Here is a 56,800-nt window from a genome sequence, read left to right as displayed (position 1 = left end):
CCCGGGGCACCGGGGATGCCGTCGCCGTCACCGGACTCGATCCACTTGTCGTTGGCACCGGGGGCGCCGACGAGCGAGAAGACATGGACCGCGCCCGACTTGGTCGCCGTGCCGACGGCCTCGTCGGGGACGCCGACGGCCAGCCTCATCGTGGCCGCGGTGCTCACCGCGCGCGGCGCGGTGTTGACGGCGGTCACGGTCGTGCCGAAGTGGTCACCGGCCTCCGAGGTGCCGGAGACGTCGTCGTCGGCGGTGCCGGAGGAGATGCCGTAGAGCTGGGTGTAGGTGCCCGAGGCGGTGACGCGGAAGGTCAGGACAGTGCCCGTCTCCGCCTTCTGGACGTCGTTGACGGCCAGGGCCTCGCCCGGGGAGCCGACCGCGAGGATCGACTCGGTGGCGGCCGCCGCGCCCGACGGGCGGTAGGGGGCCAGGGCCAGGGAGGCACCGAAGCGGTCGCCCGCCTCGGCGCCGCCGGAGACCGTGTCCAGGTCCTGGTCGAGGCCGAACAGCGGGGTGGGCCGGTTCTCGGAGTTCAGCTTGTGGGAGAAGACCGCGAGGTTGCCGGCCGCGTCGTCGCCGCCGATGTTCTCGTTCGGGGCGCCGATGGCGATGTGGTTGGCGTCGGCCGCGAGCACGGCGCCGAAGCCGTCGTTCGCCTCGACCGCGCCCGGCACGTTCAGCTTGTCCTGGTGGACGGAGACGTTGGTGCCGCCGCGCACGTAGAACGCCTCGCCGGCCTTGGCGGCGCCGTCGAGGCCCTCGCCCGGCGTGCCGATCACGACGAAGGGCTCACCGGCGGCGGTGGTGCCGGCGACCAGGGCCTGGCCCAGGAGGTCGCCGGTCTCCGGGGTGGAGGCGGACAGCGAGCCGTTGCCGGAGGCCTGCTGGAAGTGGGTGTTCTTCGTGACGCCGGTGCCGATGCCGCCGGGGGCACCGTGCAGGACGTCGGCCATGCCCGCGTCCTCGGCCTCGCCCAGCTTCTCGCCCGGGGTGCCGACGACCAGGTCGGTGCAGCCGTCCTCGTCGTAGTCGACGGTGGCGATGGCCTGGCCGAAGTTGTCGCTCGCCTCGGCGCCGCCCGGCACCCAGTCGAGGTCCTGGTTGAGCTCGGCGGTGCCCTTGCCGCCGCCGTACACGACCCGCACGACACCGGCCTTCGCGTCGCCGCCGACGGTCGCGGCGGGGTCGGCGACGGCGATGTCCTCGACGCCGTCGCAGTTGAAGTCGGTGACACGGTTGGCGCCCGCCTTGGACGCGACCCAGGAGGCCAGGTCGTCGACACGGGTGGCGACGCCCGAGGTGCGGGTCTCGGCGGCGTCGATGCCGAAGCAGCCGGCCTGGTAGGAGCGGCTGGCGAGCGCGGCCAGCTGCGCGGTGCCGTTCACGGTGCGGACCAGCGGGCCGCCGGTGTCGCCCATGCAGGCGGCCACGCCGTCCTTGCCGGTGACGGTCGCGGTGGTGGCGTCGGAGGCGTCGACCGAGAAGGTGCCGGTGTGCAGGTTCAGCGGCGCCCACTCGGTCTTGCTGCGGCCGTAGCCCGCGAGGGTCAGCTCCTCGCCCGCGGTGGGCGCGGTCGCGGCCAGGGCGATGGGGGTGACGCCGGCGACCGGGCGGTTCAGCCGGGCCAGGACCACGTCGCGGTCGGCGCGGGGCACGAGTTCCACGACCGTGCGGACCGCGCCGGCGGTGCCGGAGAGGTCGCTGCGGCCGATGGTCGCGGTGGTCTTCTTCTGCGGCTTGCCCGCGGGCACCGCGAGGCTCGCGGCGGGGTTGTCGGCGAAGCAACTGGCCGCGGTGAGCAGCCACTCGGTGTCGACCAGGACGCCGGAGCAGCCGCGGTCGTGGTCACCGACGACGATCTGCGCCGCGTAGGCGTGGGTGGTGTCGGAGGCCGCGGAGGCGGGGCCCGTCACGGCGGCGGCGGGGACGGCGGTCATGACGACCGGTCCGGCGGCCAGGGCTGCGGCCAGTGCGGTCAGCCGCACGGCTCTGGGGTGTCGCATCAATGTGTTCCTTGCTGGCAGTTCCGGTTCAAGGGCGTTCGGCTGGCGCTACTTGGAGGTCCTGATCTCCACGAGCAGGTGCTCGCGGCCCTGCTCGTCCGCGCTCTCACCCACCGGGGTCCAGGTGTTCTTCTCGATGTCGAAGGACTTCTCCTCGTCCCCGACGGTCATCTCGACCTGGGTGGCGTAGTCGTTGCCCTTGACGATGTAGACGGCGGGGATCTCCAGGGTCAGCCAGCCCGAGTCACCGACCGTCTTGAAGCAGATCGTCTCCGCGTTCCGCCGGGCCATGACCTGCAGGAGGCCCGTGCCGCTGCCGCATTCGGCCAGCGTGATGTGCCCGTCCCCGCGCTTGAGGACGATGCCCCGCTCCTCGAGGATCTTGTCCGCCTGCGGGTAGTTGAAGTCCTCGACCGCGTAACCGGGAGCCTCGTCCGCCACGGCCACCGCCGGGCTGTCGGCTCCGCCCTGGGTTCCGGCCGCCAGCGCGGTCCACGCCAGGGCGCCGGCGACTGCCGCCGCACCCAGGGTGCGGGCGATGAGCGTCTTCTTCTGGCGCGACTTCGCCGCGCCATCGACGTGTGTCTTCATACCATCCCTTTACTTGATTCACGGGTGACCGGACACCGCATCCGGCCCCTGCAGGGTCCACAGGACCCGGCGAAGCGGACGCCTCCACTGCTCCGACCGCCCGACAGGCCGCGCCTCGGAGAGCGTCTCGACGAGTCGGACACGAGAGGGTTCGGCCCGCACCCACGGGCCACGCGATGACGGATTTACCTGTACTTCTCGACAACCCCGCCAAGGGAGCCGCACAGGGGCGGGAATCGGCCTTTACGAGGGCAGGATCCTTGCGCGCGAACGGAAACCGTCGGATGAGTCGAATCGCTCGAAGAAGACGCCCGCAATTCGATGTGATCCCCCAATCCCGGCGACAACGCAACTGCTCCACAATGGCTTCGGCGTCGCCGCCCTCATTCGGAAACACCGCTTCCCGAACTCACGGCTCCGCTGGGCCTGTCCATGTCACCCCCACCCAATGATCGCTGTCCACCGACTGAACTTGAGCAAAGCGGACAGACGTTGAAGACTTCGCGTGAGGTTCGTCACCTGTTGCAAAGGTTGTACGACCCAACGTGAAGAACCTGTGTAGATCAGCGGTGGTTGTCCACGGTCGGACCCGACTGGCCTTCGCGACCCGCCTTCTGGCTGGCTGTCAACTCACACTCCTGCTGATTGCTTTCCCCATCGATGCGCGTTGAAATGGTTCCGTCTTTTGCGCACATTCGCTGTCCGGCAACAAAGACGACGAGGACCACTCACTTATGCAGACGATGTTCTGGAGCCGCAGACGGCTCCTTGGCGCGGTGGCCGCCGCGACCACCGTGGCCGCCAGTCCCCTGTCTCTCGCGTCCCCGGTCCGTGCCTCCACCACGGAGGGCACGGCGGGCGACGCGCTCGCCCTGCCCGACACCGACCGGGCGAAGGTGGTCAGGGCCTGGATGACGGGCGGCCGGGCCACCAGGGCCGCCGCGGCGTACGCGCTCCACGGCACCGACGCCGAGGTCCGGACCTTCCTCACCGAGACGCTCCCGAAGGTCACGGTGGAGGACAACCGCGTCGCCATCGCCAGGAGCCTCGTCCGGGCCGGCAAGGGCACTCGCCGCGAGGCGGTCGCCGCTCTCGACAACGGTGACGCCGCCATCGCCGCCTTCCTGCAGGACGGCTACAAGCCGGCCCTGCTCGAGGACCTGAGCGTGGCGACCTCCATCGTGTCGGCCACGGGTACCAGGGCCGTCCAGCGGGAGGCCTCCGCCGCCCTGGACATCGGCACCCAGCAGGCTCTCGAGGGATTCCTCCTCGACGGCCAGTACGACGCCGCTCTCGAGGACGCGCGCGTCCAGGTCTCCACGATGCTGGTCAGTGCCGGGCCCGAGGTGAGGAAGTACGCGGAACGCGCCCTGAGCGGCACGGCGTCGGACATCGAGTGGTTCCTCGACACCGGCCAGCACATCGCCCGGGCCCGGGACCAGGAGTCGGCGACCATCGCCGAACTCGTCGCGGTGGTCGAGCGGGAGGGCAAGCGCGCCCAGGCCGAGACCGACCTGGCCACCGAGGCCTCCGCGCGCGCCCAGGCCGCCGCCCAGAAGGCCAAGGAGGCGGCCGAGAAGGCCGCCGCCGAGGCCGCGGCGGCCCAGCAGGACGTGCAGAGGTCCGCCGCGGCCGCTCGCAAGGCCGCGAACGCCGCGAAGGGCGCGGCGAACGCCGCCCGCGACGCCATCAGCGCCTCCAACTCTGCGGTGAACGCCTCCCGTCGCGCCTCCTACGCGGCCACGGCGGCCTCTCACGCCGCCGCGAGGGCCGGCAACGCCGCCTCGCGCGCCTACAACGCCGCCATCGCCGCCTCCAAGGACGCCTCCAAGACGACGGCGGCCAAGAACGCCGCCGTCGCCGCCCGCGACGCGGCCGCGAAGGCCCAGTCCGCGGCCAGGGCGGCCGACTACGCCGCGGCCGCCACCGCCCAGTCCGTCAACGCCGGCATCGCGGCCGCGGGCGCCGCCCGCAACTCGGCCGCCGCCGCCCAGGCCGCCGCGCAGGCCGCCGCGGCCTCCGGTGCGGCCCAGTCCGAGGCGGCCGAGGCCAAGCGCCAGGCGGCCATCGCGTCGGCCGCCGCCAACCGCGCCACCAACTCCGCCTCCACCGCCCAGGCCCTCGCCAACACGGCCGCCTCCGCGGCACGCGCGGCGCGCGACGCCGCCAACTCCGCGGCCGAGCACGCCCTGAAGTCCGCCGACGCCGCCGACGAGGCGGTGAAGAACGCGGGCAAGGCCATCGACTACGCCAACAAGTCCACCGCGCACGCCGCCGAGGCCGTGAAGGCCGCCGACGTCGCCACCAAGGCCGTGACGGACGCCATGGCGGTGGAGCAGGCGGCCCGGAATGCGGAGCTGGCCCGCCTGGAGCAGGACAAGCTGCAGGGCGTCGAGGAAGCCCGCCTGCTGGCCCGGATCGAGGCCGAAGAGGAGGCCGAGTACGAGAACAAGCGCACCCAGGACGCCCGGACCGAGCAGGCCCTCAAGGAGGTCATCGCCGCGGCCGAGAAGGCCCTGTGGGAGACCGGCGACCTGGCGCTCGCCGCCACGCTGGGCCGCAGGGCCGCCACCGGGCTACTGGACGCGAAGGGCGCGTGGACGCGGCAGGCGGCCCAGTTCGCGCTGGCCGGCAGCGACGAGGACGTGCTCTCCTGGGTGGACCTCGACCGGGCCCTCGCCAAGAACCAGGACGACCGGGAGACCGTCCTCTACCTCGCGCAGATATCCAGCCCCGCCATCGCGGAGGCCGCCCACGCCGCCCTCCAGAGCTCCAGTTCGACGGCGGTGGGCGACTTCCTCACCTCCGGGGTGATCCGGGCGTCCCAGGACGACAACAAGGTCCAGATCGGCCGCATCCTCAACGACAACCCGGGCAAGGCCGTCACCAAGGCCGCCAACGACGCGCTCGACGCGAACACCCCGGAGGCGTACCAGGACTTCTTCGACCGCACCTACCCGGCCGCGGTGCGGGAGGACGACGCGGTGGCCACCGCGACGTCCACGGCCACCGGCGGCGAGTACGTCAAGTCGTACGCGGAAGTGGCCCTGGAGGGCCCCACCTGGATGCGCCGGAGCTTCGTGCAGACCGTGCAGTACAAGGCGGCGCAGCTCGACCACGACTCCGCCACCCACGTCGCCGCGATCCGCGGGTCGATCGCGGCAGCGGCCAAGATCGCCTTCCAGGCGCAGAAGGACGCGGCGGACGCGTCGAAGGCGGCGGCCGACGCCCGCAACGCCGCCGACAAGGCCCAGGAGTGGGCCGACAAGGCGATCGACGCGGCGAACCAGGCGAACGCCTCCTCCCAGCAGGCCAAGGACAACGCCGACGCCGCCGACCGTTCCGCGGCGGCCGCGCAGACCTCGGCGAACCAGGCCAAGGCGGCGGCCGCGACCGCGCGCCAGGCGTCCCGGTCGGCGAACTACTCCGCGAACAAGGCCATCGACGCGGCCCGTTCGGCGCTCCAGTCCTCCTACAGCGCCCAGGCGTCGGCCGCCGCGGCCCGCCAGTCCGCGCTCCAGGCGGGCCGGGACAAGGCGGCGGCGGCCGCCGCCGCCAGCCAGGCGCACCAGATCGCCGACCAGAAGCGCCGGGCCGAGATCGCCGAGAAGGCCCGCGAGGCCGCCGAGAAGGCGAAGCAGGAGCGGGAGCAGGGCCGGAACCCGGCCGACAGCGACACCCACGACGAAGTCCACCCCAACGGCACCGGCGGGGAGGGCGAGGACTGGTGGTCGGACGCCGGCTGGTGGGCCGATGCCGCCAACAAGGTCAGCGTCGCCTCGGGCCTGATCGCCGCCGGCCTCGGTGCGGCCAGTCTGGTCTTCCCGCCGCTCGCGGCGGGCGCGGCGTTCTTCGGTTACGTGTCGCTGGGCGCCGGCGCGCTGGGAGCCCTCTTCACCGGCATCGAACACGGCTTCCTCAGCGGCGAGTTCGTCGGCTCGGTCGGCAACGCCGCCCTCAACCTGGCCACCTTCGGCCGCGGCAAGCTGGTGAAGCCGCTGGTGAAGAAGGTCTCACCCGTGGTCAACAAGATCGCGCAAGAGGGCAAGGAAGTGGTGTCCGACCTCGTCGACGACCTGGTCCCGTGGTGATCAGCACCGTCCGCCCGTCAGGCGACGGGTGACGCCCCGCCCCGCCGGTGACCGGCGGGGCGGTCCAGCCCGACGCGGCAGACGGGCGTCCCGGACCCCGCGGCCCCGGCGAGATCCACACGACGCGCCCTGGTGCCGTGGGCGTGGGAGGGTCCGGTCAGCGGAAGTCCTCGTCGCGGTACTCGTGCTGCGAGCCGGCCGCCGTGGCCTCGCGCAGCTCGATGCGGCGGATCTTGCCGGACACGGTCTTGGGCAGCTCGCCGAACTCCAGGCGGCGGATGCGCTTGTAGGGGGCGAGGACCTCGCGGGAGTGCTCGAAGAGCACCTTCGCGGTGTCCGGGCCCGGCTCCCAGCCCGCCGCCGGCACGATGTACGCCTTCGGTACGGCGAGGCGCAGGTCGTCCGGGGCCGGCACGACCGCCGCCTCGGCGACCGCCTCGTGCTCCAGCAGCGCGCTCTCCAGCTCGAACGGGGAGATCTTGTAGTCGGAGGCCTTGAAGACGTCGTCCGCGCGCCCGATGTAGGTGAGGTATCCGTCGGCGTCGCGGGCGCCGATGTCGCCGGTGCGGTAGTAGCCGCCGGCCATCGCCTCGGCGGTGCGGTCGGGGTCGCCGTGGTAGCCGGTCATCAGGCCGACGGGGAGCTCGGACAGGTCGAGGGCGATCTCCCCCTCGACCGCGCCGGGGGCGCCGCTGACGGGGTCGAGGAGTACGACGCGGTAGCCGGGGCTGGGGCGGCCCATGGAGCCGGTCTTGAGGACCTGGCCGGGGCTGTTGGCCACCTGGACGGCGGTCTCGGTCTGTCCGAAGCCGTCCCGGATGGTCACGCCCCAGGCGCGGCGGACCTGTTCGATGACCTCGGGGTTCAGCGGCTCACCGGCGGCGACGACCTCGCGCGGCGGGGTGGCGAGGCGGGTCAGGTCGGCCTGGATGAGCATCCGCCACACGGTCGGCGGGGCGCAGAAGGTGGTCACCCCGGCCCTGTCCATCTCGGCCATCAGGCGGGGCGCGTCGAACCGCGTGTAGTTGTACAGGAAGACGGTCGCCTCGGCGTTCCACGGCGCGAACAGGTTCGACCAGGCGTGCTTGGCCCAGCCGGGCGAGGAGATGTTCAGGTGGACGTCGCCGGGTTTCAGGCCGATCCAGTACATCGTCGCCAGATGGCCTACGGGGTACGAGAGGTGGGTGTGCTCCACCAGCTTGGGCCGGGCCGTCGTACCCGAGGTGAAGTACAGCATCAGCGGGTCGTCGGCGGCGGTGGGGCCGTCGGGGGTGAAGGCGTCCAAGGCCGTGTGGACGTCCTCGTACGGCCGCCAGCCGGCCGCCGTGGTGCCGCCGACCGCGATGCGCGTGTAGTCGCCGGGCACGTCGGCGAACTTGCCGGTGTCCTCGGCGCGCACGATCACGTGCCCGACCCGGCCTCGGTCGACGCGGTCGCGCAGGTCGGCGGGGCCGAGCAGCGGGGTGGCCGGGATGACGACGGCGCGCAGCTTCATCGCGGCGAGCGCGGTCTCCCACAGTTCGACCTGGTTGCCGAGCATGACGAGGATGCGGTCCTCGGGGCCGACGCCCCACTCGCGCAGCCGGTTCGCCACGCGGTGGGAGCGGGCGGACATCTCGGCGAAGGAGACCCGGACCTCGGAGCCGTCCTCCTCGACGATGTGCAGCGCGGTGCGCTCGTTGCCCTCGGCGATGACGTCGAACCAGTCCAGCGCCCAGTTGAAGTTCTGGGGGCGGGGCCAGGTGAAGCCCTCGTAGGCGGCGGTGTAGTCGTCGCGGTGTTCCAGCAGGAAGTCCCGTGCGGTGCGGAACAGCTCCGTGGCCGTCGTCATCTGTCCTCCTTCGTGCCGGACCTCGCCGGGCGGCCCTGCCATCGTGCAGTCCGCGACTCGGGTTTCACCACTGTTTCCCCTGAAGTCCTGATCATCGCCGGCGATCTCCTCGGCCCCGCACCCCCGTCGGGCCTGAAGACCCGCTCACCCCACCCGAACGATTACCATCCGCACGGGTTGCACGTTCGACAGACGAACTGGCGTTCCCGCGTGGACATACGGAGGGGAGCGGTCACCGTGCGAGGGGACTTCGCGGAGCCTGCCGGATGCCCTTCCGACCTGGTCATCGGGCGGGAGGAGGCGTTCGGCGCGGCGCGTGACCAGCTCACCCGGGGCGGCAGTGTGCTGCTGCACGGGCCCGCCGGAATCGGGAAGTCGACCGTCCTGCGGGCCCTGGCCGCGGAGTACGCCCGCACCGCGCGCACGGTGTTGCGCTGCTCGGCCACCGAGTCCGAATCCCATCTCCCCTTCCTCGCCCTCGCCGACCTCCTGGGGCTGGTCCTGGACGAGGTGGCGGACGCGCTGCCCGCCGCCCAGCGCACCGCGTTGGAGTCGGCGCTCACCGGCCGCGGGGAGTCCACGCTCCAGCGCGACGGGCTGGCGCTGCGCCTGGCCGTGCTCTCCGCGGTGCGCGCCCTCGCCGCCGCCGGGCCCGTCCTCGTCGTCGCCGACGACCTCCAGTGGCTCGACCCGGCCAGCGCCGAACTCCTCGGCTTCGCCGCCCGCCGCCTGGGCGACACCCCGGTACGGCTGCTGTGCGCGGTGCGGACCGAGGGGCCGGAGACGGAGGGCGCGGAGTACGACCGCCATCTGCGCGCGTCCCCGCCGGACACGCGTCCGGTCCGGCTCGGTCCGCTGACCCGGGCGCAGGTGTCGACGCTGCTCGACGAACGCGGCTACGGAGGCCTGCCCCGTTCCACGGTCCGCGACATCCACCGCACCAGCGGCGGCAACCCCCTGTTCGCCCTGGAGCTGGGCCGGGCGCTCGCCGAGGGTCCCACCCCGCCCAGGCCCGGCGAGCCGCTGCCGGTGCCGACCTCGCTGCGCGCCCTGGTGCTCTCCCGCCTGGAGATGCTGTCCGACGAGGCGCGGCGCACCCTCCTGGTGGCCAGCGCGGGCGCCCGCCCCACGCCGGCCCTGCTGCGCGCGGCCGGCCGGGAGAACGCCGAGGCCGAGACCGCCCGGGCGGCCGAGCTGGGGCTGCTGGCGACCGACCCGGACGGCCCGGTCGTACGGTTCGCGCATCCGCTGATCTCGGCCGCGCTGTACGCCGAGGCCCCGCCGCCGGAGCGGCGGGCCGCGCACGCCGCGCTGTCCACGGCGGCGTCCGACCCGATCGAGCGCGCCCGGCACCTGGCGCTGGCCACCACGGGCACCGACCCGGGGGTGGCGGCCCGGCTGGCCGGGGCCGCCGCGCTGGCCCGGGACCGCGGGGCGCCGTCGGTCGCCGCCTCGCTGGGTCTGCTCGCGGCCCGGCACACCCCGGCGGGCAGCGACCCGGGGCCCAGCGAGCGCCGGCTCCAGGCCGCCGAGGACGCCATCACCGCCGGCGAGGCGGACCTCGCCCGGGACGTCGCCCGCGAGGTGCTGACCCGGGCCGGTGCGCCCGGTGAGCGGGTGCGGGCGTGGATGGTGGTGATCGAGGCGGCCGGGCAGGCCATCGGCGAGGTCGACGCCGTGTTCCCGCAGGCCCTGGCCGACGCGGGCGACGACCCCCGGCTGCTCGCCCTGGTCCACTACCAGCTCGCCTGGCGTTCGCTGGTGGTGCAGGGCGATTTCGCGCAGGGCCGTCAGGAGGCCGCGCACGCGGCCCGGCTGGCGGCGCGGGCCGGGGACCGGCGCGCCGAGCTGCTCGCGCTCGCGTTCCAGGCCCAGGCCGAGACGCTGATGGGGCATCCGGACGCCCCGGCGACCATCCGGCGGGCGCTTCAGGAGCCGCAGGACCCGCGGGTGGCGTGCCATCACAACGGGGCCCTCTCGAGCCGGTTCCGGTGGCTGGTGATGAGCGACCGGCTGGCCGAGGCGCGGACCACGGCCACCGCCCTGCTGCGTGAGGTTCGCCGGCGCGGCATGGTCGAGAGCGAGGTCCACTACCTGCGCTTCCTCGCCGAGACCGAGCTGCACTCCGGGCACTGCGGCCGGGCCCTGGAACTCGCCCGGGAGAGCCTGACGCTGGCCCGGGACGCGGGCATCGGCGAGGGGGCCGGCGCGATGCAGGCCGCCCTCGCCGAGGCCGCCGGGGGCGACGTGCGGCGGGCGCTCGCGCTGGCGCGGGAGGCGGTGCGGCGGGCCGAGGAGGACGGTGACGCCGTCTACCTCTCGCGCACCCTGGCCGCGCTCGGCCACGCCGAGCTGGTGGCGGGCGACGCGGGGGCCGCCGTGCGGGCGCTGCGCCGGGTACGGGAGTTGGAGGCCGGGGCGGGCATCACCGACCCGGCGCGCGGCCGGTGGCAGGGCGACCTCGCCGAGGCGCTGGTGCGGACCGGCGAGCCGGCCGAGGCGCAGGACGTCATCGAGGTCGCCCGCGCCCACGCGCTGCGGCTGGGCCGCGAGAGCGTGCTGGCCGTGCTGGACCGGGCCGAGGCACAGGTGCGGGCGGCGCGGGGTGAATACCGGTCCGCCGTCACGCGGTTGGCCTCGGCGCGGGAGCGGCTGGCCGGGCTCGGATACGGTCTGGAGGAGGCGCGGGCCGCCTTCGCCCTGGCGGCGCTGCACGCCTCACGGCCCGGACGGGCGCCGGTGCCGGCGTCGTACGACGAGGCCGCGCGGCTGTTCCGGCGCTGCCGGGCGCTGCCCTGGCTGCGGCAGGTGGAGGCGGCGGTCGCGGCGCAGGCGGCCGGGCCGGTCGCCGCGCGGGCCACCGTGCCGGACCCCCTGGCGGGCCTCGCCGCGATGGAGCGCCGGGTGGCCGCGCTCGTCATGGAGGGCGCCACCAACCGGGAGATCGCCGCGCGCCTGTTCGTGAGCGTCAAGACGGTCGAGGCGACGCTGACCCGGGTCTACCGCAAGCTCGGGATCCGATCCCGGGTCGACCTCGTCAGAGTGGCGGCGGGCCGGGGACCCGAATGATCCCGGGCGGGTTTACCGAGGGCCGACCGAGGGTTTTCCCTGCCCGAGTGCCCTAGGGGGTTCCCTCATTGGGAGGCCGGTACCGCCGGTCCTAGCGTGAGGGCGTGCCGCTCGCCCGGGCATACGGGGGTCTGTCCCGAGACCCCCGTGCCGGCGAGGGCCGTACGCGGGCCGGTCGTCCGGGTGCCCATTCCCGGCCGGCCGCGTTCTCGGGGCCCGGTCATCGGGCTCCGGCTGTGAGCGCGCGGGCCACCTCCGGGCCCGCCCGGCAGGTTTCCTGAGCAACCCTCAGGCGCAAGACCAGGGGGCGTTGCGAGCCACCACGAGCGGCCCGCAACGCCCCCTCTCCACGCCGTGCCCCGCCGACGGCGTCGCCCGTCAGCCGCGTACGGTCCCGAAGCGGATGTCGTACGCGGTGCCCGGGTGCATCGTCGCCAGCATCCGCTCCCCCTCGGCCGCGACCTCGTCCCGCCGTGTCTTCGCCAGGCGGTCGAAGAGCTCGACGACGAGGGCGTCGTCGTCGAGCTTCCACAGGCCGGCCACGAAGCCGTCGACGAGGAGGGTGCGGTGGGCGAGGTTCTTCGCCCAGGTGCGGCCCTTGTGCGCGGGCGGCACGACGCGGGTGCGGTCGGCGTGGGAGAGGAGCAGGTTGTCGTACTCGGGCAGGAAGCGCGGCGGGGCGGGGGTGTCCGGGTCGGGGCGGGGTGCGTCGGGAAGGTCGAACAGCTCGACGCCGCTGGGGTCCGCGAAGGTGACGAGCCGGGGGCGGAGCCGTTCGAAGGCGTCCCTCAGCCGGGTCAGGCCCGCCCAGGTCTGCATGTCCTTCACGGAGGCGGGACCGAAGGCGGCGAGGTAGCGCAGCACGACGGCGTCCGGTGCCGGAGCCGGCCGGCTGGGGCGCCCGAACCACTGCTCGGCGGTGGTGAGCGTGACCTGACCGCTCCTGCCCCACAGTCCACGCGGGGTCACCTGCACGAGCGGGAGCCGGCAGCGGGCGGCGACGGACAGGGCCTGGGGGTCGGCGTCGGGCCACTCGGCGAGGAGGGCCCCGCGCAGTTGTCCCATGGTGCGGGGTTCCGTCTCGACCAGTTCGCGGGCGAGGACGGCGAGCCGGTCCAGGTCGACGCCCACGAGCCCCTTGCGGAAGGCGCCCAGTTCGCGGTCCCGGGCGGCCTGCACCAGCGGGCGCAGGGTGAGGCAGTCGTCGGCGGTGTGGGTGTGGAGGGTGGACCGCATGGTGACGATGCGGGCGACCCGCCGGTCGGCCATCGGCACGGACAGGTCGTCGGGGGTGAAGCCGTCCAGGCGGGCGGCGAGCGCGTAGTACGGGGGCTTCACGTTCTGGGCCTGGAGTCCGACCAGGTGTGCGACGGCGGCCTCGGCTGACATCGGCGCGCGGCGCAGCAGCAACTGCCGGGCGAGGGTGGCGCGGTTGAGGGCGCGGGTGCCGAGGACGGGGACCGTCGTGGGTGCCTGGGACGTCATGCGCCGCACGATAGCGCCACTCGCGGACAGGTTCTGTCCTCGATGCCGCGGGCCGCGGTCGTCCGCGCGGACGCCGGGGTGGTCGCCGGGGTGGTCGCCCGGGTGAACGTCCGCGTGGACGTCGGGGTGCCCCTCGTCGGCCGCGGTCGTTCGGTGTTCTGCTGGTCGGGCGCGGTGGCGGTCGGCGTGTCCGGTGCGGTCGGCCGGGGAACCCGCGACAGGGCGTGGGAAGCAGGGTGATCGCGAGGGAGGCCGACGGATGCGCGAACTGGCGGTTTCGCTGTGGGACGTGGACAACGGGCAGGGCCTGCGTCAGCTGGCCGAGCTGGGGCTCGCCCTGCTGCTGTCGAGCCTGATCGGCTGGGAGCGGGAGGCCCAGCAGAAGAGCGCCGGGCTGCGCACCCACACCCTGGTCGGCGTGGCCAGCGCGCTGATGATGGAGGTCTCCCAGCACGGGTTCACCGGCGTGCTGGGCATGGACGGCGTCTCCCTCGATCCGTCCCGGGTGGCCGCCCAGATCGTCTCCGGGATCGGCTTCATCGGCGGCGGCCTGATCTTCGTACGACGGGACGCCGTACGGGGCCTGACGACCGCCGCGACCATCTGGCTCACCTGCGCGGTCGGCATGGCCTGCGGCGGGGGGCTGCCGATCCTGGCCCTGGCCACCACCGCGCTGCACTTCTTGGTCGTGCGCGGCTATCAGGCCCTGAGCTCGCGTCTCACGAAGGAAACGGCCACCACGGTGGAGATCCGGCTGACCTATCTCACGGGCCGGGCTCTGCTGCCGCAGCTGATGGAGACCTGCACGCGGCGCGGGTTCCGCGTCCTGCGGGTGACCGCCGACCGGCTGCCCGGCCGTACGGACCCGGCGGCCCGGGTCCTGCTGCGGCTGGAGGGGACCGGGGACGCCGTGCGGCTGACGTCCGACCTGTTCCGCGCCGAGGGGGTGCTCGGCGCCGACCTGAACGCCGTCGCGGAGGAGTAGGCGAACCGGCGCCGCGGTGATTGCCCCTCGGCCGGGCGGGCACCCGGGGGCACTGTGCACGCACGGGACGAACGCGACGGTCACGACACGCACGGCAGGCGGGTCCTGGCCCTGGTGACCGGGTGGTTCAGCTTTCCGGACGGGGAGGCGACCGCCGGGGACGTGCTGGCGCTGCGGCGGGTCGAGGAGGTGCTGCGGGGCGCGGGGCTCGCGTACGACGTCGTGTGGAGCCCCGGGTTCCGGGCGGAGGCGCTGCACTTCGCGGACGTGGAACCGGCGGCGTACTCGCGTCTGGTGTTCGTGTGCGGGCCGGCGCACGGGCCGCAGGTCGAGGAGTTGCACCGGCGGTTCGCGCACTGCCTGCGGGTCGCCGTCGGCGTGTCCGTCGTCGACCCCGGCTCGCCGGCCGTGACCGGCTTCCACCGGGTGCTCGCCCGGGACGCCGCCGGCACCGCGCCGACCCTGGACCTGGCGGCCCGCGCGCCCGCGCTGCCGGCCCGGCCGGTCGTCGGGGTGGTTCTCACCCACGGGCAGCACGAGTACGGGGGGCAGCGGCGGCACGAGGAGGTCGCCGCGGGGCTGACGCGCTGGCTGGCCGCCAAGGACTGCGCCCGTCTGGAGCTGGAGACCCGGCTCGACGCGCACGACTGGCGGCTGTGCGGCACGCCGGCCCAGCTGGAGGCCGTGCTGGCCCGGCTGGACCTGGTCGTCACCGACCGGCTGCACGGCATGGTCCTGGCGCTGAGGGCCGGGACGCCGGCGCTGGCGGTGGACCCGGTCGCGGGCGGCGCCAAGGTGACCGCGCAGGCCCGCGCCTGCGGCTGGCCGGCGCTGGTGCCCGCCGAGCGGCTGGCGGAGGGGCCGGAGGGGCTGCTGGAGCACTGGTGGCACTGGTGCCTGGCCGGCGGCGGGCGGGCCGAGGCCGCGCGGGTCGGCGCCGGGTTCCGGGCGGCGGACGCGGTCGCGGACGCCGCGGACGGTCTCGTGGCGGCGCTGGGGGCGGGGCCGGCCGGTTAGTTCCCGGGCGGCGCGGGCACTCGGGGGTTCGTCGGTCCGCGCCCAGGAGGAGACATCGTGTCCATCGGCCGACTCCCTGACCACGAGCAACGCATACTCGACGAGGTCGAACGGGCGCTGCGCCGCGACCGCCGGCTGGACCGGCGGCTGCGCACGCTCCGCATCGGCCGCCGCCCCGACCTCGGCCGCCTGGCGGCCTACCGCCCGCGCACCCTGACCGTCCTCATGCTGCTCACCCTGTCGGTCACCCTGCTGGTCACCGGCATCGTCACGTCCGCACCGGGCGTGATCTGGGCCTTCGCCGCGGTGTGGCCGGTGACGCTGTTCGCGGCGTTCCGGCTGCTGTGCCGGTGGACGGAGGGATAGGCCGTGCCCTGCCTCCTGCGGCCGACCCCGCGTCCCCTCGGCGCGGGGCCGGCCGGTTCGGTGGGGTCAGCCCGTGTAACTGCGGGCCGTCGACGCGCGCTGGGCGGGTTCCAGTGAGCGCAGGCGCGCCTCGACCTCCGGCGGCAGCACCCGGCGTTCCCGCAGGACCCACGGCAGGGCGGCCACAGCCTCGGCGAAGGCGCGCAGGGACGCGGTGTCGCGGGGGACGGTGCGGGCCAGGTGGAGGGTGCGGCGCAGGGCGGGACCGGCCGGGCGGCGCAGCCAGGTGAACCACAGGGTGTTGCGGATGCCGTGCGCCCGCCTCAGAGTCGGGTCCCTGACCACCGAGGGGCGGTGATGGATCGTCAGGTGGTCGGCGTACGTCAGCCACCAGCCGTTCGCCGCCAGGTCGGCGGCGAGCAGTTCCTCCTCGCCGCCGAGCCACAGCCGGGGGTGGAAGCCGCCCGCGGCCCGGAAGGCGTCGGTGCGCAGGACCGTCGCGGCGGCCAGGAAGGAACCGAGCGCCGGGCCGGGGAGCCAGTCCGGGCGGGGCACGGGCGAGTCGCGCAGTTCCTCGACGATCGGGTCCTCGGTGCCGTCCGGTTCGACGACGATGCGGGCGGTGACCGCGCCGACCGCCGGGTACCGGTCGAGCAGGTCGGCCGCCCCCGACAGGGAGCCCGGCGCCCACCAGGAGTCGTCGTCGCAGAAGGCGACGTAGGGCGTGCGGACCCGGCGGACCGCCAGGTTGCGGCCGGCGGCCCCCAGGTTGCGGCCGGGGCGCAGGAGCCGTACCCGCGGGTGGTGGTGGGCGACGGCGGAGGCGGTGCCGTCGGTGGAGGCGTTGTCGGTGACGAACACCGCCGGGTGTTCCGGGAGTTCGGCGAGGCGGTCCAGGGTGTGCAGGAGTTCCGGGCGCCGGTTGTGGGTGATGACGACGACGGTGGTCCGGGGGTCGGTCACGGCGTCGCTCCGTTCGCACGGTCGTGGGCGTCGCCGTGCGCGCGGTCGTCCGCCTCGTCGTGCGCGTCGTCGTGCGCGTCGTCGTGCGCGTCGTCGTGCGCGTCGTCCAGGAGGCGGGCGGCGCGCTCCACGTGGGGCGGCAGTGGTCTGCGGGCGTGCAGGGCGGCGGGCAGGCGGGTGAGCGCCTCGCGCAGGGCGCGCCGGGCGTGCGGGTCGTGGCGGGCCTCGGCGGCGAGGTCGCGGGTGCGGGCGAGGGCGTACGGCAGGGGGCGGCGCAGCCAGGCGGTGAGGAGTTCGTTGCGGCGCACGACGGCCGGCCGGCCGGTGCGGGGGCCGGGGTCCGGGTGGTGGTGGGCGACCACGTCGGGGCAGTGCGTGACGCCCCAGCCGCGGGCGGCGAGATCGTAGGCGAGGAGGGTCTCCTCGGCGCCGAAGAAGAGCAGGGGGTGGTAGCCGCCCGCGTCGAGGTAGGCCGTGCGGCGGACGACGGCGGCGCAGCCGAGGAAGCCGAGCACCTGGTTGCCCGGCAGGTCGGTGGCCGCGCCGAGGGGCGAGTGGGCGAGCAGGTCGTTCAGCGGGTCCGCGGCGTCGGAGGGGCCGACGAGGGTGCGGGCCGAGAGCAGGCCGAGCCGGGGGTGCTCGTCGAAGTGCCGGGCCGCGGCGGCGAGGGCACCCGGCGCCCACCAGGAGTCGTCGTCGCTGAACGCCACGTACGGGGTGTCCAGCGCGCGGACGCCGTGGGTGCGGGCGAGGGCACCGCGGTTGAACGGCAGGGAGAGGACGCGGACCCGGGGGAAGTCGCGGGCCAGCATGGCGCGGGTGTCGTCGGTGGAGGCGTTGTCGACGACGAGTATCTCGGGCCGCTCGGGCAGGGCGAGCAGGTTCCGCACGGTGACGGCGAGGCTCGCGGAGCGGTTGCGGGTGGCGATGACGATGCCGACGGGGGCGGGTTTCGTGGGGTCGGGGTGCGGCCGTTCGCGGGTGGCCGAGAGGCCGTGGTCCGTGCCGTGGTTCATGGTGTCTCTCCAGGGGCGTCCAGGGCGTCGAGGGCGTCGAGGGCGCCCAGGACCTCTTCGGTGCCGATCCGCAGCAGCGCGGGGTCGGTCCCGTGGCCGTGCGGGTCGCCGTCCGGGCCCGGATGCCACAGGGCGCGGTGGCGGGGAAGGGCCGGTGGGCCCCAGCGGCTGGGCGGGACCGGGCCGAAGAGGGTGACGGAAGGGGCGGCGTGGGCGACGGCGAGGTGGGCGATGCCGGTGTCGCCGCTGACGACGGCGTGGGCGTCGGCCACCAGGGCGGAGAGCCGGTCGTAGGGCAGCCCGCCGCCGAACACGTCCGTGTCGGGAAGGTGGGCGAGCTTGGCCAGTCGGGCCACCAGGTCCCCCTCGTCCGCTCCCCCGGTGACGACGACCCGGCGTCCCCGGCAGCGCAGCGCCTCGGCGACGGCCGCGTACCGTTCCACCGGCCAGCAGCGGGAGGGGGCGCCGGCGCCGGGGTGCAGCACGACGGCGCCGGCGGCCGGGGAGGGTCCCGGCGGGCGGGGCAGCAGGAGGTCGGTGGGGTCGGCGTCGATGCCGTACGCCCGCAGCAGCCGGCACCACCGGTCGCGTTCGTGTTCCCGCGCGTACCAGGGCGGGCCGTCCACCTCCGGCGTCCCCGGGTGCGCGAATGCCAGCAGCTTCCGTGGGCGCAGGCGCGTCAGCAGGCGGTGGCTGGGCGGTCCGTTGCCGTGCAGGTCGACGGCGACGTCGGGGGGCGGCCCGGTCCAGTCGAGGGTGCGCGGGACGGCACGGCCGGGCTCGGCGGCGGGCAGCACCCGGTCCACGGCGCCGCTCGCCGCGGCCACGGGCGCCAGCTCGGCGGGGGTGGCCAGCACCAGCTCGTGCCCGGGATACGCGCGACGCAGCGCGCGGAGCGCGGGCACCCCGGCGAGCAGGTCCCCGAGCCCGAGGGCCCGCAGCACGAGCACCCGGGGACGCACCCCGGGGCCACCTCGCTGCCGCCCGGGCTCCGAGGCGTCGTACGCCGAGCGCGCGTCGGGCGGGTGCGCCGTCCCGGCCGACGGCGGATGCACCGGATCCCCCGTCACCGGACCACCGGCCGAGGGCAGGGATGCCGCACCCCGTGTCGGCGGGGTGCCGGCGGACCCCGAACGCACCGCACCAGCACCACCGGCACCCGACGCGAGCACACGCCCCGCACCCACCATCCCGGCCGACGGCGGATGCACCGGATCCCCCGTCACCGGACCACCGGCCGAGGGCAGGGATGCCCCGCCCCGCGTCGGCGGGGTGCCGGCGGGTGGTGGCGTCGGGGCTCGGCCCCGGGCCAGGGGCGGCGTGTGCCGGGTCATCGCACCCTCGCCGCAGCGCGGGCCATCAGGGCCGTGGAGGAGCGGCCGTCCAGGTAGGGCAGGAGGACCGCCTGGCCGCCCCACTCCTGGAGCAGGGCGGCCTCGGGGAGGTCGGCGCCCGCGTAGTCGCCGCCCTTGACCCAGACGTCGGGGCGCAGGTCGCCGAGGAGGCGTTCGGGCGTGTCCTCGTCGAAGACCGCGATGGCGTCGACGCAGGCGAGGGCGCGCAGGACGCGGACCCGGTCGGCGAGGGGATTGACGGGGCGGCCGTCGCCCTTGCGGCGCCGTACGGAGGCGTCGGAGTTGACGCAGACCACCAGGCAGTCGCCGAGCCGTCGGGCGGCCTGGAGGAGGCCCACGTGTCCGGCGTGCAGCAGGTCGAAGCAGCCACCGGCGGCGACGACGGTGCCGTGCTGGGCGCGGACGCGGTCGGCGAGGGCGTGCGGGTCTTCGGTGTCGGGCGAGCGTGCCGGAGCGGGGCCGGAGCCCGCGGGCGGCAGGGCGCCCGCTCCCCCGGCGGCCACGAACGCGGTCGCGGCGCCCACCGCGCCCTCGACGGCCTCCCCCACCAGCGCCCCGTCGGCGAGCAGCCCGGCGGCGGTGGCGGCGAACCGGTCACCCGCGCCGCAGGAGTCACCGTGGTGGGCGGCGGGAGCGGGCACGAGCAGGGGGTGTTCGCCGTACGACAGCAGGGCGCCCCGCGAGCCGAGGGTCACCGTCACCGCGGCCGCCCGCCAGTCGCGTACGAGGGCGGCGGCGTTGAGCGCGGCGGCGCGCAGACCGCCGCCCGCGTGTCCGTTGCGCGGGGCGAAACCGTGCGCCTCCTTCTCGGCGGGCGTCACCAGCCGGGTGCCGGGCACGGGCGGCCCCCCGCGCGGGTGCGGGTCCCAGACCAGCGGGGGGCGCCCGGCCAGCACGTCGCGCAGGGCGTCCGCGGTGCCGCGGCCGTAGTCGGAGACCAGGACGGCCCGGGCGGAGCGCAGCACGGCGCGGGCCTCGTCCGTGGCCTCGCGGGCCCGGCCGGCGCCCCGGTCGAGGCGGACGACGGGCCGGTCCTGCGCGAGGACGCGGGTCTTCTCGGGCAGTGTTCCGGTGAGGGGGAGGGGGATCACCGTCAGCCAGGGGGCGAGCAGTGCGCGCAGGGCCTCGCTCGCCGGGTCGTCGCCCACACCCGTGATCAGCGTGACCTCGCGGCCGTCGCGGGCGGCGAGGTACGCGGCGAGCGCGGCGCCGCCCGGCCGTACGCGCTCGGCGCACTCCGACACGACCGGTACCGGCGCGTCGGGCGCGAGCCGTTCGGCGGAGCCGGTGAGGTCGCGGTCCAGCAGTGCGTCGCCGACCACGACCAGGGGGGACCTGTCAGCCATGCGTCCCGTCACCTCCGCGTTCCCTTGCCTCGTACGCCGCGTGCGCCGCGTGCGCCCCGTACGCCCTGTGCGCCGCGGTCCAGGGCGGCGTCGAAGGCCGCGCAGATCATGTGCACGGCGACCAGGTGGATCTCCTGGACGGTGGCCGTCGAGGGGGCGTCGACACACAGGGACTCGTCGCTGCCCGCCATGAGGGGGTTGGGCGCGCAGCCGGTCAGCGCCCACACCCGTACCCCGGCGGCCCGCGCGGCGTCCGCGGCGGACAGCAGGTTGGCGCTGGCGCCACTGGTGGACAGCAGCATCAGGACGTCGCCCTCGCGGCCGTGGGCGCGCACCTGGCGGGCGAACACCTCGTCGACGCCGTAGTCGTTGGCGATGGCGGTGGTGGAGGAGGTGTCGGCGTGCAGCGCGATGGCGGAGAACGGCGGCCGGTCGTCGCGGTAGCGGCCGACGAGTTCGGCGGTCAGGTGCTGGGCCTGGGCGGCGCTGCCGCCGTTGCCCGCGGCCAGCAGCCGGCCGCCGCCGCTCAGGACGGCCGCGAGCCGGTCGCCCCAGCGCTGGGTGATGTGCGCGGAGGCCCGGAAGGAGCCCAGCGCGTCCTGGAGTTCGTCGCAGTGCAGGACGACGGGCGGGTGCACGGTCATCACGCCACCTCCTTCGACAGTGCGTGGTCGGCGAGGGTCAGGCGGTAGACCTGTTCCGCGCCGTCGGCGACGCGCGCCCAGGTGTAGTGCCGCAGGACGCGCTCGCGGCCGTTCCTGCCGTACTGGCGGCGCAGCCGTTCGTCGGCGAGGAGTTCGCGGGCGGCGTCCGCGATGGTCTCGGGGTCCTGGGACGCGACCAGGCGGCCGGTGATCCCGTCGGCCACGGAGTCGCGGTGACCGCCGACGTCGGTGGCGAGGACGGGTACGCCGCACGCCATCGCCTCCAGGGGCACGATGCCGAACGGCTCGTAGACCGGGGTGCACAGCACCAGGTCGGCGCTGCGGAGCAGGGCGGGCATGTCGTCGGGGTCGACCGCGCCGAGCAGCCGGACCCGGTCGGCGACGCCTACGCGGTGGGCGAGCCCGGTCAGGCGCCGGGCCTCGGGGTCGGCGTCCAGGCCGCCGGCCGGCGGGCCGCCCGCGATGAGGAGTTCGGCGTCGGGGACGTGGGCCAGCGCGCGGATGGCCTGGTCGTAACCCTTGCGGGGCACGAGCCGCCCGCAGGCGAGCAGCCGGTGCCGTCGGTGTCGCTCGGGGGTGCGGCCGGTGTCGGCGGCGGGGTGGAAGTGCTCGGCGTCCACGCCGCAGGGGACCACGGACACCTGGCGGGGCGGGACGCCCATGTCGCCGAGTTCGACGACCTCGTCGGTGCAGGTGGCCAGGACCCGTTCGCAGGCGCGGCCGAGTTGTCGTTCGATGCCGACCCGCTCGTACGGACTGGTGTCCCGCACGCCTTGGTGGCGCCGCTTGACGGTGCCGAGGGCGTGGAAGGTCTGCACGAGCGGGATGCCGTGCGGCCGTACGCCGATCTGCGAGGCCATGCCGGACATCCAGAAGTGGGCGTGCACCACGTCGGGCCTCTCCCGCGCCCAGGCGCGGGCCAGGTAGGTGCCGAAGGCGGGCATGTGCGGGAAGAGTTCGTCCTTGGGGACGGACCGGGGTGGCCCGGCCGGCACGTGCTCGACGACCGCGCCGCCGGGCAGCGGCACCCGGTCGGGCTGGTCGACGGCGTCCCGGCGGGTGTAGACCGTGACGTCGTGGCCGCGCCCCGCCAACTCCTCGGTGAGGCGGGCCACGTAGACGTTCTGTCCACCGGCGTCGACCCCGCCGAGCACGGCGAGGGGGCTCGCGTGCTCGGACACCATGGCAATCCTCATCGGGTCACCTCCTTCAGCAGCCGCTCCCAGTCGTCCAGGAAGCGGGACAGCCCGTAGCGGGACAGCGCGGCCGCACGGGCCCCGTCACCGACCGTCCGCGCGTGCAGCGGGTCGGCGAGGAAGTCGCGTACGGCGTCGGTCAGTACGTCGATGCGGTTGGAGACCACTCCGGCGCCCGGCGGCACGGCCTCGGTCACCTCGGTGGTGGCGAGCGCGACCACGGGCATGCCGAGGTGCATGGCCTCCAGCAGCGACAGGCCCAGGGAGGTCCAGCGGACGGGGTGGACGTAGACGCGGCGGCGGGCCAGTTCGGTGTGCAGTTCGCTCTGTACGACGTCCCGGGTCCGGCAGCGGCCGGAGTCGACGCCGATGTGCTCGGCGAGTCCCTCGGTGCGCATGCCGAACACGTCGAGGGGGGCGGCGCGGGCGAACGCGGGCAGCAGGTCCGTTCCGGTCGTACGCCCGCGCCGGACGGGTTCGTTGACGACGACGGCCGCCCGGTCCAGCTCTCCGGTCCAGCGGTGGCCGGGGTCGACGATGCCGTGCTCGACGACGGTGGCGGGGGCCGGCCCGGAGTCCCACATCAGCCGGTTGAAGTGGGTGACGTGGACGAGGGTGACGCCGGGGATGTCGGCGGCGGGGTGCCGGGTGTGGGGCACGTCGCCGTCGGGGGCGTTGTGCTCCAGGTACACCAGCGGGGGGCGGCGGCCCAGCCACTGGTCGACCAGGGCGAGTTCGTGGGGTCGCTGGAGGATCACGAGGTCGATGTCCTCGTCCCGCAGCTTCTGGGGCGGTACTTCGACGACGGAGTCCGGCCAGTCCCAGGTGCGGGCGCGGCCGAGGCCGTCGGGTCCGCGGTCGGGGGTGACGGGGACGAGGTAGGTGTGCGGGCCCCGCACGAAGGCCGTGGTCCACGACCCGTGCACGTGCCAGATGAGGATCCTCATGCCTCCCCCAGGAGTTTCTCGACGGCGGCGGCCACGTCGGTGGCCGTGACGGTGTTCAGGCAGGGGTGGCCGGGGACGGGGCAGTCCCGGGCCCTGGTGTCCGCGCAGGGTGCGTTCTGGTCGCCGAGCAGGACGTACGGGACGCCGTAGGGCCGCCAGCGCTCGGCGGGCACGACCGGGGCGAACAGGGACACGACCGGGGTGCCGACGGCCGCGGCGAGGTGGGCGGGCGCGGTGTTGCCGGTGACGACGACGCCGGCGCCCGCGAGGACGCCGGACAGTTCCGGGGCCTCGGTGCGGCCGCCCAGGTCGGTGCCGTACCGGCCCGCCACGTACGCGGTGAGGTCGCGCTCGTCGGGGCCGCCGGTGACCAGCACGCGGTGCCCGGCGGCGGCCAGTTCGCGCACGGCCTCGGCGCTGCGCTCGGGGCTCCAGGCGCGGGCGGGGACGCTGGCGCCTGGGTGGAGCACGACGTAGGGGCCGGGGCCGGTGAGGTGGTCGGCGCGGGGCGGCGGGTGCACGCGGAGCCGTCCGTCGTCGGGCCGGGGGAACCCGGCCGCCTCGGCGAGGTCGAGCGCGGCCTCGGCCTCGTGGGCGTGCGGGGCGCGCCGGTGGCGCAGGTCGAGCAGGGAGCCGGGGTAGTCCACGCTGTCCGCGGCGATGTGCCGGACACCGGCGAGGCGCAGCACCAGGGCGGTGGGCAGCGGGGACTGGTGGAATGAGGTGAGGATCAGCGCCGTGTCGGCGTCGATCCGGTCCACGAGCCGGTCGATGTCTCCGCGGCTGACCTCGGGCGGCCGGAACCCGCCCCACGGCGCGTCCCAGACCAGCACCTCGTCCACGCCGGGCAGCAGGCGGGCGGCGGGCGCGCCGCGCGATCCGCACAGCAGCGTGACGTGGTCGGCCCGGGCGGCGACGGCGCGCACGGCGGGCCCGGCGAGCAGGACGTCGCCGAAGCTGTCGAGCCGGGTGACGAGTGCCTTCATCGCGGCCTCCCGCGGGTGCCGGCGACGGCACGGCCCCGAGCCGCCTCGGGGGCGGGCTCGTCCCGGCCGGTGTCACGGCCGCCCGGCGCCGCCGGCCGGCCCGCCTCCACGGCGGCGACGGGTCCGCTCCCGTCCGCGTCCCGGGCGGGTCCGCTCCCGGCCGGTTCGGTGGCGGCCCGGTCCCGGGAGCCATCGTGGTCGCGGCCGTCCGAGACGGCCGGTGGGTCGTCGAGGAGCGTGCGTACGGCGGTCAGGAGGTCCGGGGCGACATGGGCCGCGGCGGCCGTCTCCTCCGGGCGGGTACGCGCGTCGGGGACGAGGATGCCGTGGGCGCCCGCCCGCTCGGCGGCCTCCGTGTCGGCGCCGATGTCGCCGATCACGACGCAGTCGGCGGGGGCGGTGCACAGGCGTCCGGCCGCCCAGAGGACGAGGCCGGGCCGGGGCTTGCGGCAGTGGCAGCCGTCGTCGGGGCCGTGCGGGCAGACCGCCCACACGTCGAAGGGCCCGATCAGGTCGTCGATCCGCCGGTTGACGCGGCGGACGTCGGCGTCGCTGATCAGACCGCGGGCGATGCCCGACTGGTTGGTGACGACGCCGACGCGGATGCCGTGGTCCCGCAGCAGCGCGACCGCCTCGCGGGCGCCGTCGACGGGCCGCACCCGCGCCGGGTCGCCGTTGTAGGGGACGTCGTGGACGAGGGTGCCGTCGCGGTCGAAGAGCACGGCCCGGACGGGACTCATGCGACCACCTCCCGCCAGGCGGGGGCCCCGCGGTGCCGCCACAGTCCGCTCAGCCGGTGCCAGGTCGCGGCGGGCGGGATGAGCGCGCTGGTGACCAGGATGGTCGTGACCTCGTGGCGGGTGCGCGGGCCCGGGGCGATACGGGCCCAGGCGAACTCGGCGGTGCCCGCGGCCCAGCCGAGCCCGGCGACCGCGGCGGCGCGGGGCCGGCCGGCGGCGGCGAGGGCGAGGGCGGCGCCCCCGGCGGCGGTGATCGCCGCGTGGCGCCGGATCCGTCCCTTGGGGGCCACCGCCTTGGCCCACCAGTCGGCGCCGTGCAGGTGCCGCATCAGGGCGTCGTCGGCGTTGCCGCGCTGCTGCTTCAGGGACACCCAGCGGGAGGCGGGGCGTACGGGATGGCGGGTGGTGCGGCGGCCCCGCCGGATGCGCCAGCCCGCGTCGAGGACCCGCAGGGCGAGGTCGGCGTCCTCGCGGAAGGCTCGGGTGAAGCGTTCGTCGAAGCCGCCGACCTCCTTGAGCACGTCGGTGCGGTAGGCCATGTCGGCGGTGATCCACTGGGCCCGCGCGAGGCCGGCGGTGCCGCGTTCCCAGTCGGTGGGCCGGCGCTCGCCGGGCAGCGGCACGGCGATCACGCCCTGCACGGCACCCGTGTCGGGCGCCGCCTCGGCGAGGTCCTGGACCAGCTGGTCGCACCAGTGCGGGCCGACCTGGACGTCGTCGTCGAGGAAGGCGGTCCAGGGCGAGGTGACCGCGCGGATGCCGGTGTTGCGGGCGGCGGCCGGGCCCCGGCCCCCGCTGCGCAGCACCACCGTGCGCTCGCGCAGGTCGCCGAGGACGGTCAGCGGGTGCTCCAGCGCGTCGGGGTCGGCGTCGGGTCCGGGCCGGTCGTCGACGAGGACGATCTCGTCGGGGCCCGGCCCGGTCGCGGCGGCCAGCGCGGCCAGGCAGTCGGCCAGCGTGTCGCGTACGAGGGTGGGGACGACGACGGCGTAACCCGCCCTGGGCACGCCGTTCACCGGGGCGCCGCTCATCCGAACGCCCTCCCCCGGCGCACCGCGAAGGGGCCGATGGCCAGCAGGTCCACGGGCGCGGAGCCGAAGCACTCCAGCGCGTCGCGCGGGTCGTCGACCATGGGCCGGCCGGCGGTGTTGAGGCTGGTGTTGACGACGACCGGCAGCCCGGTGCGCCGTTCGAAGGCGGCCAGCATCCGGGCGACGAGCGGTTCGCGGCGCTCCTCGACGGTCTGGATGCGGGCGGTGCCGTCGACGTGGACGACGGCCGGGACGCGGTCGCGCCAGGCGGGGGCGACGTCGTGCACGAAGAGCATGTACGGGCTGGGTATCGGCCCGGTGAAGAGGTCGGCGGCGCGGTCGGCCAGCACCATCGGGGCGACGGGGCGGAACTCCTCGCGGCCCTTGACGTGGTTGAGCCGCTCCAGGTTCTCCGCGCGGCCCGGGTGGGCCAGCAGGGAGCGGTGTCCGAGGGCACGCGGCCCGAACTCGCTGCGGCCCTGGAACCAGGCGACGACGCCGTCCCGGGCCAGTTCCTCGGCGACCGTCTCGGCGATGTCGTCCGGCTCCTCGTAGGGGATCGCGGCCGTCTCCAGCCAGGCGCGGATCTCCTCGTCGCTCCAGCCCCGGCCCAGGTCGGCGCCGGGCATGGGCTCGGGAGCGGTGCCCTCCCGGGCGGCGGCCACGTGCAGAGCGCCGCCGAGGGCCGTGCCCGCGTCACCGGCGGCGGGCTGCACCCACACGTGCCGGTACGGGCCGCGGGCGGCGATCCTCGAGTTGGCGACGCAGTTCAGGGCGACGCCGCCCGCCATGGTCAGGGCCTGGCCCCCGGCCTCGCGGTGCAGCCAGTGGACGAGTTCGAGGAGCAGTTCCTCCAGCACCGCCTGGGTACTGGCCGCCAGGTCGGCGTGGTCCTTGGTCCAGTCCTCGCCCTCGGCGCGGGCCGGGGCGAGGGCCGCCCAGTCGACGCCGTGGGCGTGGAAGCCGCCGTCGCCGGTGGCGTGGACGTGCTCGCGCAGCCGGTCCAGGTGGCGGGGGGTGCCGTAGGAGGCGAGGGCCATCACCTTGTACTCGTCGCTGCTGCGCAGGAAGCCGAGGTGCTCGGTCAGGTCCTCGTAGACCAGGCCCAGCGAGTGCGGCAGCGCCTGGGTGGCGAGGGTGTCGAGCTTGCCGTCGCGGTAGCGGCCGGCCAGGTGGGAGGCGGACTCCCCGCGTCCGTCGAGGACGAGGACGTCGCTGTCGGGGTGGGGTGAGGCCGGTCCGGCGGAGGCGGCGTGCGCCACGTGGTGGGGGACGAAGACCACCTGGTCGGGGTCGAGGCCGGGCAGCGCCTCGGCGAGGAACTCGGGCGCCCGGCGGGCGTACTCCAGCCGGAGCGGGTCCCAGGGGTCGTCCAGCCCCATGTCGCGGGCGGGCCGGGCGAGCTTGGGGTCGAAGGAGTACGCGACGGCGTCCAGTTCCTCGGGCCGCACCCCGGCGTGCTCGAGGCACCACCGCGCCGAAAGCTCCGGCATCTCCCACGCGGAGAAGGGCACCGGGCGCTTGCCGTGCTTGCGGCGGCTGAAGCGTTCTTCCTCAGCGGCCGCAACGGTCCGGCCGTCGATGACGAGAGCGGCGGCCGGGTCGTGGAACAGGGCGTTGATACCAAGGATGCGCATGGGGAGTGCTCCTCTCTGGGCTCGCGGGTGCCGCGGGGAAGCTGTCTCAAACACTTGGAGGCAACTCAGTTCCTGACAAGAGCTGATATGTCACTCCAAGTGATGATCCGGGGTCCTCGGTGATCAGGGTGGGAACGGTCCGCGGGTGGGTGCGGATCACGCGGCGACGGAGTGCGCGAACCAGCCGATGGTCCGCTCCAGCCCCTCGCTCCAGCCGACCCGCGGCTGCCAGCCGAGCCGCTCCCGGGCCAGGGTGGTGTCGGGCCTGCGCCGGGCGGGGTCGTCGACGGGGCGGTCGACGAAGCGGATGCGGGACCCGGAGCCGGTGAGCTCCACGACGCGGCGGGCCAGTTCCAGCATGGTGATCTCGTCGGCGCCGCCGATGTTCACGGGACCGGTCTCGCCGGACGCGGCGAGGGCGAGGACGCCGGTGACGGTGTCGTCGACGTAGCACAGGGACCGGGTCTGGCCGCCGTCGCCGGCGACGGTGAGCGGCATGCCGTCCAGGGCCTGGGCGATGAACGTGGGCACGGCGCGGCCGTCGCCGGTGCGCATCCGCGGGCCGTAGGTGTTGAAGATGCGGACGATGGCGGCGTCGGTGCCGTGCACCTGGCGGTGGGCGGTGACCAGGGCCTCGGCGAAGCGCTTGGACTCGTCGTACACGCTGCGCGGGCCGATCGGGTTGACGTTGCCCCAGTAGCTCTCGCGCTGCGGGTGTTCCAGCGGGTCGCCGTAGACCTCGGAGGTGGAGGCGAGCAGGAAGCGGGCGCCGTCGGCACGGGCCCGCTCCAGGGCGTTGCGGGTACCGGTGCTGCCGACGTCGAGGGTCTCCAGGGGCAGCCGGAGGTAGTCGGCGGGCGAGGCGGGGCAGGCGAAGTGCAGCACCAGGTCGAACCGGCCGGGCAGGCCGCGCAGGGCGGCCGGGTCGGTCGCGTCGGCCCGGACGAACCGGAAGCCGCGCCGCCGCTCCAGGTCGGCCACGTTGGCGCGGGAGCCGGTGGCCAGGTTGTCGAGGCAGACGACGTCGGCGCCGGCGGCGAGCAGCCGGCCGCACAGGTGGGATCCCACGAATCCGGCTCCGCCGGTCACCAGGGCCCGGCGCCAGGCGCGTCCGCTCTCGGGGCTGTCGTCCAGGGGGCTCTCGCTCACGGGGCTCTCGCTCACGGGATTCTCCTCACTCTCACCGTCACTTGCGTGTCGGCTGAGTAACCCGGCGCAGGTTCCCACTACCTCGAACTCACATTCGAGGGGGCACTATAAACCCCGTCTATACTCCCTAGGTATAGTCCTCGCATGCCTTCGCTGACCAGGAAGATGACAAAAACGGGGATCAGGTTGCCTGCGGCCGCCACCATCGCGGCCGCGGCTTCACTGACGCTGGCCCTGAGCGGTTGCACGAAGCTGGAGACGACCGCCCCCAGTTCCGTCCGGACCGCGGCGGGTACCCAGGCACGGGCCGGTTTCGGCACCGTCGACTGCCGGAAGGCCAAGTGCATCGCGCTGACCTTCGACGCCGGACCGAGCGAGCACTCCGCCCGACTGCTCGACATACTCAAGGAGAAGCAGGTCCCGGCGACCTTCTTCCTGCTCGGCAAACGGCACATCGACACGTATCCCGAGCTGGTCAAGCGCATGGCCGACGAGGGCCACGAGGTGGCCAGCCACACCTGGACGCACAAGATACTCACGGACGCCGAACCGGACGAGATACGTGCGGAACTCGAGCGCCCCAACAAGGAGATAGAGCGCCTGACCGGGCAGCGCCCCACCCTGATGCGCCCGCCGCAGGGCCGCACGGACGACACGGTGCACGACATCTGCCGCGAGCTGGGCCTGTCGGAGGTGCTGTGGAGCGTGACCGCCAAGGACTACAAGACGAACGACTCCGACCTGATCACCAAGCGCGTCCTGGACCAGTCGTCCCGGGACGGCATCATCCTGCTGCACGACATCTACGACGGCACCGTGCCCGCCGTGCCCGGGATCATCGACGGGCTCAAGTCCCGGGGCTACGTCTTCGTCACGGTGCCCCAGTTGCTCGCCCCCGGCAAGGCCGAGCCGGGCAAGGTCTACCGCTAGGGCGGCGGGTACCTGGTGCGCCTCCGGACGGTTCCGGTTCCCTACGATCGTCCCGTGGCCCTCTTCTCGATCGAACGCACCGCCCCGCTCCCCCTGGACGAGGCGTGGCGCCGGCTCACCCGGTGGCACCTCCACGGCGACACGGTGCCGCTGACCCGGGTCGACGTCGTCACGCCCCCGCCCACCGGCCCCGGCACGGTGATCGTGGCCCGCACGGGCGCCGGTCCGCTCACCTTCGACGACAGGATGGAGGTGACCGTCTGGCAGCCACCGCTGGACGACACCCCCGGCCTGTGCCGACTGGAGAAGCGCGGCCGGCTGGTCCGGGGCTGGGCCGAGATCGAGGTCCGCCCGGGGCCCGGCGGCCGGACCCGCGTCCTGTGGCGCGAGGAACTGACCGTCCGCCTCCTCCCGTCCCTCTTCGACCGGGTCCTCGGCGGCGCGGGGCGGTACGTCTTCGGCCGCGCGGTCAACCACCTCCTGCGGAGCCCGTGAACCACGGGTTGCCGGCGAGGTACACGTCACGGACGGGATCGCGTCACACGCCTCGCGGCACGCGTTTCCCGCGTACCGTGCCGCCATGTCTGTCAGAGCGCGCGCCTTCCTCCAACTGTCCGCCGCCGGTGCCGTGTTGAGCCTGGCCGTGGCGGCTCCGCCCGCCTCCGCGGGCCAGCGGCCCCCGGCTCCGCTGCGCATCGCCACCTACAACATCCACGCCGGAACGGGATCGGACGGCGTCTTCGACCTCGACCGGCAGGCCGCCGCGCTGCGCGCCCTCGACGCGGACGTGATCGGCCTCCAGGAGGTCGACGTGCACTGGGGCGCACGCAGCCAGGAGCTGGACGTCGCCGAGGAGTTGGCGCGACGGCTCGGGATGCGGGTGTCGTTCGCGCCGATCTACAGCCTCGACCCCGTTCGGGCGGGCGGCCCGCGGCGCGAGTACGGCGTGGCGGTGCTGTCCCGCTTCCCCATCCGCTCGGCGACGAACCACGAGATCACGCGCCTGTCCACGCAGGACGAGAACCCGGTGCCGCAACCGGCGCCCGGGTTCGGCGAGGTGACGCTGAAGGTGCGCGGAGTGCCGGTGCAGGTGTTCGTGACACACCTCGACTACCGGTCGGACCCGGCGGTCCGGGTGGCGCAGGTCGCCGACACCCGGCGGATCATGGCACGGGAGCGGGCGGCGCGGCCGGGGGTGCGGCAGGTGCTGCTCGGCGACCTCAACGCCGAACCGTCGGCACCCGAACTCCAGCCCCTGTGGGCGGAACTGCGCGACGCCGGGACGGGTACCGGCGGCACCTTTCCGGCCACGGCACCCGTGAAGCGGATCGACTACGTGGCCGTGGGCCGGGGCGTGCGCGTGCACGGCGCCTCGGTGCCGGAGGAGACCGCGGCCTCGGACCACCGACCGGTGGTCGCGGACGTCTCCCTGTCCGGGAGGGGGTCCGGCCGGAGGTGAGTCCGCGCCAGGGACGGACCACCGGCCGGCGAGAGGGCGGCGGCCACGGACAAGGCACCGGCCGGCGAGAGGGCGGCGGCCACGGGCAGGGCTCCCGCCGGTGGGCCTAGGCCACCGAGTCGACGCGGCCGGCCGGGGCCGCGGGGCCGTCGTGGTGGATCGGGGTGTGGGCGCCGGTCAGGGAGACGCCCGTGCCACCGCGACGGGCCGCGACGATCTCGGCCGCGATGGACAGGGCCGTCTCCTCCGGTGTGCGGGCGCCGAGGTCCAGGCCGATGGGGGACCTGAGGCGGCTCAGCTCCAGGTCGCTCACGCCGACCTCGCGCAGGCGCGCGTTGCGGTCCAGGTGGGTGCGGCGCGAGCCCATCGCGCCGACGTACGCGACCGGCAGGCGCAGGGCGAGCTCCAGGAGCGGTACGTCGAACTTGGCGTCGTGGGTCAGGACGCACAGCACGGTGCGGGCGTCCACGTCGGTACGCGCCAGGTACTCGTGCGGCCACTCCACGACGATCTCGTCCGCCTCCGGGAAGCGGGCCTTCGTCGCGAAGACGGGGCGCGCGTCGCACACCGTCACGTGGTGGCCGAGGAACTTGCCGACGCGGACCAGCGCCGCCGCGAAGTCGATGGCACCGAAGACGATCATGCGGGGGGCCGGGACCGAGGACTCGACCAGCAGTGTGAGCGGTGCTCCGCAGCGCGAGCCCTGCTCTCCGATCTCCAGGGTGCCCGTGCGTCCGGCGTCCAGGAAGGCGCCCGCCTCGGCGGCCACCGTGCGGTCCAGTTCGGGGTGGGCGCCGAAGCCGCCGGTGTGGGAGCCGTCCGGGCGGACGACGAGCGCGCGCCCGGTCAGCTCCGCCGGTCCGCTCACGATCCGCGCCACCGCCGCCGGCTCACCTCGCGCGGCGGCGGCGAGCGCGGAGGCGAGGACCGGACGGGCGGGGTCGTCCGCCCGTACCGGTGTGACGAGGATGTCGATGACGCCGCCGCAGGTCAGGCCGACGGCGAAGGCGTCCTCGTCGCTGTAGCCGAAGCGTTCCAGGACGGTTTCGCCGTCCTGGAGCGCCTGCCGGCACAGCTCGTACACGGCCCCCTCCACACAGCCGCCGGACACCGAGCCGATCGCCGTTCCCCCGGCGTCCACCGCGAGGGCGGCGCCGGGCCGGCGGGGCGCGCTGCCGCTGACGGCCACGACGGTGGCCACGGCGACGTCACGTCCCTGCTCGACCCACCGGTGCAGCTCTTCGGCGATGTCCAGCATCTGTCGGTCTCCTCACAGAGCGGTGATATGGAAGGGGTTCCCGCGGCGGCGGCTAGTGCACGCCCAGCCAGCTCTCGATCGGGTTGAGGGCGAAGTAGACGATGAAGATCACCGTCAGTGCCCACATGAACGCGCCGATCTCCCGGGCCTTGCCCTGGGCCACCTTGATGGCGACGTAGGAGATGACGCCGGCGGCGACACCCGCCGTGATGGAGTACGTGAACGGCATCAGGACGACGGTCAGGAAGACCGGGATCGCGGTGGCCCGGTCGGCCCAGTCCACGTGCCGGGCGTTCATCATCATCATCGCTCCGATGACGACCAGCGCGGCGGAGGCGACCTCCTGCGGCACGATCGCGGTGATCGGCGTGAAGAAGAGGCAGGCCGCGAAGAACAGGCCGGTGACGACCGAGGCGAGTCCGGTGCGGGCCCCCTCCCCGACGCCGGTGGCGGACTCCACGAAGACGGTCTGGCCGGAGCCGCCCGCCACACCGCCGATGGCACCGCCCGCGCCGTCGATGAACAGCGCCTTCGACAGACCCGGCATCCGGCCCTTGTCGTCGGCGAGCTTCGCCTCGGTGCCGACGCCGATGATGGTGGCCATCGCGTCGAAGAACCCGGCCAGCACCAGTGTGAAGACGATCATGCCGACCGTCATCGCGCCGACCTCGCCCCAGCCGCCGAACTCCAGGTCGCCGAAGAGCGAGAAGTCGGGCATGGAGACCGCGCTGCCGTGCAGCTCGGGAGCGCCGTTGGCCCACTGCTCGGGGTCGATGACCCCGGTGGCGTTCAGCAGGGAGGCGACGATCGTGCCGGCGACGATGCCGATGAGGATCGCGCCGGGGGTGTCGCGCGCCTGGAGCATGAAGATCAGGAGCAGGGTGCCCGCGAAGAGCAGGACGGGCCAGCCCGCGAGTTCACCGGTGGGGCCGAGCGTGAGCGGGGTCGCCTCGCCCTTGTGGACGAAACCGCCCTTCACCAGGCCGATGATGGCGATGAACAGGCCGATGCCCATGGTGATGCCGTGCTTGAGGGCGAGCGGGATCGCGTTCATGATCATCTCGCGGAGCCCGGTGACCACGAGCAGCATGATCACCACGCCGTACATCACGCACATGCCCATGGCCTGCGGCCAGGTCATCTGGGGCACGACCTGGCCGGCGATCACCCCGGACACCGAGAGACCGGCGGCCAGGGCGAGCGGCACCTTGCCGACGAAGCCCATCAGGAGCGTGGTGACCGCCGCGGCGAGCGCCGTCGCGGTGATCAGGGCCTTCTGGCCCAGGGTGTCCCCCGCGGCGTCCTTGCCGGACAGGATGACGGGGTTGAGCAGGACGATGTACGCCATCGCCATGAAGGTGGTGACGCCGCCGCGCACCTCGCGCGCGACCGTGGATCCTCGGTGGGTGATGTGAAAGTAGCGGTCGAGCCAGGACCGGCCGGCGGGGACGCGGGAACCCGCGCCCGCGTCCTCGGCCGTGGTCCTGGGCTCCACTGACTGCTGGGTCATGGGGCCGTCTCCCAAGGTTCAAAGGGGCACCCGTGTCAACCGCCGGGGCGGCTGCGGGATTCGGGATGTGCACGACCCGGGGGACGGCCCGAGGCGAACGCATGGGTGATGGTGCGTCAAGGCCCGCGAGCGGCACGGGACCTGGGGTGCTCTCCGGGCGGCGCGGAGTGTGTGACGTTCCGTGCGCCGCCCGGAGGATCACGGGGTGTCGTTCGGATCCTGAGCGCCGTTACCTGCAGTCGGCCCGATCCGGACAACGCCCCCTGCTCACGCCGTGCCGGTCAGGTGTTCCGGCCGTACCGGCGTGCGGTCGAGCGCCAGCCCGGTCGCGTTCCGGATGGCCGCGAGGACCGCCGGGGTCGACGACAGGGTGGGGGCCTCGCCGATGCCGCGCAGCCCGTACGGGGCGTGCTCGTCGGCGAGTTCGAGCACGTCGACCGGGATGGTCGGCGTGTCGAGGATGGTGGGGAGCAGGTAGTCCGTGAAGGAGGGGTTCTTGACCTTCGCCGTCTTCGGGTCGACGACGATCTCCTCCATGATGGCGATGCCCATGCCCTGGGTGGTGCCGCCCTGGATCTGCCCGATGACCGAGAGCGGGTTGAGCGCCTTGCCGACGTCCTGCGCGCAGGCCAGTTCGATGACCTTGACCAGGCCGAGCTCGGTGTCGACCTCGACGACGGCGCGGTGCGCGGCGAAGGAGTACTGGACGTGGCCGTTGCCCTGGCCGGTGCGCAGGTCGAAGGGCTCGGTCGGCCGGTGCCGCCACTCCTCCTCGACCTCGACGGCCTCGCCCTCCAGGACGTCCACGAGGTCGCGGAGGACCTCGCCGCCGTCGGTGACGACCTTGCCGCCCTCCAGGAGCAGCTCGGCCGTCGCCCAGGCCGGGTGGTGGGAGCCGAACTTGCGGCGCCCGATCTCCAGGACCTTCTCGCGCACCAGCTCGCAGGCGTTCTTCACGGCGCCACCGGTGACGTACGTCTGCCGGGAGGCCGAGGTGGAGCCGGCCGAGCCCACCTGCGTGTCCGCCGGGTGGATGGTGACCTGTGTGACGCCCAGCTCGGTACGGGCGATCTGCGCGTGGACGGTGACGCCGCCCTGGCCGACCTCCGCCATGGCGGTGTGCACGGTGGCAACGGGCTCGCCGCCGACGACCTCCATGCGGACCTTGGCGGTGGAGTAGTCGTCGAAGCCCTCGGAGAAGCCGACGTTCTTGATGCCGACCGCGTACCCGACGCCCCGCACGACGCCCTCGCCGTGCGTGGTGTTGGACAGGCCGCCGGGGAGCTGCCGTACGTCGGCGCCCTCGCTGGACTCCCACTGCCGCTCGGGCGGCATCGGCATCGCCTTGACGCGGCGCAGGAGTTCGGCGACCGGTGCCGGGGAGTCGACGGGCTGGCCGGTGGGCATGATGGTGCCCTGCTCCATGGCGTTGAGCCGGCGGAACTCCACCGGGTCCATGCCGAGTTCCTTGGCCACCTTGTCCATCTGCGCCTCGTAGGCGAAGCACGCCTGGACCGCGCCGAAGCCGCGCATGGCGCCGCAGGGCGGGTTGTTGGAGTAGAGGGCGATCGCCTCGATGTCCACGTCGTCGACCACGTACGGGCCGACGGCGAGCGAGGAGGCGTTGCCGACGACCGCCGGGGAGGCGGAGGCGTAGGCGCCGCCGTCCAGGACGATCCGGCACTTCAGGTGGGTGAGTCTGCCGTCCTTGGTGGCGCCGTGCTCGTAGTGCAGCCGGGCCGGGTGGCGGTGGACGTGGCCGAAGAAGGACTCGAAGCGGTTGTAGACGATCTTGACGGGCTTGCCGGTGCGCAGCGCCAGCAGGCAGGCGTGGATCTGCATCGACAGGTCCTCGCGCCCGCCGAACGCGCCGCCGACGCCGGAGAGCGTCATGCGCACCTTGTCCTCGGGCAGGCCGAGCACGGGCGCGATCTGGCGCAGGTCGGAGTGGAGCCACTGGGTGGCGATGTACAGGTCCACGCCGCCGTCCTCGGCGGGCACCGCGAGGCCGGACTCGGGGCCGAGGAAGGCCTGGTCCTGCATGCCGAAGTAGTAGTCGCCCTTGACGATGACGTCCGCGCGCTTCGCTGCCTCGTCGGCGTCGCCGCGGACGATCGGCTGGCGGTGCACGATGTTGGGGTGCGGGACGTGGCCGACGTGGTGGTCGTCGCGGTTCTCGTGGACGAGGATCGCGTCGGGGGCGGTGGCGGAGGCCTCGTCGGTGATGACCGGCAGCTCCCGGTACTCCACCTTGATCTTGGCGGCGGCGCGGCGCGCGGTCTCCGGGTGGTCGGCGGCGACGATGGCGACCGGCTCGCCGTGGTGGCGGACCTTGCCGTGGGCGAGGACCGGGGTGTCCTGGATCTCCAGGCCGTAGTTCTTCACGTCGGTCGGCAGGTCGTCGTAGGTCATGACGGCGTACACGCCCGGCATCGCCAGCGCCTCGCCCGTGTCGATGGAGACGATCTCGGCGTGCGCGACCGGGGAGCGCAGGATCTGGCCCCAGAGCATGTCCTCGTGCCACATGTCGGACGAGTACGCGAACTCGCCGGTGACCTTGAGGGTGCCGTCGGGGCGGAGCGTGGACTCGCCGATGCCGCCCTTGGTCCCGGAACCCTGGGTGATTTTCGTGGGTGCGCCGTTGGCAGCCATGCTCAGACCCCCTCGGACTGGCGGGCGGCCGCCAGGCGGACCGCGTCCATGATCTTCTCGTAGCCCGTGCAGCGGCACAGGTTGCCCGACAGCGCCTCGCGGATGTCCGCGTCGGTCGGGTTCGGGTTGCGCTCGAGCATCTCGTCGGCGGCGACCAGCAGGCCCGGCGTGCAGAAGCCGCACTGGACGGCGCCGGCGTCGATGAACGCCTGTTGGATGGGGGCGAGTTCGGCGCCCTCGCCGGTCTGCGAGTCGGTTCCCTCGACCTGTCGTCCCGTGGCCTGTCGTCCCTCGGCCGGTCGCCCCGTGGCCTGCCACTCCTTGGCCTCGTCCAGTGAGGTGCCGCCGCAGGCGCCCGTCCCGCAGGAGCGTTCCCTGGCGAAGTCCGCCAGGCCCTCGACGGTGACGACCTCGCGGCCCTGCGCCTGGCCGGCCGCGACCAGGCAGGAGCACACCGGGACGCCGTCCAGGCGGACCGTGCAGGAGCCGCACTCGCCCTGCTCGCAGGCGTTCTTGGAGCCGGGCAGGCCGAGCCGCTCGCGCAGCACGTACAGCAGGGACTCGCCCTCCCACACGTCGTCGGCTTCCTGCGGACGTCCGTTGACAGTGAAGTTGACGCGCATTACGCGGCTCCCTCCGTGGTGTGGCGGGCGCCGCGGTACGACTCCCAGGTCCAGGTGAGCGTCCGGCGGGCCATCACGCCGACCGCGTGGCGGCGGTAGCTCGCGGTGCCCCGGACGTCGTCGATCGGGTTGCAGGCGGCGGAGCACAACTGAGCGAACTGCTGGGCGACCGACGGGGTGATGATCTTGCCGTTGTCCCAGAAGCCGCCCTCTTCGAGCGCCGCGTTCAGGAACTCCTCGGCGGCCTTGGCGCGGACGGGGGTGGGCGCCGCCGAGCCGATGCCGGTGCGGACCGTGCGGGTCTCGGGGTGCAGGGCCAGGCCGAAGGCGCACACGGCGATGACCATGGCGTTGCGGGTGCCGACCTTCGAGAACTGCTGCGGGCCGTCGGCCTTCCTGACGTGCACGGCGCGGATCAGCTCGTCGGGCGCGAGCGCGTTGCGCTTCACACCGGTGTAGAACTCGTCGATCGGGATGCGGCGCGCGCCGCGCACCGACTCGACCTCGACCTCGGCGCCGGCGGCGAGCAGCGCCGGGTGGGCGTCGCCGGCCGGGGAGGCGGTGCCGAGGTTCCCGCCCACGCCGCCGCGGTTGCGGATCTGCGGGGAGGCGACCGTGTGCGAGGCGAGGGCGAGACCCGGCAGCTCGGTGCGCAGGTTCTCCATGATCCTGGTGTAGGGCACGGAGGCACCGAGCCGTACGGAGTCCTCGCCGGTCTCCCACTCACCGAGGTCGCCGATGCGGTTCAGGTCCATGAGGTACTCGGGCCGCCGGTGGTCGAAGTTGATCTCGACCATCACGTCGGTGCCACCCGCAATCGGCACAGCGGTGGGGTGCTCGGCCTTCGCGGCGAGCGCCTCCTCCCAGCTGGCGGGGCGAAGGAAGTCCATGACCGGCTCTCTTCTTCGTCTTCGTCTGGTGAGGCGTACAGATTGAGCCAATCCGTGTGCGGCGGGCCCGGCTCGTTCATGTGCTGTTCACGTGGAGTGGGCTCAGTACACCGCCCGTTGCTCCACCGGGGTCAGTCGCAGAAACCATGAAGGAGTTGGCTGGCCAGGGCAGGCATCTTGTAGATTCGTATGAAAGGAGGTCATCAGTAACCTCCTTGTTTTCCTCTGGTCCCTCCGGAAATCGGGCGACACAGCCGCGTGACCTGGAACACTTCGAGACAAAGAACGGCGGCGACGAGAAATGCGGCTGCGCGCACTGCTGGACACCGACGCGCTGGGCCTCAAGCTGCTCGGCGGCGAGGACGAGCTGGACCGCTCCGTCCGGGGCGTGATGACCACGGACCTGCGGGACCCCAGCCGCTATCTCTCGGGCGGGGAGCTGGTCCTCACCGGCCTGGCCTGGCGCCGGGACGCCGCCGACTCGGAGCCTTTCGTGCGGATCCTCGTCCAGGCCGGGGTGGCCGCGCTCGGCGCCGGTGAGGCGGAGCTGGGGAGCGTGCCGGAGGACCTGATACAGGCGTGCGTACGGCACCGGCTGCCGCTGTTCGCGGTGAACGAGTCGGTGGCCTTCGCGACCATCACCGAGCACGTGGTCCGGCAGGTGTCCGGCGAGCGGGCCGGGGATCTGGCGGCCGTGGTGGACCGGCACCGCCGGATGATGACCTCCGGCCCGGCGGGCGGCGGCCCCGACGTGGTCCTGGACCTGCTCGGCTCCGACCTGGACCTGCGGGCCTGGGTGCTCTCCCCGACCGGCCGGCCGGTCGCCGGCCCGAAGGCCGCGGGTCCCGCGCTGCCCGCCGAGGTGTGCGCGAAGCTGGCGGCCGAGCATCTGGCGGCCACCCGCGCGGGCCGGCGCGCGCCGCACCGGGTGCCGCTGCGCGGTACGACGTACAGCCTCTTCCCGGTGCACGGCGGGGGGAACCCGGCGGCGGCCGGGGGAGCACGCGGCCCGCAGGCCTCGGGGGCCGGGCGGGACGTGCGCGAGACGGTGCTGTCCGACTGGCTGCTGGTCGTGGAGGCGGACGCGGGCGACTGGGCGGCGGAACGGCTCGACCTGCTGTACGGGGTCACCCAGCTGATCGCCGTCGAGCGGGACCGGCGGGACGCGGCGCGCACGGTGCGGCGGCGGCTCGCGCAGGAGGTGCTCGAGCTGGTGCAGACGGGTGCCGCGCCCGCCGAGATCGCGGCCCGGCTGCGGGTCGCGGCGCCGGTGCTGCTGCCCGGCCTCGGCGCGGCCCCCCACTGGCAGGTCGTGGTCGCCCGCGTCGAGTGGGAGGACGGCGGCACGGAGGCCGGCCCGGTAGCCCAGACCCTGCTGGAGGAGATCCTCGTCGACCCGCTCGCCACGGGCCCCGAGCACGTGGACCGCATCGCGGTGGCGCACACCGGGGACGAGGCCGTCGCCCTCGTACCGCTGCCGGCGGTCTCCAGCGAGCACGACGGCTCCGAGACCGGCATCCTCGCGGAGGCGCTGCTGGAGTCCGTACGGGAGCCGCTGTCGGCCGGGCTGGACGGCGACGGGCGGATCACCCTCGGCGTCAGCGCCGCCGTGCACTCCGCGGAGGGGCTGCGGGGCGCGCTGGAGGAGGCCCGGCACGCGCGGCGCGTGGCCGCGGCACGCCCCGGCCGGGTCTGCGCGGCCGGCCACCAGGAACTGGCCTCGCACGTCCTGCTCCTCCCCTTCGTCCCCGACGACGTCCGCCGCGCCTTCACGGCCCGACTGCTGGACCCGCTGCGGGACTACGACCGGCGCCACCGCGCCGAGCTGATCCCGACGCTGGAGGCCTTCCTCGACTGCGACGGCTCGTGGACCCGCTGTGCGACCCGGCTCCACCTGCACGTCAACACGCTGCGCTACCGCGTCGGACGGATCGAGCAGTTGACCGGCCGTGATCTTTCACGCCTGGAGGACAAGCTGGATTTCTTCCTGGCACTGCGGATGAGCTGAGCCGCGGGGCGTGGGCAGCCGCGCCAGGAAGCCGCGGAACGGTCCCAAACCTCGGGAGCGGAAGTCCCACGACTTTGTGAAATTTTTCACCCAGACCCTTGGCCGGGCCGCCGGATCCGTGCTGAGATGCGCCCACCACTCGTGAGCTCGATGGCGTGCTAAGGGGAGGGCGACGTGGCGCATTCCGCCATGGCTGGTTCTGGTTGGGGAACGACCGAGGGTGACGATCCGCTCCAGACCGCCGTATGGCGGTTGCGCTCACGCGCCTGCTGGGCCGACGCGGCGGCCCTGCTGGAGCCGGTCACCGCGGCCACCGCGTTGCAGCGGACCGCGCTGCTGGTCGAGCGGTGCCTGTACACCGAGCAGGGCTGGGCGGACGCCGAGGACGCGCTGCGCACCGCCGAGGCGCTGGCCCACAGCGACGACGAGCGCGGGGCCGCCGCTTGTGAACGCGGGCAGCTCGCCTACGCCGCCACCGTGCACAGGGTGCGCGACCGGTCCGACGAGGCGCGGGCCGCGCTGGGCCGGGCAGCGGCGCTGATCGCGCCGGGGGCCAGGGGGCGAGCGCTGCTGGACTTCCGGCGGGGGCTGCTCGCGGAGAACCTGACCCGGTCTCCGCAGGCCGCCCGCGCGGCGTACCGGCGCGCCCACGCCGGGGCCACCGCGCACGCCGATCCGCTGCTCCAGTCCTTCACCTGGCGGCACCTGGCCGGCCTCGCCCTGCGCGAAGGGGAGCTGGCCGAGGCCCGGCACGGCTTCGCCGAGTCGCTGCGCATCCGCGAGGAGCTGGGATACCTCGTCGGTACGGCACCGGCGCTGGCGTCGCTCGCGGACGCGGAGACCGAACCGGAGGCGTCGCGACTGCGCGAGGAGGCGCGGCGGCTGTTCCGGCTGCTCGGCGGCGTACCGACGTGGCTGGCCCGACAGCTGGCACCCCCCGCGCCGGGCGCGGCGACGGCCTGACGGCCCGCTCCCCCGTCGGCCCCTCGGCCGGGGCCGACCCGGCAGCCGACGCCCCTGGCAGCGGGGCGGCGACGCCCGCGCCCCGGCCCCCGTCACGGCCGCCTGCTCCCACGCGGGACGGTGACGGGCCCGGGCCGCCTCCCACCCGGCGGGGTCGAGCCCTCGCAGCACCAGCCCCGTGAGCCGTACGCCAGAGCCGACACGGCACCCAACACCGCCGGCGACCGGGCCGCCACAACGGCAGGACAGCCCACCCCCCGCCCCCCGTCACGGCAACCTGCACCAGCGCGGAGCCGTGACGGCCCAGGCCGCCTCCCACCCGGCCAGGTTGCGCCGTTGCAGGACCAGGCCCCGCAAGCCGTACGCCAGAGCCGACGCGGCACCCCAACACCGCCGGAGACCGGAACGCCGCAACAGCGGGGCAGGCGCACGCCCCACCCCCCGTCACGGCAACCTGCACCAGCGCGGAGCCGTGACGGCCCAGGCCGCCTCCCACCCGGCCAGGTTGCGCCGTTGCAGGACCAGTCCGGTGATCCCGTGGGCCGCGAGGCCCATGACGGCGACGCCCAGGAAGGCGAGGATCGCCCAGCCCATCGTGCGGCTGCGGATCTGCTCCGCGGTCAGGGGCGGGTCGGTGATCTCTCCCGCCGAGTCGACCCAGACCAGGACGGTGCTGTCCGCGGGCAGTCCCGGTTCGACGTCCGTCTTCCCGGTCCGGGTCTCTCCGCCCGGGCCGGGGAAGCGGACCTCGACCGGGTAACGGGCCTTCTTCGCCTCGTCCGAGCCGGGCTCCGGATGGCGCGGGGCGTCGTGGACGAGGACCGCTGCGCGGTGGTCACGGGTCCGGGCCTCGTGCTCGGCGGCGCTCCGGTAGTGGCGGTAGGCGGTGTCGCCGACCGCGAGCATCGCCGCCGCGGCCACCGCCGGCACCGCGAGCAGGAGCCCGAGGGCGATCCAGGCGTGCAGCCGGTCGGTACGGCGCCGCAGGGGGTTGCGCCGCCATCGCCAGAACAGCAGGTGGGGGTGGTGCCCTCCGGGATCGGGATCGGGGGGCGGTGGCTGTGCTCGCGGTGTGTCACCGGCCATGGTGGTGTTCCTCCTTCCAGGATCCGGCCAGCGGGAACGGACCCACCCCCGGTCGGGCGGGGGCGGGGGCGGGTCTGGGGTCGTGCGTCGGGACGCCGCGGGGGCGAGGGCTGTGTCACCGGGCGGATGGTGCGCGGTCGGTGCCGGTTGCCTGGGCCGGGCCCCGGTGGAGCGGCACGGAGGTGAGTCCCTCGGCACCGGTGCGCCGGGCGGCGTCGGCGTCAGCGCGGGTGCCGGTCGGGTGGGTCCGTGCCCGTGGTCGACGGGTGGCAGTGCGCGGCCTGCAGCAGCTTGGCCGCGCCGCGGACGGCGGCCGTGTGCGGGGCCGGCACGGCCCGCAGGGGCACGTGCAGCCTGCCGGTGAGGTGGCAGGTGATGTCCGGGCGCAGCGCGCCCCCGCCCGCCAGCAGCGGGCCCCTGCCCAGCGCGTCGACGGTGAGGGACGTCCGGTCCTGCCGCAGCATCGAGGTCGTCATGTCGGCCACCGCGTCGCCGATCTCCGAGGACGGGGTGGCGTCGCCGATGTCCCCCGTGCCCAGCGCGGTGCGGCGCGCGTCGAAGACGGCACCGTCCACCAGCAGCACCACCTCGGTGAGATGCGCCCCGATGTCCACGACGAGCAACGGCCGGGACAGGTCCGCGCCCGCCGCCAGCGCCACCGCCCGCGCGCTGGGGACGGTCAGCACACTGCGCGGGCGCAGCACCTCCACGGCCGTACGGGCCTCGGTCCGGTAGGCGTACCCGTCCAGTACCGGCGCGGTCACCACGACCAGGGGACGGGCGAGGCGGGGCAGGCGGTGGCCGAGCAGCCGGTCGAGCATCCGCGCCGTCCCCTGGGTGTCGACGATGGAGCCGCGCCGGATGGGGTACACCGCGGCGGCCCCGGGAAACGTGACGGTCGGAACGTCGAGGACCACCCCCCGGCCGGCGACCCACGCACGGGTGCGGGCGCTGCCCATGTCGAGGGCGACGCCGCTGCACTGCCGGCACAGGGGCCACGGCCGGTGCCGGGTGAGTCCGGCGCGGGGCCGGCGTATGACGGTCATCGCCCGGCCTCCCGCACCTGCTGGCAGCGAGCGCAGTAGCGGGCCTGCGGCACGATCGTCAGGCGCTCGCGGTCGATGGGGCGCCGGCACAGATGACACAGGCCGTAGCGGCCCTCGGCCATGCGGTCGAGGGCCGCTTCGACGTCGGCGAGGACCATCCGCGCGGAGGCCGCGAGTTCGACCCGGACCTCGGTCCGCGCGGCGGACCCCTGCCGGGTCGGCTCGTCGGCGCCGGACGGAACGGTCGCGATCTGCCGCAGCTGCTCCTCGCGGAACAGCCGCTGCTCGTGGAGGCTGTCCCGGAGCGCGGCGAGGTCCTCGGGCGACAGACGCGTGTCGCGGTCGCCGATGATCTGATGGTTCACCACTTCACCCCTTGGGCAGGGCGGGAGAGGAAGGCTGGCTGGACGGTGGTCAGGCGGCGGCGCGGCGCTGGCAGGCGACGCAGTACCGCGTGTAGGGAAGGATTTCCAGGCGCTCCCCCGGGACGGGCTTGCCGCAGCCCAGGCAGGTGCCGTAGGTGCCGCCGTCGACCCGGGCGAAGGCCTCGTCGATCTCCTTGAGCACCCGCTCGATGGCGGCCTTCTGCGCGGACACCAGCTGGTCGTCCTCCGCCTGGGCGCTCTCGTCGAGGGCCTGAAGCTGGGTCAGGCGGGTGTTGCGCGCGTGTTCGAGGCGCTGGCGTGCCTCGTGGGCGGTCAGCCGCTCGGGGCGGGATTCGATGCGGGAGGCGTCGAGCGACACGGTGGGTCCCTTCCTGCAGTGTCGGTAAGTCTTGCTTGCCTCCACCCTGGCCGGGCCGGTCACCGTTTCCCATCGGGCGCAGGCCCCATTTGCCCGGGGGCCGAGCATCCACTGCGCGGCGCCGCGCGTCGGCCGTATGGGTATGCCACCTCCCGGAAATGGGGGTCGGCCCCCATCGACCCGGCTCGGCGGGGAAGGGCAGGCTGGTCGCAGGCTCGGTCGCGGCCAGGGGCCGAGCGCCCGACCGGGGTGCGCGATGACCGACAGTAGAGGCGTACAGACCACGTCGCAGAAGGAGGCGTACCCCCCGGTGTCCCTGTTCTGGCGGATCTTCGGGCTCAACGCGGTGGTGCTGGGCTTCGCCACGGCACTGCTGCTGTGGGCTCCGGTGACCGTGTCCGTGCCGGTCCTGCTGACCGAGGCGGTCATCCTGGTGGGCGGCCTCGGCGTCATGCTGGTGGCCAACGGCACCCTGCTGCGCTGGGGCCTGGCGCCGCTGGACCGGCTGACGAAGCTGATGACCACCGTCGACCTGCTGCGCCCCGGCCAGCGACTGCCGGTGTCCGGCGGCGGCGAGGTACCCGAGCTGATCCGCACCTTCAACGCCATGCTCGACCGGCTGGAGCACGAGCGGGCGACGAGCACCGCCCGCGTGCTGCTCGCCCAGGAGGCGGAGCGGCGCCGCATCGCCCAGGAGCTGCACGACGAGGTCGGGCAGAGCATGACCGCGATCCTGCTGGTCCTGGGACGTGCCGCGGACGACGCCGACGAGCCGCTGCGCAACGAGCTGCAGCAGGCGCAGGAGATCACCCGGGAGAGCCTGGACGAGGTCCGCCGCCTGGTGCGCAGGCTGCGGCCCGGGGTGCTGGACGACCTCGGCCTGATCAGCGCGCTGTCCTCGCTCACGCACGACTTCGCCACGCACACCGGGCTGCGGGTGGTGCGCCGTTTCGACGCCGAGCTGCCCGCTCTGGACCCGGAGACCGAGCTGGTCCTCTACCGCGTCGCGCAGGAGAGCATGACGAACGCCGCCCGGCACGCGGACGCCGAGCGGCTGGAGGTGAGCCTGGGCCGCGCCGAGGGTGCGGTGACGCTCACCATCTCCGACGACGGTCGCGGCATCGAGGCGGCGTGCGAGGGCGCCGGGATCCGCGGCATGCGCGAACGCGCCCTGCTCATCGGGGCGGCCCTCGACATCACCTCGGCACCCGGCGCCGGCACCCGCATCCGGCTCACCGCACCCGTCACCAGGAAGCAGCCCTGACCATGCCCGACCCGTCCCTGTCCGGCGCCTCCACGCCCGGCGCCTCCACGTCCGGCACCTCCACGTCCGGCGCCTCCACCCCAGGGCCGACCGCCTCCGTCCCGTACGACCCGTCCGCGGCGTCCGGGTCCCATCCGTCGACGATCCGCATCCTGCTCGCCGACGACCACGCTCTGGTACGCCGCGGCGTGCGGCTCATCCTCGACCGGGAGCCGGATCTGGAGGTGGTCGCCGAGGCCGGGGACGGCGCGGAGGCCATCGACATGGCGCGGGCCCACGCCGCCGACCTCGCGGTCCTGGACATCGCGATGCCCCGGCTGACCGGGCTGCAGGCCGCCCGCGAGCTGGCCGCGCTGAAACCGGGCCTGCGCATCCTGATGCTGACGATGCACGACAACGAGCAGTACCTGTTCCAGGCGCTGAAGTCGGGGGCCTGCGGATACGTCCTGAAGTCCGTCGCCGACCGCGATCTGGTCGCCGCCTGCCGGGCCGCGATGCGCGACGAGCCCTTCCTCTACCCCGGCGCGGTCACCGCCCTCATCCGCAACTACCTCGACCGGGTCCGGCACGGCGAGGAGTCCGCCGACCACATCCTCACGCCCCGCGAGGAGGAGGTCCTCAAGCTCGTGGCCGAGGGCCACTCCTCGAAGGAGATCGCCGAGCTGCTCTTCATCAGCATCAAGACCGTCCAGCGGCACCGGGCGAACCTCCTGCAGAAGCTCGGCCTGCGCGACCGCCTGGAACTGACCCGCTACGCCATCCGCGCCGGCCTCATCGAGCCCTGACACCGGCCCCCGAACCGCCCGGGGGCCCCGGCCGCCCACTCCCCGGCCCGGGCCCCCGGGCTCCGCCACCCATCAGCCCACACCCGTCAGCCATCGCCCATCACCCACCTCACGAAAGGGGACGGTGGATGCGCCCCGCACGACGCACCGCCCCCGCCCCCGCCGGCCGACGGGTCGCGGTCGCCCTGACCGCCCTGCTGGCCCTCCTGCTGGCCCTGGTCCCCGCGTGGCCCGCGGCCGGCACACACGTCGGGCCCAGTGGTCTCCTCCCGGTCGACGCCGCCACGGCCGTGCCCCACCCGGCCTTCGACCACCGCGCCGACGACGGCTGCACCCCCGTCTGCGCCGCCCAGGCCCGAGCCCGGCACGACCCCCTCGGCGAGCGCCCCCCGGCACCGGACCACCACTCGGCCGCCGCCCCGCACGACGCGGGTGCCGCCCCGGCCGCCCACGCGCGGACCCCGGCGGCACCGGGTGGCGTGCCCGCCGTCTCCCCCGGCCGCACGAGCCACGACCGCGGGCGGGCGCCTCCCGCATCCTCCGGCACCTGAGGCACCCGTTCCGTCCAGCTTCTGCCAGCTCTTCCACCTTCTTCCACCTTCTTCCGCCGCGGCCGCGCTGGGCCGCTGCCGCGGCGTGCCCGCCGGAGGCCCGTGTTGAAACGTTCTCGTCCCCGCTCTCGTTCTCGCTCCCACTCCCTGAGGGGCCGTGCGCTCGTCGCCCTCGCCGTGATGGCCGCGGCCGTGGCCATCGCCCTGACCATGCCGATCCGTCTCGGCCTCGATCTGCGCGGCGGCACCCAGATCGTGCTGGAGACCAGGTCCACCGCCACCACCAAGGCCGACCGGGAGGCCACCGACCGCACCGTGGAGGTGCTGCGCGGCCGCATCGACGCACTCGGTGTCGCCGAACCGACCATCGTCCGCTCCGGCGAGAACCGCGTCGTCGTCGAACTCCCGGGCGTGCAGGACCCCGAGCAGGCCGCCGCCGTACTGGGCCGCACCGCTCAGCTCACCGTCCACCCGGTCCTCGGCCCTGCCGAGAACACCGGCGAGGATGTCGGCAAGGACACCGGCAAGGACGCCGGCGCCACCGATGCCCCCTCCGGCACCGACGGCGAGCGCGTTCTGCCGGACGAGTCCGGTCAGTCGCTGCGTCTGAAGGCCGCCGCCCTGACCGGGCAGGACGTCAAGGGCGCCGACGCCCGGTTCGACCAGCAGAACGGCGCCGGTTGGCACGTCACCGTGGACTTCAAGGACGCGGGCAGCGACCGGTGGGCCGAGGTGACGGGCCAGGCCGCCTGCGCTCCGGTCGGCGACCCCCAGCGCCGGGTCGCCATCGTGCTCGACGACAAGATCATCTCCTCGCCGCAGGTCGACCCGTCGGTGGCCTGCGGAGCGGGCATCGCCGGCGGCTCCACCCAGATCACCGGCTCCTTCGACGACGCCGAGGCCCGCGAACTGGCCCTGCTCGTCAAGGGCGGTGCGCTGCCCGTGCCGGTCGAGACCATCGAACAGCGCACCATCGGCGCCACCCTGGGCGACGAGGCCATCTCGGCCGGCGCCTGGGCGGCCGTCGTCGGCACCGCGCTCACCGCGCTCTTCATCATCGTCGTCTACCGGCTCATGGGCGCCCTCGCGACCGTGGCCCTGCTCTGCTACGGCCTGATCTCCTACGCCGCCCTGGCCGCGGTCGGCGCGACCCTGACCCTGCCCGGACTGGCCGGCTTCGTCCTGGCGATCGGCATGGCGGTGGACGCCAACGTCCTCGTGTTCGAACGCGCCCGCGAGGAACAGGCCGCCCGCAGCCGTCCCAGCACGCGCTCGGCGCTGACCGCCGGTTTCCGCAGCGCCTTCAGCGCGATCGCCGACTCCAACATCACCACGCTGATCGCCGCCGCCCTGCTGTTCTTCCTGGCGTCCGGCCCCGTGAAGGGCTTCGGCGTCACCCTGGGCATCGGTGTCCTCGCCTCCATGGTCAGCGCCCTGGTGATCACCCGGGTGCTCGCCGAGTTCGCCGCGAGCCGCCCGTCGGTCTTCCGCCGCCCCCACATCACCGGCATCTCGACCACCGGCCCGGTCCGCGACGCCCTGCTGCGCCGCGACCCCTTCCTGATGCGCCGGCCGCGCCGCTGGCTGGCCGCCTCCGCCGTCGTCCTCGTACTGGCCGGCTCCGGCATCGTGGCCCGTGGCCTCGACTTCGGCATCGAGTTCACCGGCGGACGGCTCATCGAGTACTCCACGGCCACCCGGGTCGACCCGGACCGGGCGCGTGACGCCCTCGCCGACGCGGGCTTCCCCCGCGCCGTGGTCCAGTCCTCCGGCGACGGCGACCTCACGGTGCGCACCGAGGAGCTGACCGACGCGGAGGCGGCGACCGTCACGCGGACCGTCGGCGAACTGGGCGGCGAGACGGAGAAGGTCCGCGACGAGCTGATCGGCCCGAGCCTCGGCGAGGAGCTGCGCCGGGACGCCCTGATCGCCCTCGCCCTGGCCCTCGGCGCCCAGCTCCTGTACCTCGCCGCCCGTTTCCGGTGGCTGTTCGGCGCCGCGGCGGTCAGCGCGCTCGCCCACGACGTGATCATCCTGGTCGGTGTGTTCGCGTGGCTGGGCAAGCCGATCGACGGGGTGTTCCTGGCCGCGCTGCTGACCGTGATCGGCTACTCGGTCAACGACTCGGTGGTCCTCTTCGACCGCGTCCGGGAGCTGCTGGGCCTGGACCGCAGGACACCGTTCGACAGGCTCACCAACCAGGCGATCCTCCAGACCCTGCCGCGTACGGTCAACACGGGGCTGGGGGCGGTGCTCATCCTCGCCTCGCTGGCCGTCCTCGCCGAGGACTCGCTCACCGACTTCGCCCTCGCGCTGCTGATCGGCGTGGGAGTCGGCACGTACTCCTCGGTGTTCACTGCCGCTCCGCTGGCCATCGAGCTGCACGGCCGCGGCGCCGAGTCCCGCGCCGGACGCCGCAAGGGCCGGGCCACCGGCGAGAAGGTGCCGGCGAGCCGTTCGGAGCGGCAGGAGGTGTCGTAGGGCGTCACCGCTCAGGGCGCGCCGGTGAAGTGCCCTCCCACCAGGGTGCGCACCACGCCCAGGTCGCCGGCGATCAGCGCGTCCAGCAGCGCCGTGTGCTCGTGCGCGTCGGCGATCAGGTCGGCCCGTCCCCGTACCGCGGGGGCGCCGGCCGGCGGCCACTGGGCGCGGCGGTGCAGGTCACCGGCGATCCGGACGAGCTGGTCGTTGCCGGCCAGCGCGAGCACCGCGCGGTGGAAGGCGCGGTCGGCCTCGGCGTACGTGGCCGGGCAGCCGGACGACGCGGCCCGGACGGTGGCCTCGGCGAGGGGGCGCAGCTCCGCCCAGCGCTCGGCGGGCACCGTACGGGCCAGGCGCAGCATCACCGGGACCTCGATCAGGGCGCGCACCTCGGCGAGCTCGGCCAGTTCCCGGGCGCCGCGCTCGACGACGCGGAAGCCGCGGTTGGGGACGACCTCGACGGCGCCCTCCAGGGCGAGTTGCTGCATGGCCTCCCGTACCGGCGTGGCCGAGACCCCGAACCGCTCGCCGAGCACCGGCGCCGAGTAGACCTCGCCGGGGCGGAGCTCGCCGGCCACCAGCGCGGAGCGCAGGGCGTCGAGGATCTGCCCGCGCACGGAGGAGCGCTGGACGAGGGGGCGCGGGCGGGACAGCGGGGGCTCACTGTGCGTGTGCTCGCCGCGCGCGGCCCCGACCGGTTCCGTGCCGCCGCGGGCCCGGTCGTCACGGTCCGGGTCGTCCCCCTCCGGGTCGGCGACGCCGGCCTGGGCCGGAACGCGGACCGACGCGGCGGTCCGGACGCTCGCGATCCCCGTCCCGGCGGAGCCCTGCGCGCTCGGCTTCACGGGTCCTCCTACGGGACGTGTCGGTACTTGGTGCCATTACGGCGGGTTGTCACTTGTCCGTCAAGCACCATAAGGGCACCGGCCCGTCAGTTCACATCCCGGGGATCTTGGGTAAGGTAAGGCTTACCTCAAGCAAGCCCGTTGTTCTGACGTGGATCGGTGGTCCCGCATGCCTGTCACCCGCTCGGCCGTCGCGGACGCCTACGCGCGCCTGTCCGAGGTCCTTCCGGGGCTGGGCGTCACCGAGCTGGGCGCGGACGAGGAGGTGCCGCACGGCGGCGGATGGGTCACGGCCGGCTCGCTCGCGGCGGGCGGGGCCGAGCTCGAGGCGTTCCTCGCCTGGGACGACGCCCAGGTGCTGCGGGACTACGGGCAGCGGGCCCGGCCGGACGTGGTGGCCAGCTTCGGACTGCACCGGTACGCGTGGCCGGCCTGCCTGCTGATCACCGTGCCGTGGTTCCTGCACCGCCGGGTGCCCCGCTACCCCGCCGCCGGGGTCGCCTACGACCGCGGCGCCACCGGTTTCCCCCTCGGCCGGTTGGCCGCGCGGCCGACCGGCTTCGCCTGCCTGCCCGGCGATCCGGCCGCCACGCTGCCCGGCGCGCGCGTGGTCGCCGACGAGGAAGCGCTGCGCGCCGAGGTGCGGGCAGCGGTCGCCGAGCACCTGGAGCCGGTGCTGACGGGCTTCGGGCCGCGCATGCGGCGCCGCGGACGCGCCCTGTGGGGCATGGCGACCGACGAGGTCGTGGAGAGCCTGTGGTACGTCGCGCATCTGCTCGGCGAGCAGGAGCGGGCGCGGCAGGAGCTGGAGTCGCTGCTGCCGGGCGCCACCAAGCCGTACGTCGGCGATGCCGCGTTCCGTGAGCTCAAGGGACCCGACGGCGAACCGCTGCACACCCGGGACCGGGCGAGCTGCTGCATGTTCTACACCCTGCGCCCCGAGGACACCTGCGCCACCTGCCCGCGCACCTGCGACGCGGACCGCGTCAACAAGCTGCTCGCCGCGGCCGGTTGAGCCGGACCGGGCGGATGCCGGACGCCTGGGCTCCCGCGCCGCCGGTCCGACGGCCTGCGTGAGCGGAACGTCCCGCCGCCCTCGGTCCGGTCCCTGTCGGCCTGGTCACCGGGAAGCGGCCGGGACGGCGATGCCGGCCGTCGGCTCGTCCGCGGCCTTCGCCGCCGGGTGCGCCTTGGCGAGGGTGCAGACGCCGTCCGCGCACCGGCGCTCCCGACGGCCCCGGGAGATGGTCTGCGCCAGGCCGACCATCCAGCAGGTGGGGCAGCCGCGAAAGGCGATCAGGGCCAACGGGGCCGCCAGCAGGGTGGCCGGCCCGGCGACGGGCACCAGGCCGATCGAGCCGATGACCAGCCCGAAGCCGATGGCGCCGCGCGCCAGGTGGCGCGGGACGGACTTGGCGGCGAAGCTCTTCCCGGGCGCCGCGGACCTTGCGGTGGGCAGGGCCTTCGCACCCTGCGCGGGCTTGACGGTGTTCACGGTCATGAGTCCCCTCCGACTGGTCTGTCGATGGCCGGATCGGCGGCCGGATCGGCGGCCGCCAGTGAGTGACGCAGTGCCGCCCGTGCTCGGTGCAGCCGCGACTTCATCGCGGCGTTGCTCAGACCGAGCGAATGGGCGACGGTCCTGCCGGGCAGTCCCTGCACGTCCCGCATGATCAGGACCTGCCGCTGGTCACGGGGAAGGGCACCGACCGCAGCCGCGATCCGCTCCACCTCCAGCCTGTGCAGCACCGCGTCCTCGGCGGACGGTTCCGCGGACGCCTCCGGTTCGGCCGTCGCCTCGGCGCTCCGCGGGACGAGCAGACGTACCTGCCGGAGGCATTCGTTGCGCACGATGCGGAACATCCATGAGGCGAGCGCTCCAGTGGCCCGCAAGGTGCCGATCCTCCGGTAGAGGATGATCAGCGCCTCCTGCGCCGCGTCCTCGGCGTCCTGCGGCGAGGCGCACAGCGACAGGGCGAACTTGCGCACATGAGGCTGCGATTCCGTGACGACGGTGGTGAGCGACGTGACGTCGCCGTCCTGGGCAGCCCTGATCAGCCGCTCGTCCGGCCAGGGGAAGCGTCGGTTCATCCGTTACTCCTACAGGGAGGCGCCCCGCACGCAGGCACTGGTCAGCTTCCGCTCTTGTGGCGCCGCACCAGGTGCAGGCCGCACGCACCCACGAGCAGGGCTCCGATCACTACGAGGCCGATGACCATCATTGGTGTTTCCTCCCGGTTCCGCCGGCCCGTTCGACCGGTGCACGGACAAGAGGCGAGAAGGCCCGGAAAGGATTCAGCGCTCGGGCGTCGTCTCCGGCGGCTCGTCCGGCGCGGCGTCGATTCACAACTCCCCCACGCGTCGTTGGAACTTCACACGGAACCACTCGTCCGGGTGTTCTTGTTCGAACTCAACTTCCGTACGTGACAAGACAGTTCGAGCCAAATGCCGCTCCGGTCATACCTTCGCACTCCCTTGGCGGCGTCTTGCCCCGAAACCCCCCTGAGGGCCACCGGGTCTGGGCCACCATGGCGGGCGTGACGCCCCATCCCAATGCGAGGGACCCCAGATGAGATTGACCGACATATCGCTGAACTGGCTGCTTCCGGGCGCCGTGCTGCTCCTGGGCATGCTGGCGGCGGTGGCGGTGCTCGCGCGCGGCAAGCGTTCCCCGGGGAAGGACGCGGGCCCGGACGACTCGTGGGAGCGTGCGGAGGAGCGCCGCAGGCGCAAAGAGGCCGTCTACGGCAGCGTCTCCTATGTCCTGCTCTTCTGCTGTGCCGCGGTCGCCGCGGCGCTCTCGTTCCACGGTCTGGTCGGCTTCGGCGAGCAGAACCTCGGCCTGAGCGACGGCTGGCAGTACCTGGTTCCGTTCGGGCTCGACGGGGCGGCGATGTTCTGCTCCGTGCTCGCGGTGCGCGAGGCCAGCCACGGTGACGCGGCGCTCGGCTCGCGCATACTCGTGTGGACCTTCGCGTTCGCGGCGGCCTGGTTCAACTGGGTGCACGCGCCCCGCGGCCTCGGTCACGCGGGTGCCCCGCACTTCTTCGCGGGCATGTCCCTGTCGGCGGCGGTGCTGTTCGACCGCGCCCTGAAGCAGACCCGGCGCGCCGCCCTGCGCGAACAGGGCCTGGTGCCGCGTCCGCTGCCGCAGATCCGCATGGTCCGCTGGCTGCGGGCGCCCCGGGAGACGTACCGCGCCTGGTCGCTGATGCTCCTGGAGAACGTGCGCAGCCTCGACGAGGCGGTCGAGGAGGTGCGCGACGACCGGCGCCGGAAGGAGGAGACCCGGCAGCGGCGGCGCGAACAGGAGCGCCTGGAGCGGGCCCGGTTGAAGGCGATCAGCCGGGGCCACCGGGGCTTCCCCGGCCGCGGCGGCGGCCGGCAGGTCGAGGTCGAGGTCGAGGTGCAGCAGTTGGAGCGGGGCTCCGAGAGAGCCCCCGCGGAGCCTGCCATACCCACCCAGGAGCAACTGCCCGTGAACCGGCGCCCCTCCCTGCAGCCCCTGCGCGGCGGAGCTGACCCGGTCACCGTCGACCTCACCGCGGAGGACGACACCCAGACCCTGCCGCGCCTGGACTCCCTGGAGCGCAAGCTGAAGGACCTGGAGCAGCAGTTCGGCTAGGAGGAGCGCCTGAGGCGCCGGGGTACCGGCGCCTCAGGCGGCCTCGGCGTCCAGCTCGAACCAGATCGACTTGCCCACCTCGCAGCGCCGCACCCCCCAGTCGTCGGCGAGGGACTGCACCAGCATCAGCCCCCTCCCGTTGGTGCTCTCCTCCGGCTCGGGCACCCGCGGCCGGGGCAGCCGGCCGACGAAGTCCCGCACCTCGACCCGTAGCCCGCGTGGCCCGACCGTGGCGGTCAGGACGGCGCCCTCGTCGGTGTGGACGAGCGCGTTGGTGACGAGCTCGCTCGTGAGCAGCTCCGCGATCTCCGACCGGCCCGGCCCGCCCCAGTGCCGCAGCAGCTCGCGCAGGGCCCGCCGGGTCTCGGGCACCGCCCGCAGGTCCGCCCGCCCGAGCCGTCGCCGGAGCTGTGGTACCGCGTGTCCCTTCATGTCCCCCGTCCGCGTGCTGATGTCGCTTCCCCCTGTTCCCCCCTGTTCGAACATCTTCACTGGGGAAGCCTTGCCCGTTCGGGCCCCGGACAGTCATGTCGATTCCGGGCAACATCCGTGCGGTCACGGCCGCGGCACGTTCCGCAGGTTCGAGCGGGCCATCTGGAGCATGCGGCCGACACCTCCGTCCAGCACGATCTTCGACGCGGACAGGGCGAAGCCGGTGACCATGTCGGCGCTGATCCTCGGCGGGATGGACAGGGCGTTGGGGTCGGTGACGATGTCGACGAGGGCCGGCCCCTTGTGCTTGAACGCGGCCTTCAGCGCCCCCGCCAGATCCTTCGGCTTCTCCACCCGCGCCCCGAGGACACCGCAGGCCTCGGCGACGGCGGCGAAGTCGGGGTTGACGTTGGCCACACCGTGCGAGGGCAGGCCCGCGACGAGCATCTCCAACTCCACCATGCTCAGCGAGGAGTTGTTGAACAGGACGACCTTCACCGGCAGGTCGTGCTGGACGAGGGTGAGGAAGTCGCCCATCAGCATGGTGAACCCGCCGTCGCCGGACATCGAGACGACCTGCCGGCGCCGGTCGGTGAACTGGGCGCCGATCGCCATCGGCAGCGCGTTCGCCATCGAGCCGTGCGAGAAGGAACCGATGATGCGACGGCGGCCGTTGGGCGAGATGTAGCGGGCGGCCCAGACGTTGCACATGCCGGTGTCGACGGTGAACACCGCGTCGTCGTCGGCGATCTCGTCCAGCACGGCCGCCACGTACTCGGGGTGGATCGGGACGTGCTTGTCGACCTTGCGGGTGTACGCCTTGACGACGCCCTCCAGCGCCTCCGCGTGCTTCTTCAGCATCCGGTCGAGGAAGCGGCGGTTCTTCTTCTCCTTCACCCGGGGGATCAGACAGCGCAGTGTCTCCTTCGCGTCGCCCCACACCGCGAGGTCCAGCTTGGAACGCCGGCCGAGGTGCTCGGGCCGGACGTCGATCTGGGCGATCTTCACGTCGTCGGGCAGGAAGGCGTTGTACGGGAAGTCCGTGCCGACCAGGATCAGCAGGTCGCACTCCTGGGTGGCCTCGTAGGCCGCGCCGTAGCCGAGCAGCCCGCTCATCCCCACGTCGAACGGATTGTCGTACTGGATCCACTCCTTGCCGCGCAGCGCGTGCCCCACCGGCGACTTGATCCTCCCCGCGAGCTCCATGACCTCGGCGTGCGCGCCCGCCGTGCCGCTGCCGCAGAACAGGGTGACCTTGTCGGCGTCGTCGATCAGCCGCACCAGCCGGTCGATCTCCTCGTCGCCGGGCCGCACCGTCGGCCGTGTGGTGACCAGGGCGGTCTCGACGGCCCTCTCCGGCGCGGGCTCCCCGGCGATGTCACCGGGCAGGGAGACGACGCTGACGCCGCCCTGGCCGACGGCGTGCTGGATCGCGGTCTGCAGCAGCCGCGGCATCTGCTGCGGGCTGGAGATCAGTTCGCTGTAGTGGCTGCACTCGCGGAAGAGCTGGTCGGGGTGGGTCTCCTGGAAGTACCCGAGGCCGATCTCGCTGGACGGGATCTGCGAGGCGAGGGCGAGGACGGGCGCCATGGAGCGGTGGGCGTCGTAGAGCCCGTTGATGAGGTGGAGGTTGCCGGGGCCGCACGAGCCGGCGCACGCGGTCAGCTTGCCGGTGATCTGGGCCTCCGCCCCGGCGGCGAAGGCGGCGGTCTCCTCGTGCCGGACGTGCACCCAGTCGATGCCGGAGTGGCGGCGCACGGCGTCCACGACCGGGTTGAGGCTGTCACCGACGACTCCGTAGAGACGTTCGACCCCGGCGCGAGCGAGGATGTCGACGAACTGTTCCGCGACGTTCTGTTTGGCCATGGCTCTAGCTATGGCACAGCGTGCGGCGTCACGCCTCCCATACGGCGGCGACCGTACGGTCGTCGGCGTAGCCCTTGACCCGGGTGCGGCCGTCGGCGAGGAACTCCGTGAGGCCGGGCGGGGTGGCGCCGGACCACCGCCGCGCGAGGAGTTCACCCAGTTCGGGCTCGCTCCGCAGCGGTTCGGCGAGGCCCGCGGTGCACATCAGGAGCACATCACCCGGGCGGGCTACGGAGGCGCGGAAGCGGAAGGGCTCGCGGGGTGGCCCGACGGGCGGTTCGTCGTACGGACCGGGCGGTGTGGTGATGCCGAGGTCCATGGTGAGCCGATCACCCTGGGACGTCCCGCTCGACGTCTCGTCCTGCTTCTCGCCCGGCGCCGAGCCGAACCCGACGACGGGCTCGCCGACGACGTCCCCGCGGCGCGGTTCCATGTTCTGCCAGGCGCCGTCCCGCAGCCGGAGCAGTCCGCCCGCGCCGACGCCGAAGAACACCCGCGTACGGCACCGCGGGTCGGCCGGCAGCAGCAGACAGCGCAGGGTGGCCGCGTACTCGTGCGGCGCCAGGCCCTGTTCCGCGGCACCGGCGCGGAGCCTGCCGAGGCTGCGGTCGGTGAGGCGGTGCAGGCCGGACTTCAGCTCGCTGCGCCGGGCTGCCCTCAGGTCCTCGCCGAGCCGGACGTGGCTGTGGCCCACGGCCCGGCCGATCCACCGGCAGACCTCGGCGGCGGCCAGGTGCGCCCCGGCGCTCGCGCGGGCGCCGGTCGCCATCGCCACCAGGACCAGCGCCCGCTCGCCCGCGCCGAAGCGGGCGACGAGCAGCGCGTCGCGGCGCGGGGCGCCCCGGTAGCGCGCGGAGTCCCCCCGCACGGAGACGGCTCGCACCGTGCAGGACCCGTACCGGGCGCCGTCCAGCACGGTGTCCGCCACCAGCCCGTCGAGCCCGTCGGGGTCGGCGGGTGGCAGGGCGGTGGGCTCGGCCTCGTAGGTGGGCGGTCCGGAGCCGACGTAGTCGCGGGCGGCGGGCGGGGGCGCGGCGGCACCTCGCGGAGAGGCGAACGGCACGCCGGGCGCGTCCATGGGTGGCGGGGGCACGAACCGTTCGGGGGTGTCCCGGGGCGGCGGAGGCACGAACCCTTCCGGGGCATCCCGGGGCGGCACGGGTACTGGCACGGCGGGGGCATCCCGACCCGGCGGAGGCGCAGGCGCGTCGCGGAGATTCCGGGGCGGCAGGGGCGCAGGCTCGGTAGGGGCCTCCCAGGGAGGCGGAGGCACGAACCCTTCGGGGGCCTCCCGGGGTGGCGGTGCGGGGCGG

Annotated in this window: 47 protein-coding genes and 1 pseudogene (1 of these 48 cut by a window edge); 17 read left to right on the top strand and 31 right to left on the bottom strand. The window is 74.3% G+C overall.

Going from position 1 to position 56,800, the window contains the following annotated elements; genetic code table 11:
- Positions 1-2,003: the 5' portion of a trypsin-like serine protease gene (locus RM812_RS32345; RefSeq protein ID WP_311580672.1), read on the bottom strand. It extends 211 nt beyond the left edge of the window; the window shows 2,003 of its 2,214 coding nt (coding positions 1-2,003); it begins with the start codon at positions 2,001-2,003; the stop codon falls past the left edge of the window.
- A gap of 48 nt (positions 2,004-2,051) precedes the next feature.
- Positions 2,052-2,594 carry a hypothetical protein gene (locus RM812_RS32340; protein ID WP_311580670.1) on the bottom strand — a complete coding sequence of 181 codons (543 nt, stop codon included), beginning with the start codon at positions 2,592-2,594 and terminating at the stop codon, positions 2,052-2,054.
- A gap of 734 nt (positions 2,595-3,328) precedes the next feature.
- Here RM812_RS32340 and RM812_RS32335 point away from each other — a divergent pair.
- The gene (locus RM812_RS32335) at positions 3,329-6,685 is read left to right on the top strand and encodes an ALF repeat-containing protein (protein WP_311580667.1); all 3,357 of its coding nucleotides are present in this window, start codon (positions 3,329-3,331) and stop codon (positions 6,683-6,685) included.
- Between the two features lie 157 nt (positions 6,686-6,842).
- On the opposite strand, the gene RM812_RS32330 is transcribed toward RM812_RS32335, so the two are convergent.
- Positions 6,843-8,516, bottom strand: coding sequence for an AMP-binding protein (locus RM812_RS32330; protein WP_311580665.1), 1,674 nt, complete (start codon positions 8,514-8,516; stop codon positions 6,843-6,845).
- A 237-nt stretch (positions 8,517-8,753) separates the two neighbouring features.
- On the opposite strand from RM812_RS32330, the gene RM812_RS32325 reads away from it, so the two are divergent.
- Positions 8,754-11,585, top strand: a complete 2,832-nt coding sequence (locus RM812_RS32325) for a LuxR family transcriptional regulator (RefSeq protein ID WP_311580662.1) — start codon at positions 8,754-8,756, stop codon at positions 11,583-11,585.
- Positions 11,586-11,963: 378 nt separating this feature from the next.
- On the opposite strand, the gene RM812_RS32320 is transcribed toward RM812_RS32325, so the two are convergent.
- Positions 11,964-13,070: a winged helix DNA-binding domain-containing protein gene (locus RM812_RS32320; protein ID WP_311580659.1), complete on the bottom strand. Its 1,107-nt coding sequence runs from the start codon at positions 13,068-13,070 to the stop codon at positions 11,964-11,966.
- A gap of 42 nt (positions 13,071-13,112) precedes the next feature.
- Here RM812_RS32320 and RM812_RS32315 point away from each other — a divergent pair, with 42 nt between their 5' ends.
- From RM812_RS32315 to RM812_RS32300, 4 genes are read left to right on the top strand one after another with little or no spacing between them, the layout of a single operon-like run.
- On the top strand, positions 13,113-13,310 hold the full coding sequence (locus RM812_RS32315) for a hypothetical protein (RefSeq protein WP_311580656.1): 198 nt from the start codon (positions 13,113-13,115) through the stop codon (positions 13,308-13,310).
- 19 nt (positions 13,311-13,329) lie between these two features.
- A complete protein-coding gene (locus RM812_RS32310; RefSeq protein ID WP_311580653.1) occupies positions 13,330-14,055 on the top strand; it encodes an MgtC/SapB family protein in 726 nt (241 codons plus the stop codon).
- Between the two features lie 54 nt (positions 14,056-14,109).
- Positions 14,110-15,072: a polysaccharide pyruvyl transferase family protein gene (locus RM812_RS32305; protein WP_311580650.1), complete on the top strand. Its 963-nt coding sequence runs from the start codon at positions 14,110-14,112 to the stop codon at positions 15,070-15,072.
- Between the two features lie 57 nt (positions 15,073-15,129).
- Positions 15,130-15,438, top strand: coding sequence for a DUF3040 domain-containing protein (locus tag RM812_RS32300; protein WP_311580647.1), 309 nt, complete (start codon positions 15,130-15,132; stop codon positions 15,436-15,438).
- A gap of 66 nt (positions 15,439-15,504) precedes the next feature.
- Here the strand turns inward: RM812_RS32300 and RM812_RS32295 are convergent, their stop codons facing one another.
- The 12 genes and pseudogenes from RM812_RS32295 to RM812_RS32240 all read right to left on the bottom strand — a co-directional run bounded on the left by RM812_RS32295 (position 15,505) and on the right by RM812_RS32240 (position 28,469).
- Positions 15,505-16,401 (bottom strand): glycosyltransferase family 2 protein, encoded by an 897-nt coding sequence (locus RM812_RS32295; RefSeq protein ID WP_311580644.1) that lies wholly within the window; start codon positions 16,399-16,401, stop codon positions 15,505-15,507.
- Positions 16,398-17,417, bottom strand: a complete 1,020-nt coding sequence (locus RM812_RS32290) for a glycosyltransferase family 2 protein (RefSeq protein WP_311580641.1) — start codon at positions 17,415-17,417, stop codon at positions 16,398-16,400. Before RM812_RS32290 ends, RM812_RS32295 begins: the two co-directional genes overlap by 4 nt.
- Positions 17,414-18,604, bottom strand: coding sequence for a glycosyltransferase family 9 protein (locus RM812_RS32285; RefSeq protein ID WP_394816544.1), 1,191 nt, complete (start codon positions 18,602-18,604; stop codon positions 17,414-17,416). Before RM812_RS32285 ends, RM812_RS32290 begins: the two co-directional genes overlap by 4 nt.
- 143 nt (positions 18,605-18,747) lie before the next feature.
- Positions 18,748-20,118, bottom strand: a complete 1,371-nt coding sequence (rfaE2, locus tag RM812_RS32280) for a D-glycero-beta-D-manno-heptose 1-phosphate adenylyltransferase (RefSeq protein ID WP_311580634.1) — start codon at positions 20,116-20,118, stop codon at positions 18,748-18,750.
- A gap of 8 nt (positions 20,119-20,126) precedes the next feature.
- Entirely contained in the window at positions 20,127-20,762 is a 636-nt protein-coding gene (locus RM812_RS32275) for a D-sedoheptulose-7-phosphate isomerase (protein WP_311580631.1), read from the bottom strand.
- A complete protein-coding gene (locus tag RM812_RS32270; RefSeq protein WP_311580627.1) occupies positions 20,762-21,979 on the bottom strand; it encodes a glycosyltransferase family 4 protein in 1,218 nt (405 codons plus the stop codon). Before RM812_RS32270 ends, RM812_RS32275 begins: the two co-directional genes overlap by 1 nt.
- Entirely contained in the window at positions 21,976-22,926 is a 951-nt protein-coding gene (locus RM812_RS32265) for a glycosyltransferase (RefSeq protein WP_311580624.1), read from the bottom strand. Before RM812_RS32265 ends, RM812_RS32270 begins: the two co-directional genes overlap by 4 nt.
- Positions 22,923-23,912, bottom strand: a complete 990-nt coding sequence (locus RM812_RS32260; RefSeq protein ID WP_311580621.1) for a glycosyltransferase family 9 protein — start codon at positions 23,910-23,912, stop codon at positions 22,923-22,925. The genes RM812_RS32265 and RM812_RS32260 overlap by 4 nt, the downstream gene beginning before the upstream one ends.
- Positions 23,913-24,046: 134 nt before the next feature.
- Positions 24,047-24,652: pseudogene (locus tag RM812_RS32255) on the bottom strand (D-glycero-alpha-D-manno-heptose-1,7-bisphosphate 7-phosphatase); the annotation flags it as partial.
- Positions 24,649-25,683, bottom strand: a complete 1,035-nt coding sequence (locus tag RM812_RS32250; RefSeq protein ID WP_311580614.1) for a glycosyltransferase — start codon at positions 25,681-25,683, stop codon at positions 24,649-24,651. The gene RM812_RS32250 and the pseudogene RM812_RS32255, both read right to left, overlap by 4 nt.
- On the bottom strand, positions 25,680-27,320 hold the full coding sequence (locus RM812_RS32245) for a carbamoyltransferase family protein (protein WP_311580611.1): 1,641 nt from the start codon (positions 27,318-27,320) through the stop codon (positions 25,680-25,682). Before RM812_RS32245 ends, RM812_RS32250 begins: the two co-directional genes overlap by 4 nt.
- A 156-nt stretch (positions 27,321-27,476) precedes the next feature.
- Positions 27,477-28,469: a UDP-glucuronic acid decarboxylase family protein gene (locus tag RM812_RS32240; RefSeq protein ID WP_311580690.1), complete on the bottom strand. Its 993-nt coding sequence runs from the start codon at positions 28,467-28,469 to the stop codon at positions 27,477-27,479.
- A gap of 144 nt (positions 28,470-28,613) precedes the next feature.
- Between RM812_RS32240 and RM812_RS32235 the strand changes: the two genes are divergently transcribed.
- The 3 genes from RM812_RS32235 (at position 28,614) to RM812_RS32225 (ending at position 30,858) form a co-directional block, all read left to right on the top strand.
- Positions 28,614-29,399 carry a polysaccharide deacetylase family protein gene (locus RM812_RS32235; RefSeq protein WP_311580608.1) on the top strand — a complete coding sequence of 262 codons (786 nt, stop codon included), beginning with the start codon at positions 28,614-28,616 and terminating at the stop codon, positions 29,397-29,399.
- Positions 29,400-29,453: 54 nt separating this feature from the next.
- Complete coding sequence (locus RM812_RS32230; protein WP_311580605.1) at positions 29,454-29,894, top strand: SRPBCC family protein; 441 nt, start codon at positions 29,454-29,456, stop codon at positions 29,892-29,894.
- An 85-nt stretch (positions 29,895-29,979) separates the two neighbouring features.
- Positions 29,980-30,858 (top strand): endonuclease/exonuclease/phosphatase family protein, encoded by an 879-nt coding sequence (locus tag RM812_RS32225; protein WP_311580602.1) that lies wholly within the window; start codon positions 29,980-29,982, stop codon positions 30,856-30,858.
- 106 nt (positions 30,859-30,964) lie between these two features.
- Here the strand turns inward: RM812_RS32225 and RM812_RS32220 are convergent, their stop codons facing one another.
- The 5 genes from RM812_RS32220 to RM812_RS32200 form a co-directional block, all read right to left on the bottom strand.
- On the bottom strand, positions 30,965-32,116 hold the full coding sequence (locus tag RM812_RS32220) for an XdhC family protein (protein WP_311580599.1): 1,152 nt from the start codon (positions 32,114-32,116) through the stop codon (positions 30,965-30,967).
- A gap of 52 nt (positions 32,117-32,168) precedes the next feature.
- Positions 32,169-33,626 (bottom strand): NCS2 family permease, encoded by a 1,458-nt coding sequence (locus RM812_RS32215; RefSeq protein WP_311580596.1) that lies wholly within the window; start codon positions 33,624-33,626, stop codon positions 32,169-32,171.
- A 267-nt stretch (positions 33,627-33,893) separates the two neighbouring features.
- Positions 33,894-36,278, bottom strand: a complete 2,385-nt coding sequence (locus RM812_RS32210; RefSeq protein ID WP_311580593.1) for a xanthine dehydrogenase family protein molybdopterin-binding subunit — start codon at positions 36,276-36,278, stop codon at positions 33,894-33,896.
- Between the two features lie 2 nt (positions 36,279-36,280).
- On the bottom strand, positions 36,281-36,901 hold the full coding sequence (locus RM812_RS32205) for a (2Fe-2S)-binding protein (RefSeq protein WP_311580590.1): 621 nt from the start codon (positions 36,899-36,901) through the stop codon (positions 36,281-36,283).
- Complete coding sequence (locus RM812_RS32200) at positions 36,901-37,791, bottom strand: FAD binding domain-containing protein (protein WP_311580587.1); 891 nt, start codon at positions 37,789-37,791, stop codon at positions 36,901-36,903. The genes RM812_RS32205 and RM812_RS32200 overlap by 1 nt, the downstream gene beginning before the upstream one ends.
- A gap of 301 nt (positions 37,792-38,092) precedes the next feature.
- On the opposite strand from RM812_RS32200, the gene RM812_RS32195 reads away from it, so the two are divergent.
- Both RM812_RS32195 and RM812_RS32190 read left to right on the top strand, forming a co-directional pair.
- Entirely contained in the window at positions 38,093-39,799 is a 1,707-nt protein-coding gene (locus RM812_RS32195; protein WP_311580584.1) for a PucR family transcriptional regulator, read from the top strand.
- 174 nt (positions 39,800-39,973) lie between these two features.
- Complete coding sequence (locus RM812_RS32190) at positions 39,974-40,762, top strand: hypothetical protein (protein WP_311580581.1); 789 nt, start codon at positions 39,974-39,976, stop codon at positions 40,760-40,762.
- A 444-nt stretch (positions 40,763-41,206) separates the two neighbouring features.
- Here RM812_RS32190 and RM812_RS32185 read toward each other — a convergent pair whose 3' ends face one another.
- The 4 genes from RM812_RS32185 to RM812_RS32170 all read right to left on the bottom strand — a co-directional run bounded on the left by RM812_RS32185 (position 41,207) and on the right by RM812_RS32170 (position 43,638).
- Positions 41,207-41,848, bottom strand: a complete 642-nt coding sequence (locus tag RM812_RS32185; protein ID WP_311580578.1) for an Rv1733c family protein — start codon at positions 41,846-41,848, stop codon at positions 41,207-41,209.
- Between the two features lie 221 nt (positions 41,849-42,069).
- Complete coding sequence (locus RM812_RS32180) at positions 42,070-42,894, bottom strand: rod shape-determining protein (RefSeq protein WP_311580574.1); 825 nt, start codon at positions 42,892-42,894, stop codon at positions 42,070-42,072.
- Positions 42,891-43,262 carry a TraR/DksA family transcriptional regulator gene (locus RM812_RS32175; protein ID WP_311580570.1) on the bottom strand — a complete coding sequence of 124 codons (372 nt, stop codon included), beginning with the start codon at positions 43,260-43,262 and terminating at the stop codon, positions 42,891-42,893. Before RM812_RS32175 ends, RM812_RS32180 begins: the two co-directional genes overlap by 4 nt.
- A gap of 46 nt (positions 43,263-43,308) precedes the next feature.
- A complete protein-coding gene (locus RM812_RS32170) occupies positions 43,309-43,638 on the bottom strand; it encodes a TraR/DksA family transcriptional regulator (protein ID WP_311580567.1) in 330 nt (109 codons plus the stop codon).
- A 310-nt stretch (positions 43,639-43,948) separates the two neighbouring features.
- On the opposite strand from RM812_RS32170, the gene RM812_RS32165 reads away from it, so the two are divergent.
- The 4 genes from RM812_RS32165 to secD all read left to right on the top strand — a co-directional run bounded on the left by RM812_RS32165 (position 43,949) and on the right by secD (position 48,719).
- Positions 43,949-44,902 (top strand): HAMP domain-containing sensor histidine kinase, encoded by a 954-nt coding sequence (locus tag RM812_RS32165; RefSeq protein ID WP_311580687.1) that lies wholly within the window; start codon positions 43,949-43,951, stop codon positions 44,900-44,902.
- A 2-nt stretch (positions 44,903-44,904) separates the two neighbouring features.
- Positions 44,905-45,687: a response regulator transcription factor gene (locus RM812_RS32160; protein ID WP_311580564.1), complete on the top strand. Its 783-nt coding sequence runs from the start codon at positions 44,905-44,907 to the stop codon at positions 45,685-45,687.
- 128 nt (positions 45,688-45,815) lie between these two features.
- The gene (locus tag RM812_RS32155) at positions 45,816-46,238 is read left to right on the top strand and encodes a hypothetical protein (RefSeq protein ID WP_311580561.1); all 423 of its coding nucleotides are present in this window, start codon (positions 45,816-45,818) and stop codon (positions 46,236-46,238) included.
- 180 nt (positions 46,239-46,418) lie between these two features.
- Positions 46,419-48,719, top strand: coding sequence for a protein translocase subunit SecD (gene secD, locus RM812_RS32150; protein WP_311580558.1), 2,301 nt, complete (start codon positions 46,419-46,421; stop codon positions 48,717-48,719).
- Between the two features lie 11 nt (positions 48,720-48,730).
- Here the strand turns inward: secD and RM812_RS32145 are convergent, their stop codons facing one another.
- Positions 48,731-49,564 carry a GntR family transcriptional regulator gene (locus RM812_RS32145; protein WP_311580555.1) on the bottom strand — a complete coding sequence of 278 codons (834 nt, stop codon included), beginning with the start codon at positions 49,562-49,564 and terminating at the stop codon, positions 48,731-48,733.
- A 169-nt stretch (positions 49,565-49,733) separates the two neighbouring features.
- Between RM812_RS32145 and RM812_RS32140 the strand changes: the two genes are divergently transcribed.
- Positions 49,734-50,579: a (2Fe-2S)-binding protein gene (locus RM812_RS32140; RefSeq protein ID WP_311580552.1), complete on the top strand. Its 846-nt coding sequence runs from the start codon at positions 49,734-49,736 to the stop codon at positions 50,577-50,579.
- Positions 50,580-50,684: 105 nt separating this feature from the next.
- Here the strand turns inward: RM812_RS32140 and RM812_RS32135 are convergent, their stop codons facing one another.
- Both RM812_RS32135 and RM812_RS32130 read right to left on the bottom strand, forming a co-directional pair.
- Positions 50,685-51,065: a hypothetical protein gene (locus RM812_RS32135; protein WP_311580549.1), complete on the bottom strand. Its 381-nt coding sequence runs from the start codon at positions 51,063-51,065 to the stop codon at positions 50,685-50,687.
- Complete coding sequence (locus RM812_RS32130; RefSeq protein WP_311580545.1) at positions 51,062-51,655, bottom strand: RNA polymerase sigma factor; 594 nt, start codon at positions 51,653-51,655, stop codon at positions 51,062-51,064. Before RM812_RS32130 ends, RM812_RS32135 begins: the two co-directional genes overlap by 4 nt.
- A gap of 478 nt (positions 51,656-52,133) precedes the next feature.
- Here RM812_RS32130 and RM812_RS32125 point away from each other — a divergent pair, with 478 nt between their 5' ends.
- The gene (locus tag RM812_RS32125; protein WP_311580542.1) at positions 52,134-53,189 is read left to right on the top strand and encodes a DUF2637 domain-containing protein; all 1,056 of its coding nucleotides are present in this window, start codon (positions 52,134-52,136) and stop codon (positions 53,187-53,189) included.
- Between the two features lie 33 nt (positions 53,190-53,222).
- Here the strand turns inward: RM812_RS32125 and RM812_RS32120 are convergent, their stop codons facing one another.
- From RM812_RS32120 to RM812_RS32110, 3 genes are all read right to left on the bottom strand, one after another.
- Positions 53,223-53,621, bottom strand: a complete 399-nt coding sequence (locus RM812_RS32120; RefSeq protein WP_311580539.1) for an ATP-binding protein — start codon at positions 53,619-53,621, stop codon at positions 53,223-53,225.
- Between the two features lie 123 nt (positions 53,622-53,744).
- Positions 53,745-55,487: a pyruvate dehydrogenase gene (locus RM812_RS32115; RefSeq protein ID WP_311580537.1), complete on the bottom strand. Its 1,743-nt coding sequence runs from the start codon at positions 55,485-55,487 to the stop codon at positions 53,745-53,747.
- Positions 55,488-55,515: 28 nt separating this feature from the next.
- On the bottom strand, positions 55,516-56,616 hold the full coding sequence (locus RM812_RS32110; protein ID WP_394816543.1) for a protein phosphatase 2C domain-containing protein: 1,101 nt from the start codon (positions 56,614-56,616) through the stop codon (positions 55,516-55,518).
- Between the last annotated feature and the right edge of the window lie 184 nt (positions 56,617-56,800).

It is taken from the genome of Streptomyces lancefieldiae, assembly GCF_031845825.1.
GTDB lineage: Bacteria > Actinomycetota > Actinomycetes > Streptomycetales > Streptomycetaceae > Streptomyces > Streptomyces lancefieldiae.
This window is presented reverse-complemented; position numbering and strand designations above follow the sequence as displayed.

What these genes read in the sequence shown, in the direction of transcription:
- RM812_RS32340 (WP_311580670.1), bottom strand. Translation starts at nt 2,594, where the DNA reads ATGAAGACACACGTCGATGGCGCGGCGAAGTCGCGCCAGAAGAAGACG.
- RM812_RS32335 (WP_311580667.1), top strand. Translation starts at nt 3,329, where the DNA reads ATGCAGACGATGTTCTGGAGCCGCAGACGGCTCCTTGGCGCGGTGGCC.
- RM812_RS32330 (WP_311580665.1), bottom strand. Translation starts at nt 8,516, where the DNA reads ATGACGACGGCCACGGAGCTGTTCCGCACCGCACGGGACTTCCTGCTG.
- RM812_RS32320 (WP_311580659.1), bottom strand. Translation starts at nt 13,070, where the DNA reads ATGACGTCCCAGGCACCCACGACGGTCCCCGTCCTCGGCACCCGCGCC.
- RM812_RS32315 (WP_311580656.1), top strand. Translation starts at nt 13,113, where the DNA reads ATGCCGCGGGCCGCGGTCGTCCGCGCGGACGCCGGGGTGGTCGCCGGG.
- RM812_RS32310 (WP_311580653.1), top strand. Translation starts at nt 13,330, where the DNA reads ATGCGCGAACTGGCGGTTTCGCTGTGGGACGTGGACAACGGGCAGGGC.
- RM812_RS32290 (WP_311580641.1), bottom strand. Translation starts at nt 17,417, where the DNA reads ATGAACCACGGCACGGACCACGGCCTCTCGGCCACCCGCGAACGGCCG.
- rfaE2 (WP_311580634.1), bottom strand. Translation starts at nt 20,118, where the DNA reads ATGGCTGACAGGTCCCCCCTGGTCGTGGTCGGCGACGCACTGCTGGAC.
- RM812_RS32275 (WP_311580631.1), bottom strand. Translation starts at nt 20,762, where the DNA reads ATGACCGTGCACCCGCCCGTCGTCCTGCACTGCGACGAACTCCAGGAC.
- RM812_RS32270 (WP_311580627.1), bottom strand. Translation starts at nt 21,979, where the DNA reads ATGAGGATTGCCATGGTGTCCGAGCACGCGAGCCCCCTCGCCGTGCTC.
- RM812_RS32265 (WP_311580624.1), bottom strand. Translation starts at nt 22,926, where the DNA reads ATGAGGATCCTCATCTGGCACGTGCACGGGTCGTGGACCACGGCCTTC.
- RM812_RS32260 (WP_311580621.1), bottom strand. Translation starts at nt 23,912, where the DNA reads ATGAAGGCACTCGTCACCCGGCTCGACAGCTTCGGCGACGTCCTGCTC.
- RM812_RS32250 (WP_311580614.1), bottom strand. Translation starts at nt 25,683, where the DNA reads ATGAGCGGCGCCCCGGTGAACGGCGTGCCCAGGGCGGGTTACGCCGTC.
- RM812_RS32245 (WP_311580611.1), bottom strand. Translation starts at nt 27,320, where the DNA reads ATGCGCATCCTTGGTATCAACGCCCTGTTCCACGACCCGGCCGCCGCT.
- RM812_RS32235 (WP_311580608.1), top strand. Translation starts at nt 28,614, where the DNA reads ATGCCTTCGCTGACCAGGAAGATGACAAAAACGGGGATCAGGTTGCCT.
- RM812_RS32225 (WP_311580602.1), top strand. Translation starts at nt 29,980, where the DNA reads ATGTCTGTCAGAGCGCGCGCCTTCCTCCAACTGTCCGCCGCCGGTGCC.
- RM812_RS32220 (WP_311580599.1), bottom strand. Translation starts at nt 32,116, where the DNA reads ATGCTGGACATCGCCGAAGAGCTGCACCGGTGGGTCGAGCAGGGACGT.
- RM812_RS32215 (WP_311580596.1), bottom strand. Translation starts at nt 33,626, where the DNA reads ATGACCCAGCAGTCAGTGGAGCCCAGGACCACGGCCGAGGACGCGGGC.
- RM812_RS32210 (WP_311580593.1), bottom strand. Translation starts at nt 36,278, where the DNA reads ATGGCTGCCAACGGCGCACCCACGAAAATCACCCAGGGTTCCGGGACC.
- RM812_RS32205 (WP_311580590.1), bottom strand. Translation starts at nt 36,901, where the DNA reads ATGCGCGTCAACTTCACTGTCAACGGACGTCCGCAGGAAGCCGACGAC.
- RM812_RS32200 (WP_311580587.1), bottom strand. Translation starts at nt 37,791, where the DNA reads ATGGACTTCCTTCGCCCCGCCAGCTGGGAGGAGGCGCTCGCCGCGAAG.
- RM812_RS32195 (WP_311580584.1), top strand. Translation starts at nt 38,093, where the DNA reads ATGCGGCTGCGCGCACTGCTGGACACCGACGCGCTGGGCCTCAAGCTG.
- RM812_RS32185 (WP_311580578.1), bottom strand. Translation starts at nt 41,848, where the DNA reads ATGGCCGGTGACACACCGCGAGCACAGCCACCGCCCCCCGATCCCGAT.
- RM812_RS32180 (WP_311580574.1), bottom strand. Translation starts at nt 42,894, where the DNA reads ATGACCGTCATACGCCGGCCCCGCGCCGGACTCACCCGGCACCGGCCG.
- RM812_RS32160 (WP_311580564.1), top strand. Translation starts at nt 44,905, where the DNA reads ATGCCCGACCCGTCCCTGTCCGGCGCCTCCACGCCCGGCGCCTCCACG.
- RM812_RS32155 (WP_311580561.1), top strand. Translation starts at nt 45,816, where the DNA reads ATGCGCCCCGCACGACGCACCGCCCCCGCCCCCGCCGGCCGACGGGTC.
- secD (WP_311580558.1), top strand. Translation starts at nt 46,419, where the DNA reads ATGGCCGCGGCCGTGGCCATCGCCCTGACCATGCCGATCCGTCTCGGC.
- RM812_RS32140 (WP_311580552.1), top strand. Translation starts at nt 49,734, where the DNA reads ATGCCTGTCACCCGCTCGGCCGTCGCGGACGCCTACGCGCGCCTGTCC.
- RM812_RS32135 (WP_311580549.1), bottom strand. Translation starts at nt 51,065, where the DNA reads ATGACCGTGAACACCGTCAAGCCCGCGCAGGGTGCGAAGGCCCTGCCC.
- RM812_RS32130 (WP_311580545.1), bottom strand. Translation starts at nt 51,655, where the DNA reads ATGAACCGACGCTTCCCCTGGCCGGACGAGCGGCTGATCAGGGCTGCC.
- RM812_RS32125 (WP_311580542.1), top strand. Translation starts at nt 52,134, where the DNA reads ATGAGATTGACCGACATATCGCTGAACTGGCTGCTTCCGGGCGCCGTG.
- RM812_RS32120 (WP_311580539.1), bottom strand. Translation starts at nt 53,621, where the DNA reads ATGAAGGGACACGCGGTACCACAGCTCCGGCGACGGCTCGGGCGGGCG.
- RM812_RS32115 (WP_311580537.1), bottom strand. Translation starts at nt 55,487, where the DNA reads ATGGCCAAACAGAACGTCGCGGAACAGTTCGTCGACATCCTCGCTCGC.